Below are 55,580 nucleotides of genomic sequence, written 5' to 3'. Positions count from 1 at the left end.
AGTCGCCGGTTCTACGAGAGCCGGTCGCATAATGCAAAAAGCCCGGCGCTACAGCTTCGGGCTCAGTCCAGACTCACTATGGAGGCACTGTGAAGGCATTGCAAGGCGTTGAAGGTCAAGTGGCATGGGTTGAAGAGCCGAGCCCGGCATGTGATGTAGGACAAGTGCGCATTCGCGTGGCGGCTGCGGGCCTCAATCGCGCCGATTTATTACAGAAAGCCGGGCTTTATCCGCCGCCGCCGGGCGCCAGTCAGGTGCTCGGTCTGGAGTGTTCCGGGGTGATCAGCGAAGTCGGCGCCGGCTCGTCCTGGCAGGTCGGCGACCGGGTCTGCGCCTTGCTGGCCGGGGGCGGAATGGCCGAGGAAGTGGTCGTCGACGGACGGCACGTGCTGCCGGTGCCCGAGGGTGTTTCGTTGATCGAGGCCGCGGCATTACCCGAGGTTTATGCAACGGTCTGGCTCAACGTGTTTCAACTGGCGGCGCTGAAACCCGGCGAAAAAGTTCTCCTGCACGCCGGTGCGAGTGGAATTGGTTCAGCCGCCATTCAGCTGTGCAAGGCGTTCGGCAATCCATGTTGGGTCAGCGTCGGGTCTGCCGAGCGATTGGCCTACTGTGAGGCGCTGGGAGCCCAGGGCGGCGTGGTGCGCAGCGATGACCTGGAAAGTCTGCGCGACTTCGGGCCGTTTGACGTGATCCTTGATCCGGTCGGTGGCAACTATGCGGCGCTGAACCTCAAGCTGACGGCGCTGGACGGACGCTGGGTACTGATCGGTTTGATGGGCGGGCGGGAGGCGAAACTGGATCTGGCACAGGTACTGGCCAAGCGTGTGCAACTGCTCGGTTCGACGTTGCGCAGTCGCGACGATCAGTTCAAGGCCGATCTGTTCAGCGACTTGAGCCAACATGTGTGGCCGCTGTTTGCCGAAGGGCGGCTGAGTCCGCAACTGGCGAAAACCTTTCCGGTAAAAGATGCCGAAGCGGCGTTTGCCGAGCTGGCGAGCAATACGGTTTCGGGGAAAGTGGTGCTGGTGATTGACGACAGCCTGAGCTGATTGGAAGGGCAAGATCAAAAGATCGCAGCCTGCGGCAGCTCCTACAGTGGGAGGGTGTACACCCTGTAGGAGCTGCCGCAGGCTGCGAGCTTTGTTTTTATTTCCAGAGATGAATCGGCCAACCTGCTTTTTCGGCGTGCTCCAGCAGCACCGGATCAGGATTCACCACATGCGGGAAATCCACCTTCAGCAGCAACGGCAAATCATTGCGTGAGTCGGAGTAGAAACTCGCGCCTTCCAGGTTCTCCTCCTCGGCATCCAGCCATTCCAGCAGGCGGGTGATCTTGCCTTCGCGGTAGGTCAGCGTGCCGACGGTCTGGCCAGTGTAAACGCCGTGCGCGACTTCCAGTTCGATGCCGAGAATTTCGTCGATGCCCAGGCGCTCGGCGATCGGTTTGACCAGGTGCGTGCCGGACGCCGAGATCACCAGAATCCGGTCGCCGGCCTTGCGGTGAGCCGCGATGGTTTTGGTGGCGTCGCTGAAGATGATCGGTTCGATGAAGTCTTCGACCCACGGGCCGACCAAGTGCTCGACCTCTTCCTGGGTACGGCCGATCATCGGTTCGAGGCTGAACGTCATGAATTCTTCCATGCGCAATTTGCCATGGCTGTAGGCGTCCATCAGCTCGTTGTTCTTGCGCATGAACGACTCGGGATCGACCCAGCCCAAGCGCCCCATCTGTTCGCTCCAGAGGGTGGCGCAGTCGCCGTGGATCAGGGTTTCGTCCAGATCAAAAATTGCCAAAGCCATCGGTTCTCTCCGAGAACAGCTGCGAGCTACAAGCTTCGAGCCGCAAGATTGAATTCAAGTACGCCGCAGTCTACAGCTTGAAGCTCATAGCTCGAAGCTCGCAGCGGCCTTCAGGCTACTTCACACAGGGCCGTCGGATCGATGGAAAGCGCCAGACGTTGACCGTCGGGATGCAGATCCGCCGCCGAGCGGTTGAGCACGTCCACCACCAGTTCCACCCCGCGGGCTTCGACCCGGTAGCGGATCACATTGCCGAGCAGGCTGTGGCTGCGGATCTGCGCATCGAGTTCGCCATTGAGGCTCAGCTCGATGGCTTCCGGGCGAATCGCGATACGGTGGTTGATCGGCCGTTGCAGCAGTTTCGAGGCGCTGTCGGCGTCGAGCAGGTTGTAGTTGCCGATGAAGCCGGCGGCGAACACATCGACCGGTGCGGTGTAGAGGGTTTCGGCATCGCCGCTCTGCACGATCTTCCCTTGGTTCATCAGGAAAATCCGGTCGGACATGGTCAGCGCTTCTTCCTGATCGTGGGTGACGAAAATCGTCGTCAGGCCGAGCTCGCGCTGGATCTGCCGGATCTGCTCGCGCAGGTGTTTGCGAATTCGCGCATCCAGCGCCGACAGCGGTTCATCCAGCAGCAACAGGCGTGGACGAGTCACCAGCGAGCGGGCGAGGGCCACGCGTTGGCATTGGCCGCCGGAGAGCTGATGCGGATAACGGCTGGCGAAGTCGTTGAGTTCGACCAGTTTCAGCACCTCGGCGACACGCTTGTGGCTTTCGTCCGAGTTGACCTTTTGCATGCGCAGGCCGAAGGCGACGTTCTGTTCGACGGTCATGTTGGGGAACAGTGCGTAGCTCTGGAACACCATGCCGATCCCGCGTTTCTGCGGACTCAGCGGCACGATGTCGACACCATCAAGGAGGATCTTGCCGCCATCCACCGGCGTCAGCCCGGCTATGCAGCGCAGCAGCGTGGACTTGCCGCAACCGGACGGGCCGAGCAGGGTGACGAATTCGCCCTTGTTGATCTCGCAGTTGATGTCGCTGAACACGGTCGTGCCCGCGTAGTTTTTCTGCAGGTGTTGGACGCTGACATAGCTCATTCGCTTTTGTCCTTGTTCAAGATGTTGGCGATCCAGGTCAGGACCAGCACGAAAAAGAAGTACGAGATCACCAGCGCGCTGGTGAAGTGGCCGCTGCTGTTGCGCATGTTGTTGAGGTACACCTGCAGGGTTTCGTAGCGCGTGCCGACGAGGATGTTGGCGAACACGAACTCACCGAACAGGAACGAGAACGACAGCAGCAATGCGACCATCAGGCCTTTGCGCAGGTTTGGCAGCACCACCAGAAACGCCGCCTGAAAGGTGCTGGCGCCGAGCAGTTGCGCGGCGTCCATCAGGTCGCGCAGGTTGATCGCCTGCAGGTTGTTGGTGATCGCCCGGTACATGAACGGCAGCGCCACGGTGAAGTAGCAACCGATCAGGATCCACGGCGTGCCGACCATCGCCAGCGGCCCGGAACCGTAGAGTTGCAACAGACCCACCGATGACACCACCGGCGGCACCGCGAAGGGCAGCAGGATCAGGATGTTCATCAGCGCATCGAGTTTCGGGAAGTGGTAATGCACCACGAACAGCAGCGGCAGAATCAGCACCACTGACAGCACCAGCGCACCGACGCACACCAGCAGCGACTGGCCGAAGGCATGCAGGAAGCGCGGATCGCTCCACAACTGGAGATACCACTTGAAGGTGAAACCGCTGGGCAGGATGGTCGCCGACCAGCTGCTGGCAATTGAGTAGATCAGCGTGCCCACCAACGGCAGCAGCAGAATCGCGAACAACAGATAAACCACGACGCGGTGGTAGACGCCGGCCGGGCCGGATTCAGCGCGAGACATGGTAGCTCCTCTTCAGCAGCAGTTGATGCACGACAGTGACGATGGTCATCAACGCCACCAGCACCACGGCCAGGGCGCTGGCCAGATTCGGATCGAGGGAAATATCCCCGGAAACCATCGCCGCAATCCTGATCGGCAAAACGTTGAAGTTGCCGGTGGTCAACGCGTACACCGTGGCGTAGGCGCCGAGGGCGTTGGCCAGCAGGATCACGAATGTACCGAGCAGTGCCGGGGTCAGCACCGGCAGACCGATGTGCCGCCAGAACTGCCAGCCGTTGGCGCCGAGCAGCGCGGCGGATTCGCGCCAGTCTTCACGCAGCGCGTCGAAGGCCGGGTAGAGCAGCAGCACGCCGAGGGGAATCTGGAAGTAGGTGTAGAGAATGATCAGACCGGTTTTCGAGTACAGGTTGAAGTCTTCAATGATCCCGGCCTGCTTGAGCATGATGGTGATGCTGCCGTTGAAACCGAGCAGGATGATGAACGCAAAGGCCAGCGGCACACCGGCGAAGTTGCTGGTCATGTTGGCGAAGGCATTCACGAAGTTGCGCAGTTTCGAATCAACCCGACGCAACGAATACGCCCCGAGCACGGCGATGATGATGCCGAATACGCTCGACCAGAAACTGATCTCGAGGCTGTACTGGATCGCCTGCAGATAGAACTTCGAATTGAAGATCTTGCTGAAGTTGGCGAAGCCCCAGCCGAACTCTTCCGATTGCAGGCTGTTGATCATCACCCAGACCAGCGGGGCGATTTCGAACACGATGAAGAACAGCGCGAACGGCACCAGACACAGGGCCGCCAGCCATTTGCCGCGAGTCATGGCATTCACTTGAGCAGCTCCCGGCACACAGGTTTGTCGTGGGGTACGCCGAGCAGTTCGCAGACGGTTCCGCAGATCTCGGTCTGCTTCGGCGCGGCGTCAGCATTCAGGCTGAAGGCGTCGCCGAGGACGAACAGCGGCACCCGGCGCTCTTCCGGCAGCAGGCCGTTGTGCGAGCGGTCGTTGTTCATGCCGTGATCGGCAGTCACCAGCACTTGATAGTCTGCGTCGAGCCAGCCTTGCAGGTAGTCGGCGAGGATGATGTCCGCCGAGCGTGCGCTGTTGCGGTATTGCGCAGAGTCGAGGCCGTGCTTGTGACCGGCGTCGTCGATGTTCATCGGGTGGATCAACAGGAAATTCGGCGCATGCCGCAGGCGCAGGTGTTCCGCGTCGGCAAACAGGTGCGAATCCGGGTAGTGATCGCTCCAGTAGAAATGCCCGTGCTGGATCGGTAGCGCTGGATCGTCGGTATGCCGGTCGCGGGCCGCTACGAACGGCGAGCGGTTGTACAGCTCGCTGACCCAGTGATAGGCCGCTGCGGCGGTTTTCAGGCCGGCGTCGCGGGCGTAGTGATAGATGCTGCGCTGATTGGACAGCCGTGCAACGTTGTTGTGGACGATACCGCTGTCGATCGGCGGTACGCCGGTAAGGATGCATTCGTAAAGCGGTCGGGACAGGGCCGGCAACTCGCACTCCAACTCATAGAGCGCGGCGCGTCCTGCGCCAACGTAAGCCTGCAGATGCCCCATGGCGTGACGCGCGACCTCGTGGTTGAGACCGTCGAGCACGACAAGGATGACGTTGTGCTTCATAGGGGCAAAAACTCCGCGAAAACAGGAAATTTCAGATTCAACCTGGATCCCCTGTGGGAGCGAGCCTGCTCGCGAAAGCGGTGGTTCATTCAACAATGATGTTGACCGAGATACCGTCTTCGCGAGCAGGCTCGCTCCCACATTTGGATCTTCGACCAATCACACGATGGTGATTCGTCGTCTTACTTCATTTCTACGGTGACTTCTTCGTTCCACTTCTGCGGCAGGGCCTTGGAGGTTTTTTCCCAGGCGTCGGCGTCCTTGATCGGCGTGACCTTCTTGTACTGCTCGTTCGGCAGCAGCTTGGCTTTCACGTCTTCCGGCAGTTGCAGGTGTTCGGCGCGGATCGGACGGGCGTTGCCGCGGGCGAGGTTGGTCTGGCCGGCGTCGCTGAAGATGTATTCGCGGGTCAGCTTGGCGGCGTTCGGGTTTTTCGCGTATTTGTTGATGATGGTGGTGTAGCCGGAAATCACCGAGCCATCCGACGGGATCAGCACCACGTAGTCATCCGGGTTGGCCATCTTGGCCTTGTAGCTCAGGCCGTTGAAGTCCCAGACCACGCCGACTTCGATCTCGCCTTTTTCCATGGTGGCGATGGTCGGGTTGGCCATCGACAGGCGACCTTGCTTGGCGATGTCTGCAAACAGCAGCAGGGCCGGCTGGATGTTCTTCTCGTCGCCACCGTTGGCCAGGGCAGCGGCCAGTACGCCGTTGGCGGCTTGCGCGGCGGTACTTACGTCACCGATGGAAACCTTGTATTTGCCGCCCTTGAGGTCAGCCCATTTGGTCGGTACTTCGGAACCGTGAAGCAGCTTCTTGTTGACGATGAAGGCGATGGTGCCGGTGTAGGCCAGTGCCCAGTTGCCGTCCTTGTCCTTGGCCCAGTCCGGGACTTGATCCCAGGTGCTTGGCTTGTACGGTTGCACCACGCCTTGCTTGACCGCGATCGGGCCGAAGGCGGCACCGACGTCGCCGATGTCGGCGGTCGCATTGTCTTTTTCGGCGGCGAACTTGGCGATTTCCTGGGCCGAGCTCATGTCGGTGTCGATGTGTTTCAGGCCATAGGTCTTGGCCAGATCTTCCCAGGTGCCTTTCCAGTTGGCCCAGTCATCGGGCATGCCGACGCTGTTGACGGCGCCTTCCGCTTTCGCAGCGGCTTCGAGGGTTTTCAGGTCGGTACCCGCCGCCATGGCGGAGGTGCACATTGCAATGGTCGAGCCTAACAGTGTTGCCAGGAAAAGCTGTTTCATTCCGAAGCTCCTTGGTCGTGTTCAACGCTGCGATTGCGGTTTGTGTTGGTCTAGGTCAGCAATACCTGAGCCAATTTAAGGGGGCTGGATGACACTTTGATGTCGGCGGTCGCCCGGCAGGCCTTTTATTGGCCCGGTTTCGGCGCTTGCCCGGTAAGCGTAGACCAAGGTCAAAGCCCCGGCGGACAAGGGACTTGGCCGATGTATTGCAAGTCATGAGGGCGACCGTCGGGCGGGTTTGTCATCTCTCGGTCATCTGCACTGCCTAGGCTTGCAATACATGAAAACGGCTTGCAGGCCGTACGGTTTTTGCCCCGAAACAGTGCTGGTCTAGTCCAGATAGGTAACGTTGATGCGCGATGAGGCAACAAAAGCGGTGACAGCGATTGGTCAGGTGCTGCAGGAGCAACTTGATCACGGCCTGCTCGCGCCCGGGAGCAAGTTGCCGGCCGAGCGTAAGCTCAGTGAGTTGTTCGGCACCACGCGCATTACGGTGCGTGAGGCGCTGTTGCAGTTGGAGGCGCAGGGGCAGATCTATCGCGAGGAGCGCCGTGGCTGGTTCGTTTCACCGCCGCGTCTGGCGTACAACCTGATGCAGCGCAGTCACTTTCACGCGATGGTCAGTGCGCAGGGGCGGGTGCCGTCGACCGAGGTGATTTCGGCGCGGTTGCAGCCGGCGTCGGTGGCGGTGTGTGCGTTGTTGCAGTTACCTGCTTTGTCGAGCGTGATTCAGATTTGTCGGTCGCGGCGGATTGACGGGCGGCTGGTGTTGTATGTCGAGCATTATCTGAATCCGCAGTATTTTCCGGGGATTCTGGGATTTGATTTGAATCAGTCGATGACCGAGCTTTATGCGCGGCATTACGATTTGCGCTATGGGCGGGTGCGGTTCGAGATTGTGCCGACGTCGTTGTCGGTGGATGCGGCGGCGGCTTTGCGGGTTTCTGTCGGGAGTCCGGGGTTAAGGATTGCTCGGGTCAATTATGATCAGCATGAGCGGTTGATTGATTGTGATCTGGAGTTTTGGCGGCATGATGCGATTCACGTTGGGGTTGATGTTGTTTGAGCGTTTGGCCTTGGCGGCCTCTGGGCCGACCAGGTTCTTGGGGGTTTGGGTGAATATCCGTTTTTTTGGGTGTTGCGGCTGGCGGTTTCGCTCTTACAGCGACTCCCTTTGGCAAACGCCCCAAAGGAAGCAAAGGTCTTTGGCCCCGGCGTACGGCCCTCGCTTAGGCTCGGGTTCCTTCGCTCCGTGATTCATCCGGGCGCATCGCCTCCGGTTTGCTTCGCTGCACCTCCTCTCGATGCATTTGGCTTCGCCAAACGGTCGCTGCGCTCCCTACCCCCGGATGAACCCCTCCACTCAGCCTGCCGAAGGGGCCGGCACGGCAAGATCAAGAGCTGCAGCCGAGCTTGCGCTCATCCTGTGTAGGAGCTGCCGAAGGCTGCGATCTTTTGATCTTGATCTTTAGCCGATCAAAAGATCGCAGCCTCGTTGCACTCGTCAGCTCCTACAGGTTAGTGGGTGTTGGTGTAGAGGTAGTCTGTTGCCAGTGAGGCCAGTGTGCGTACGCCCACCACCAGCGCCGACTCATCCACAAAGAACCCCGGATTATGATTCGGCGCCGCCTTGCTCATGTCTTGATCCCGTGGCGTCACCCCTAAAAAAACAAACAGCCCCGGCACTTCCTTGGCAAAGAACGAGAAGTCTTCCGCGCCGCCCACCAGCGGAGCATTGACCACGTCATCCTGGGCTGCCCACTTCAACGTCGGCAGCATTTTCTCCGTCAGTGCCGGGTTGTTGATGGTCGGGTCGTATTTTTCGATGATGGTCACGTCGGCTTTCGCGCCGCCGCTTTCGGCGATTTTTTCGATGGTCTGGCGCACGTCGGCGTGGAGTTTCTGGCGGATGCCGTAGTCGTAGGAGCGGAGGGTGCCGCTCATGTCCACGGACTCGGGAATGATGTTGTAGCGGGTGCCGCCGTTGATGGTGCCGATGCTGACCACCGAAGGGTAGGACGAAATGTCGGTGCGCCGGCTGACCACGGTTTGCAGGCCGACGATGGTTTGCGCGCCGACGGTGATCGGGTCGATGCCGTCCCACGGGCGGCCGGCGTGGGTTTGTTTGCCGAGGATTTTGATGCGCAGGTCGTCGGAGCTGGCCAGGGTGGCGCCTGGGCGGTAGGCGATCTGACCGGCGGGGACGCCGGCCCAGACGTGGAGGCCGAAGACGGCGTCGGGTTTGGGTGATTTCATCACGCCTTCCTGCACCATCATTTTCGCGCCCCAGGTGTTTTTGCCGTCGGGGATGAAGTCGCTCGGGCCTTCTTCGGCGGGCTGGAAGTAGAAGACCACGGTGCCGGGCAGGGTGTCGCGCATGCCTGTGAGAATTTTCGCCGTGCTCAGCAGGATCGCAGTGTGGGCGTCGTGGCCGCAGGCGTGCATCACGTCGACTTCTTTGTCGAGGTAGGTGCCTTTGGCTTTCGAGGCGAAGGGCAGGTCGGCGACTTCCTTGACCGGCAGCGCGTCCATGTCGGCGCGCAGGGCCACCGTCGGGCCGGGCAGGGCGCCTTTGAGGATGGCGACCACGCCGGTGCGGGCGACGTTGGTTTGGACTTCCAGGCCCATGGCCTTCAGTTGCTTGGCGACCCGTTCCGCGGTGCGTTTTTCGCTGTTGCCCAGTTCCGGATGCGCGTGGATGTCACGGCGGGTTTCCAGCAGTTCCGGTTCAAGTGCCTTGGCTTGCGCGGCGATCTGTTCGCGGGTGCTGTCCTGAGTGGCGGCGCTGGCGGTGCCGGCCAGCAGAGTGAGCAGAACGGCCTGGGCGATACGTGTCAGCTGCATCGGGTGTCTCCATGGTTATTGTTTTTCTGGCTTCCCTGCCTGTGACCCGAGTGTCTGCGCGAAGTGCTATTCCTTCGGCTGGCCACCACCGGCAGTGATGACCTGCACACTCATGCGTGGCGTCGCCAGATCGAGGCCGGCTTCGTCCAGATGGCGCTTGAGCGACAGGTTGAACGCTCGGGAAACTTCCCATTGTTTGATCGGTGCGGTTTTGAACCGGGCGCGCAGGATCGCGCTGCCGGACTCGAAACTTTCCACGCCCTGAATCTCCAGCGGCGACCAGATATTGCGCCGTTGCAGCGGGTCGGTGCGCATTTTCTGGCCGACTTCGCGCATCAGTTTGATCGCGTCGTCGATCTCCATGTTGTACGGCACTGCCACGCGGAAAATCGCGTAGCCGAATTCCCGAGAGTAGTTCTTGATGCTTTTGATTTCGCTGAACGGGATGGTGTGGACGATACCGTCGATGTCGCGCAGGCGCACGGTACGGATGGTCAGGCCTTCGACAGTGCCGAGGTGGCCGCCGACGTCTACGTAGTCGTCGATCGCCAGCGAGTCTTCGATGATGATGAACAGGCCGGTGATCAGGTCCGCCACCAGCGACTGTGCACCGAAACCGATGGCCAGACCGATCACACCGGCACCGGCCAGCAGTGGTGTGACGTTCATGCCCATGTTCGCCAGGGCGACGATCAGCGCGATGATGAAAATCGCCACGAACAGCACGTTGCGGATCAGCGGCATCATCGTCTGCGCGCGGGCATTCGCCAGACCTTTGCGCGAGCGGGTGAGGGCGTGGTGCACGGCGGTGTCGGCGAGGATCCAGATCAGCCAGGAGAAAATCAGCGTGCCGATCAGGCTGAACAGTTTGACGCTGACGTCATGCCCTTCGCCCTCGGCAAACCCGATCAGCGACTTGCCCCATACGCGCAGGCCGAGTTCGATGAAGGTCAGCCACACCAACAGGTGGGCGAGGGTGTAGAAGAAGCTTTTCAGGCGCTCCGAATACAGCGCGTGACGCTTCGGCCCGCGCTGCGGTTTGAGTGAATGACGACGCACGAGACCGTTGATCACCATGCACATCACCAGCAATACCGTGCAGATCAGTGACTGGCGCAGGGCGGTGCTGGTGTCACCGGCGGAGACGAAGGTGGCGAACAGCGAGATCCCGACCAGCACCAGCGCCGGCACGTACCAGAAGGTGCCGAGGATATCGATGGTGTCGCTGAGGGCGCGGCGGGTCAGGCGGCGGGACAACGGCTGATTGCGGATCAGGTGCGCGATCGGCCGGCGGAAACGCAGGATGAACAGCCCGGTGAACAGCGCCGCGAGTACGTTGGTGACGGTCGCGGTGGTGTGCGCCAGGTGCACGCCGAGGCTTTCCACCAGACGCGGGTCGTTCAACGCTTCACCGAATGCGGCGAAGCTGCCGATCAGCCACAACGGACGGAAGGCCTGATGCCGCAGGATGTACAGCGCCCGATGCCGGTGCGGGCCGTCGAGCAGCGAGAAGGCGATCACGCAGATCGCCGAGAAACAGGTGCCGACCACCAGCGCATAAGCCAGCACCATCGCCAGGCTTTTGCCCAATGACGAGGGCAGCGCGTAGCTCATGTAGACGGTAATGACCAATGCAATCAGCCACGGCCCGAGCTTGCGCAGGGCGAAGCGCAGCATGTCGAGGGCCTTGGGGTGTTGCGGCAGTTCTTCGGTCAGGCCGAAGCGCATGCGCACCCGGTGACCGAGCCAGATCAGCGCGGCGGCGAGCAGGCTCCAGACCATCAGGATCACGGCGAAGCCGAAGATGATCGGCAGCCATTCGCTGGCGGGCAACATCAGGTTGTCGAGTTCGTCCCTGGCCAGATCGAACTCGTCGGACCAGCGGGTCAGCGGGCTGTCTTCACCGGAGAACTGCTTCTCGAAACTGGCCAGGGTGCCGCCGATCAGCCCCAGCACGCCTTCTTCCGGTGAGGCCTGGGCTTTCTTTGTGGCGTCGCGCAGCTTTTTCAGATCGCTCAGCAACTGTGCGCGTTGCTTGTCGTTTTCCAGTGACTTGATGACTTCATCCAGCGACTGGCCCAGCGGCTCTTGCGCCTCCGGCTGCGTCTTGGGGGTGTTAATCAGGCCCGGCAACCCGACCGCATGGGCAGGGGCCAGCGGCAGCAGCGTCATCAGGCAGACAAGGAACAGGCAGGGCAGAGCAAACAGACGAGCGAACACTAGGCGGTCAACCTCGCAAAGGGGCGAATTGAGCGAGTGTACGAGGCAGCCAGAATCAATGCGAGCCGGGCGCGGATTTATTCGTTGAGTTTGGCGAGGATCTTGTAGACCACCGTCGCCAGGATCATCAGCATGCCGACCCACATGGCAAACACACCGGCGTTCTTGTCGCGGAAGTTGAAACCGATCGCCAGCAGGATCATCCCGGACAGGATCGGAATGAGCATGGCATGGAAGGAGGACATCGAAATCATGGTGACTGCCTTGTCGAAGGGAATGATTTAAGTCTAGGTCGCTTTTGGCGGAGCGGTTCTGATGTGTATCAGAATTGAGTCAGTCCAATGATGAAATTGTGTTGTCTGGACTGGCGCTTTCGCGAGCAGGCTCGCTCCCACCCTGGAATGCATTCCAAACTGTGGGAGCGAGCCTGCTCGCGAAGCTTTTAAGGCAACTCGCGGCTGGCGTAGAACGCGCTCAGCACTTTGACCAGGTGTGCCAGGTCGTGGCTGCCGCACAGTTCGCGGATCGAGTGCATGGCGAAGGTCGGCAGGCCGATGTCGACGGTGCGCACGCCCAGGTGGCTGGCGGTGATCGGGCCGATGGTCGAGCCGCAACCCATGTCGCTGCGCACCACGAAGCTCTGCACCGGCACTTCTTCGGCCATGCACAGATGGCGGAAGAACCCCGCGGTTTCGCTGTTGGTGGCGTAGCGCTGGTTGCTGTTGACCTTGATCACCGGGCCGGCATTGAGTTTCGGACCGTGGTTGGCGTCGTGCTTCTCGGCGTAGTTCGGGTGCACGCCGTGGGCGTTGTCGGCCGAGACCAGCAGCGATTTCTGGATGGTGCGGACGAACTCGTCACCTTCCGGCAGCAGACGGCGCAGGGTCTGTTCGAGCATCGGGCCATCGGCACCGCACGCCGAGCAGGAGCCGACTTCTTCGTGGTCGTTGCACACCAGCACGCAGGTTTCTTCGGTGTCGGCGGTGAGCAGGGCTTGCAGGCCGGCGTAGCACGACAGCAGGTTGTCCAGGCGCGCACCGGCGATGAAGTCGCCATGCAGGCCGATGACCGCCGCGCTCTGGGTGTCGTAGAAACTCAGCTCGTAATCGAGCACCACGTCGGCGTTCAGGCCATGTTCGCGAGCCAGTTGATCAGTCAGTACCGCGCGGAAGTCGACGCGCTCGTCACCGGCGAACTGCGCGAGGATCGGCGGCAGCTCGGTCTGCGCGTTGATCGCCCAGCCCTGATTGGCTTCACGGTTGAGGTGAATTGCCAGGTTGGGAATGATTGCGATCGGAGCCTTGAAGTCGATCAACTGGCTTTCGACCTTGCCGTCACGACGGAAGGTGACGCGCCCGGCCAGCGACAGGTCGCGGTCGAACCACGGCGCCAGCAGGGCGCCGCCGTAGACTTCAACGCCCAGTTGCCAGAAGCCCTGACGTTGCAGTTCCGGTTGCGGTTTGACCCGCAGGCACGGGCTGTCGGTATGGGCGCCGACCAGACGGATACCGTCGTGCAGCGGCGAGTTGCGGCCCATTTTGATCGCGACGATCGAGGAGTCGTTACGGGTGACGTAGTAGCGGCCGTTGGCCTCGGTGGTCCATGGCTCGCGCTCGTCGAGGCGCACGTAACCGGCGGCCTCCAGACGCTGAACAAGGCTGGCGGTGGCGTGGAACGGGGTAGGGGAGGCCTTGAGGAAGTCGATCAGGCCTTGGTTCAACTCTTCGCGCATAAGAAGCTCCAGACAGCAATGGGCGGGAGTTTAACGCATCGGCCGGGGAATTGAATCTGAACCGGATTCCTGTAGGAGCTGCGGCACGCTGCGATCTTTTGATTCAGTTTGTTGAAATCAAAATCAAAAGATCGCAGCGTGCCGCAGCTCCTACACAAAGGTGGTGTTCAGCGGGCCGCGGCTACGCGTTTTTTCAGGTAGCTCATGATGACTTTTTCGTCCTCCGGTTTATCCGGACGCGGCAGCTGTTGCGGCCAGGGATTCTGGCTCAGCAGTTTTTTCTGACGGCTTTCGTCCCAACGGAGTATCTCCCGCGAGGCGCATTCCCACCATTCGTGGCGGCAGGCGCTGTAGTACGGATCTTCCGGCGCAGCGCTGCCGTACAGCAGGTCGCGACCGACCTTGCGCAGCGTGCCGCTCTGGTGACGCAGCTTCCATTTGATTTTCAATCGGCGCCAGGCCGACGGGAACGGTTTGACCCGTGGCACATCGCTGCACAGATCCACCAGGCGCTGGCTGAACTGCTCGCCGTGCTGGGAGAAGAAGTACGTCTGCATCGCGTGAAAGAAACGTTTTTCCGCGAAGTAGTGGTAGACGTGTTTGCGCGCTTCCACCACCTGACGCCCGCGCATGGCGTACGACAGGGCGATCTGTTCGATGGTGTGGATTTCGAAGCCGCCGAGTGTCCATTCATCAATCAGGCGAATCGACTCTTCGAACAGCGCCGAATCCCTGTCGGTCACGCCGCACAAACCGCTGTTGTAGAGTTTGAAACCGTTATCCGGCGTCACACCGTGGCGGCGCAGGTCGCGACCGAGTTTTTGATAGTCGGGACGCTGGTGCACATCGTTCCAGTCGTACTCGAAGCGATCCATCACTGAGCGGTTCGGCTCGATGAATTTGAACAGTTGGCTCGGATGGCGGGTAAACAGGGTGTCGGTGTCGACGAACAGGGTCTTTTCCGCCCACTGCATGCCCGCGGCGATGGCGCAGGCCTTGCGACGGTGGTGATAGCCGTGGGTGCCTTGCCAGCGGGTCAGAGTCGCTTCGTCCAGCAACACCGTGTCGACCGGCCAGCCCGCATAGTCATCGGGGCGATCGGTGAGAATGCGGATGGCCGGACGTTCACCGTTTTTGGCCTGGGACAGCACGGTCAGGATGCTGAACTTGGCTTCGCGCCGGTACACATCCTGATTGCCGTAAATCAGGTAAAGCAGTTGATGACGAACTTTCGTGAGGGGGGTTACCAGGGAATCAATACAACTCATCCGAAAACAAAATCCTTGCTCAAAAAAACAGCGCTGCCACTCAGGCAGCGCTTAAAACGGTGCCGGGCATTCGAAGCGCAAACGCTCGCCGGTTTGCGGGTGGGTAAAGCTCAGCATGCTCGCGTGCAGGCACAGACGCGGCCACGCCGCCAAGGCCTGCTCATGGGCGTACAGCCCGTCGCCCAGCAGCGGGTGACCGATGGACAGCATGTGCACACGCAACTGGTGCGAGCGCCCGGTGATCGGCGTCAGCTCGACGCGGCACCAGTCGCCGCAACGTTCCAGTACGCGCCAGAAGGTCAGTGCATGCTTGCCGAATTCGTGGTCGACCACGTGCCGCGGTTTGGTCGGCGGATCGTAGCGCAGGGGCAGGTCGATGCTGCCGCTGTCCAGTTCCGGCTGACCCCAGGCCAGGGCAGTGTAGGCTTTCTCTGTTTCACGATCGTGAAACTGCCGCGACAGTTCGCGGTGGGTGTCGGCGTCGCGGGCCAGCAGAATGATGCCGGAGGTTTCCCAGTCCAGGCGATGGACGATGCGCGCTTCCGGGTAGCCGTTTTCCTGCAGGCGGGTGATCAGGCAGTCCTTGTTGTCGTCGGCTCGACCGGGTACCGAGAGCAGCAACGTCGGTTTGTCGACCACCAGTACGGCGGCGTCCTGATGAATGATGCGGATGTTGGACAACGGCATTAAAACAGCCTCGTAACAAATGCCAACGGCGGCTCAGAACCCCCAATGCCCTTGTAGGAGATGCCGAAGGCCGCGATCTTTTGATGTTCAGAAACAAGATCAAAAGATCGCAGCCTTCGGCAGCTCCTGCAGAGGCTTCAGGGATCTGAGCCGCCGTAGCGACTGCCGGATCGACTCAGCGATCGGGCAGGGTGATGTTGAGTTCCAGAATCGAGCAACTGCCCTGGCTTTCCAGCGCAACGTGTACGTCGTCGTTGCCGATGTTGACGTACTTGCGGATCACGTCGACCAGTTCCTTCTGCAAGGCTGGCAGGTAATCCGGCGTGCTGCGCTGGCCGCGCTCATGCGCCACGATGATCTGTAGACGCTCTTTCGCTACCGAGGCGGTACTTGGCTTTTTGTTGGCACGAAAGAAGTCAAAAAGGTTCATTACCTACCTCCAAACAGGCGCTCGAAGAATCCCTTCTTCGTAACATCGAGGAAACGATGTTCTTTTTCTTTGCCCAGCAGACGATCAACGGCATCGCTGTAGGCCTGACCGGCGTCGCTCTGGTCGTCGAGAATCACCGGGACGCCCGAGTTGGAAGCCTTCAGGACCGCCTGCGACTCAGGGATCACGCCCAGCAGGGTCACGGCCAGAATTTCCTTCACGTCTTCGACGCCCAGCATCTCGCCATCGCTGACGCGCTGCGGGTTGTAACGAGTCAGCAGGAGGTGTTCCTTGATCGGCTCTTCGCCGAGTTCGGCACGACGCGACTTGCTGGCCAGCAGGCCCAGCATGCGGTCGGAGTCACGTACCGAGGACACTTCCGGGTTGGTCACGATGATCGCTTCGTCGGCGAAATACATGGCCAGGTGCGCACCTTTCTCGATGCCCGCCGGGGAGTCGCAGACCACGAAGTCGAAGTCTTCCTTCAACTGCATCAGGACTTTTTCCACGCCTTCCTGGGTCAGCGCGTCTTTGTCGCGGGTCTGGCTGGCGGCCAGCACGTAGAGGTTTTCCAGGCGCTTGTCTTTGATCAGGGCCTGCTGCAGGTTGGCTTCGCCGTTGACCACGTTGACGAAGTCGTACACCACGCGACGCTCGCAACCCATGATCAGGTCGAGGTTACGCAGGCCCACGTCGAAGTCGACGATCACTGTTTTGTGGCCGCGCAGAGCGAGGCCGGTACCGATAGCGGCGCTGGTGGTGGTCTTACCCACACCACCCTTGCCGGATGTAACCACGAGAATCTTGGCCAAGGTGTTTCACCCCTAAGGAAGAAGGACTTTTTAGCCCCTGAAAAACATCTCTTGAAAACTACTGCAGTCGGACAGCCTTGGCTGGAATTCGGCGCAAGTCGCAATTGCCGGGGGCAAACGCTCCTTGATCCTTTTTCCTACTTCGTTTGAGCCGTTTTCGCTACGTTTTAGAGATGCTTGGAAAATGCGGCAGTATCCGTTAAAGCCGAATGATGTTCAACACGTCGGCCGACAGGCTGACCTGGACGCCGGAGCCCCACAGTGGATCGCGGCGCAAATCTTCGGAAACCTTGTAATGCCCGGCGATGGAGATCAGTTCAGCGCTCAATTGCTGACAGAAAATCCGGGCCTTGGTGTCGCCTTTGACGCCGGCCAGTGCGCGACCGCGCATCGGGCCGTATACATGGATGTTGCCATCGGCCAGAAGTTCCGCCCCCGGACTGACCGAGGAAACCACGACCAGATCGCCACCCTGGGCATATATCTGTTGGCCACCACGTACTGGCGTAGTGATGACGCGGGTGGGTTTGACCGTCGGCTCCGGTGGCTTTTCCGGCTTCTTTTTGACTTCCGGCTCCGGGGCTTCCAGCGGTCGCTCACGGGCGCCGGACGGCGGCAGCACCGGGATGTCGATGGCGATGGCGGCGGCGATGTCTTCGATACGGCTGGCGCGGATCGCCAGGGTGCGCAGGCCATGCTGGCGGCACACGCGCATCAGGCCGGGCAGATCGAGCGCGCCTTCGCCGGGCGGCAGTTTGTCCAGCGCCAGGACCAACGGTGCATTGCTGAAGAAATTCGGCGCCTGGGCGACTTTGGCGGCCAGTTGCCGATCAAGGCTGTCGAGGTCGTTGCGGGACAGTTCCAGCACCGTGATGGCCAGCATGCTGCCCTTCAACTGGAACACGGGATCTCGGTCTGGCGATTCGTTTTGGCTCATATCGGCATACAACGGCTTGTCACTAAAAGTGCCGAGACTTATAACGAGAACGCCCGCGAGCCGCAAGCCGGGTCGAACGATGTAGAATGCGCGGCCACTGAATTTACGGAAGCTTTAATGGATCGCCCGCGTTTTCGAAGAGCCTTTCTTTCTCCCCGCTTCTGGCCGCTCTGGTGCGGTCTGGGGCTGTTGTGGCTGGTCGTGCAGTTGCCGTATGCGGTTTTACTGACGATCGGTCGTGTTTTGGGCGCATTGATGTATCGCGTGGCCGGCGACCGGCGGCGCATCGCCAAGCGCAATCTCGAGCTGTGCTTCCCGGAAAAATCCGCCGCCGAGCGCAAGCGCCTGCTCAAGGAAAATTTCGCCTCCACCGGCATCGCGTTTTTTGAAATGGCGATGAGTTGGTGGTGGTCGCGTGAGCGTCTGGCCAAACTGGCCCACTTCGAAGGCCTGGAGCATCTGCAAAACGCCCAGCGCGAAGGCAAGGGCGTGATCCTCATGGCTGCGCACTTCACCACCCTGGAGATCGGCGCGGCGCTGCTCGGTCAGCAGCACACCATCGATGGCATGTACCGCGAACACAAAAACCCGTTATTCGACTTCGTCCAGCGTCGGGGCCGTGAGCGGCACAATCTCGATTCGCTGGCGGTGGAGCGTGATGACGTGCGCGGCATGCTCAAACTGCTGCGTTCGGGCCGGGCGATCTGGTACGCACCGGATCAGGACTACGGCGCCAAGCAAAGCATCTTCGTGCCGCTGTTCGGCATTCAGGCGGCGACCGTGACCGCGACCACCAAGTTTGCCCGGTTGGGTAAAGCGCTGGTGGTGCCGTTCACTCAGGAACGTCTGGCGGATGGCAGCGGCTACCGGCTGGTGATCCATCCGCCGCTGGAAGACTTCCCGGGCGAGACCGAAGAGGCCGACTGCCTCCGCATCAACCAGTGGGTGGAAAGTGCGTTGCGCGCCTGCCCTGAGCAATACTTGTGGGCGCACCGCCGCTTCAAGAGCCGTCCACCGGGCGAGCCGAAGCTTTATCCCAAACGGCGCGGCTGATTCACTTACCCTTTCAAGCACCATGGAGCGTTGCGATGAGCCCAGCTGAACCGGTCACAGGTTTGATTCTTTCCGGCGGCGGGGCTCGGGCGGCGTATCAGGTGGGGGTGCTGGCGGCGATTGCCGAATTGCTGCCGCTGGGCGCGGACAATCCGTTTCCGGTGATCGTCGGCACTTCGGCCGGGGCGATCAACGCGGTCAGCCTCGCCAGTGGTGCCAGCGATTTTCGCGCGGCCATCGAACGCCTCACACTGTTCTGGCAGGGCTTTCGCAGCCATCGAGTGCTGCGCAGCGACTGGCCGGGGGTGATCCGTCAGGCCAGCCGCTTCGTCAGCCACAGCCTGCTCGGCATCGGTCGGCAACTGCCGGTGGCGCTGCTCAACAGTTCGCCGCTGCGCGAGCTGCTCAATGAAAAACTGCACATGCCCGGCATCGCCGAATCCATCGCCCGCAAGCAATTGCATGCGGTGGCGGTGACCGCGTTCGGCTACGAATCGGGGCAGGCGGTGACCTTCTATCAGGGCGGCGGCAAGATCGATGCGTGGTTGCGCCATCGGCGGATCGGCGTGCCGGCGCAATTGTCGGTGGATCACCTGCTGGCCAGTTCGGCGATCCCGTTGCTGTTTGCCCCGGTAAAAATCGGCGAGGAGTTTTTCGGTGACGGCGCAGTGCGCCAATCGGCACCGATCAGCCCGGCGCTGCACCTGGGTGCAAGTCGGGTGCTGGTGGTGGGCGTCAGCGGCAACCCGCGTGGTGTTGATCCCCGGCAGCCTCTGGAGCGCGCCTACACCGGTCAGCAACCAACGCTGGCGCAGATCGGCGGACACATGCTCAACAGCACGTTCATTGACAGTCTGGAGAGCGACATCGAGTTGCTGCAGCGCCTCAACCAGTTCAGTCGCCTGATGCCCGAGGGCACTCCGACCCGCGAGCTGGGCGTGGCGCCGGTGGAGGTGCTGGTGATTTCGCCGAGTCAGCCGATCGACGAGATCGCGGCGCGACATCGCCAGGAATTACCCGCGGCGTTGCGTCTGTTCTTGCGCGGGCCGGGGGCGACCAAGACCAGTGGGGCGGGGGTGCTGAGTTATCTGCTGTTCGAGGCAGGGTATTGCAGCGAGCTGATCGACCTGGGACGGCGCGATGCGTTGGCCAAGCGTGAGGAGCTGTGCCGGTTTCTGGGGATCACCGAGTCGGTGGTTCCAGTCTGAGATTTGCGGTGAAGCCTTCGCGAGCAGGCTCGCTCCCACATTGGAACTCGGTCGAATGTGGGAGCGAGCCTGCTCGCGAAGCTTTTAAGATCAGAAGTGGAACTTCACCAGGAAGCTTGTGGTGCTCTGATTGGTCTTGAACGCACCGGTGTCGTCGATCCCGTACTTGTCTTTCCAGTAGTCGTATTCAACACCGACATACAACTGCTTCTCGCCGAAACTCAGCGCCTTGCCCAGGTCGTATTTGATCTGCGGGTTGAAGTGCAGGTTGGCGTGGTACTCGCCCTTTTTGTTGACGTCGTTGTCGGTGACCCAGTCCATGAAGCCGTCGATCAGGATGTCCGACTTGCCGACCGGGATGGTGTAGGACCAGACCGGGGTGATCTGCCAGACGTTGTCACCGGCGCGAGCGCCTTGGGTGTGGCGCTGGTAGAAGTTCAACTGGAAGTAGTCGAAGCCCGGGATCGCCAGGTCGAAGCCCGGACCGATCAGGTACGACTCGGTGTCACCTTCGCCGAACTCGTAAGTCATCGCCAACAGGACGTCTTTGATCGGGCCGAATTCAATCTTCTGGTCGAGCACTTTGCCCAGCGAGATGCGCGGGCTGAACTCACCGTAGTAGGTGTTCGGGCCGTTGCTGAAGTCCTTGCCACCGTTGTAGAAGATCTTGTCGAGGAAGAAGAAGTTATCCCCGTACTTCCACGCATCGGCGTGCTCGAAGGTGACGGTCTGCTGGATGCGCGGGTTGACCTGGAAATCCTTGCCATACAGGTAGGTCAGGCTGTTGTTCTGCCATTGCAGCAGGCCGTCGGCCATGGCCTGGCCGCCGGCCAGCATCGATCCCGCAAGCATCAGGCTGGTGCACATACGTTTCATTCGGTTGCTCCCAAAGTAGGTGTTCCACGTTTATTTTTTTAAGATCGGCGCTCTGGTGTGGCGCCTTTTTTCGTCGCTGAAAAAGTCATCCGATCGGTCAGCTTCGCTGGTGATAGCAAGAGCTGGGCCAACGCTTTCGAAAAGCAAAAAAACGCCCGTTCGGCTGCTGAAAAACAGTCGATTGCGCGTGTTTTCGGGATGCCTCGGTACTGACCGGGGCCGGGATAAGTTGGCTCGTCGGTCAGGAATTAAATCCGGGCTTTTTTTTAGACCGAATTCAAGAGGCCGCGGAGAATACTGACTCCTCGGCCAGCTCTCAAGTGCCCCGCAACAGAGCACCGACGACAGGTATGGGGCACGGTTGCGGGCCATCTCAGAAGTGCACCTTTACCAGCAGGCTGGCGGTGTTCTGGTTGGTGTCGAGGTTGCGGCTGCTTTCGACGCCGTATTTGTTCTTCCAGTAGCTGTATTCGGTGCCGACATACAGCTGCTTGTGGCTCCAGCCGAGGGCTTTGCCGAGGTCGTATTTGATCTGCGGATTGATGTGCAGGTTGGCGTGGTAGGTGCCGCGCGAGTTCTGGTCGTTGTCGACGACCCAGTCCAGATAGCCGTCGATCAGCAGGTCGGAGTTGCCCAGCGGCACGCTGTACGACCAGCCCGGGGTAATCTGCCAGACGCCGTCGCCGGGGCGCGGGCCTTCGGTCTGGCGGCGGAAGATGTTCAGGGTCACGTAGTTGAAACCGGGCACTTTCAGGTCGAAGCCGGGGCCGATCAGGTAAGCCTCGCTGTCGCCTTCGCCGTACTCGTAGGTCATCGCCAGCAGCACGTCCTTGATCGGGCCGAACTCGAGCTTGCGGTCAAAGATCTTGCCGAACGAGAAGCGCGGGGTGAATTCGCCGTAGAAGGTGTGCGGGCCTTTGTTGCGGTCTTCCTGGCCGTTGTAGAAGATCTTGTCGACGAACAGGAAGTTGTCGCCGTACTTCCACTTGTCGGCATGTTCGAACGTCACCGTCTGCTGGATCGACGGGTTGATCGCGAAGTTCTTGCCGTACAGGTAGCTCAGGCTGTTGGTCTGCCACAGCAGTAAATCGCCGGCCATGGCCTGACTCGCGGCCAGCAGGCCGCCACTCAACAGAACGTTGGTTTGCGTGCGAATCATCGGTTGCTCCCTCTTGTTTTTATTGTTGAGGCGCAGAGCTTTTCCTGTAGGAGTGAGCCTGCTCGCGATAGCGTTCTTTCAATCAACTCATGTGTTGAATGTCATACCGCGATCGCGAGCAGGCTCACTCCTACAGGGGGATAAAGGGTTGCTTTAGTGCTGATGCGCGTGGCAGTCGTTGATCGCTGCGCGTTCGGCGCCGCCGAGGATGTTGAACAGCAGGTTCAGGGTCAGCGCGCTGAGCGTGGCCATGGCGATGCCGCTATGGGTGATCGGACTCATCCACAGCGGCAGATGCGCGAAGAACTCCGGACGCACCACCGGGATCAGGCCCATGCCGATGCTCACCGCTACCAGCAGTTGGTTGCGACGGTCACCGATATCGGCCTCCTGGAGAATCTTGATCCCGGTCGCAGCGACCATGCCGAACATCGCAATCGCCGCTCCACCCAGCACTGCCGGTGGAATCGATGCGACGAGGAACGCCGCTTTCGGCAGCAGGCTCAGCACGATCAGCAAACCGCCGGCAACGATGGTCACCGAACGGCAGCGCACGCCGGTCATCTGCACCAGGCCGATGTTCTGCGCGAACGAGGAGTGGGTGAAGGTGTTGAAGAAACCCGCCACAAACGAGGCGCCGGCATCGCACAGCAGGCCGCGACGCAGCATCCGTGGGCAGACTTCCTGACCGGTGATCTTGCCCAGCGCGAGGAACATCCCGGTGGACTCGACGAAGATGATCACTACCACCAGGCACATCGACAGGATTGGCGCCAGTTCGAATTTCGGCATGCCGAAGTGCAGCGGGGTGACGAACTGAACCCATGGCGCGCTGGCCATGCCGCTCAGGTCGACCATGCCGATCGCACCGCAGAGCACGTAGCCCAGGCACATGCCGATCAACACGGAAATATTGACCCAGAAGCCGCGCATGAAGCGGTGGATCAGCAGAATGGTCGCCAGTACCAGAGCGGCGATGGCCAGATAAATCGGCGAACCGAATTGCGCCGCAGCGGCACCGCCACCGGCCCAGTTAACGGCCACGGGGAACAGCGACAGACCGATCGAGGTGATGACCGTGCCAGTCACCAAAGGCGGGAAGAAACGTACGACCTTGGACATGAAGGGTGCGATGAGCATGCCGAAGAATCCGGCGGCGATGGTCGCGCCGAAGATCCCTTGCAGACCGATGCCGGGCATGCCGGCCATGGCGACCATGCTGCCAACCGCCGCGAAACTGGCGCCCATCATCACCGGCATGCGGATGCCCATCGGGCCGATGCCGAGCGACTGAACGATGGTGGCGATACCGGCGACCAGCAGGTCGGCGTTGATCAGGAAGGCAATTTCTTCACGACTCAGGCCAGCGGCCTGTCCGATGATCAACGGCACCGCGATGGCACCGCCGTACATCAGCAGAACATGTTGCAAACCGACCAGGATCAGTTGCAAAAGGGGCAAACGCTGAATGGCGGGTGCGTCGGGGATGCGCGCTTTGGACAGCTCGGACATGCAACACCTCGGATCTTTTTTATTCTTGTGATTGAACAGCTGCCGGGTGGCTCACAGCTGTCCTTTTGCATCATTCATATTTGTGGCTGCAGAGCTTGTTTGTGGCGAGGGAGCTTGCTCCCGCTGGACTGCGCAGCAGTCCCTGTTCTTCAGGCAAAGAGAGGGGCCGCTTCGCGACCCAGCGGGAGCAAGCTCCCTCGCCACAAAAGCCTGCTTTTACACAGGCTTTTGTCTGGCTTAGTTGGTCTGTGCTCCCTGCGCGATCCAGGCACCGATCAGGTCACGTTCCTGCTGGGTCATCTGAGTGATGTTGCCCAGTGGCATGATCTGTGTGGTGATGGCTTGCGCCTGGATCCGCGCCGCGTTCTGACGGATCTGCTCGGGGGTGTCGAACATCACACCGGCGGGCGCCGCGCTGAACAACGGGCTGGTCGGTTTGGCCGAATGGCAGACCGCGCAGCGTTCCTGGATCACGTTGTGCACCTTGTCGAACGCAGGACCTGCGTTGGATGCTTGCGCCGGTGCCGCAGCAGGGGCTGCTGCTGGCGCTGCAGGTGCCGCCGCTTCAGCCGGTTTCGCGCCACCGCCCAATGCCGTTTCCGGCAGCGGCTGGTACTCGATTTTCGCGGGTGCCTTGGCCACGTCCGGCGCGGTCGACATCGGCGCAGGGCCGGTGACGTAAGCCAGACTGATCATGCCCACCGCTGCCACGGGCAGGGTCCAGGCAAACTTGTGGCTGTCGTGACGGGTGTTGAAGTAGTGACGCACCAACACCGCCAACACCGCGATCCCGGCCAGGATCAACCAGTTGTACTGGCTGCCATAAGTGCTCGGGAAGTGGTTGCTGATCATGATGAACAGCACCGGCAGGGTGAAGTAGTTGTTGTGACGCGAACGCAGCAGGCCTTTGGCGGGCAGCGCCGGGTCCGGTGTGCGGTTCTCGGCGATGGCCGCGACCAGTGCACGCTGTGCCGGCATGATGATGCGGAACACGTTGCCGACCATGATGGTGCCGATGATCGCGCCGACGTGCAGGTACGCACCACGACCGCTGAACACCTTGCTGAAGCCATACGCCGCGCCGATGATCAGCACGAACAGGATGAAGCCGAGCAGGGCCGGTTTCTTGCCAAGGGCCGAGTCGCAGAGGAAGTCGTAGATGAACCAGCCGGCGATCAGCGAACCGATGCCGATGGCCACGCCTTCAGGGCCGGTCAGGCCGCTGCCGGGTGCCACGAGGTAGAGCACGGGATTGGAGTAGAACACCACGCACAGCAGCGCGATCCCCGACATCCAGGTGAAGTAGGCTTCCCATTTGAACCAGTGCAGGTTCTCCGGCATCGACGGCGGGGCCAGTTTGTATTTTTCCAGGTGATAGATACCGCCGCCGTGAATCGCCCACAGATCACCGGCCAGACCGGTTTTCGGGTTGACGCGGTTGAGGTTGTTCTCCAGCCAGACGAAGTAGAACGACGCGCCGATCCAGGCCACGCCAGTGATCATGTGAACCCAGCGCACGCTCAGGTTCAGCCATTCCAACAGATGTGCTTCCACAGTCTTTACCTCTCGCCTGTCACTCTTGTTGTCGAGTGATCAGACCTTCTCTTATTGGTGGGGGGCGAGGATCAAACGCTCATCCTCTTTGAAAAAATGCTCATCGCAGTTATTGCCTGTGCCACTGCGATCAACCACCAGGAAGTCATCCCGCTTTTCGATCGTCAGCACCGGGTGGTGCCAGACGCCGCGATGGTAATTGATGCCCTGCCTGCCGTTGGTGACGAAGGCGCGGACCAAGCCTGATACAGGTTCATCGCCAAGTGGCGCGACCACGATCAGAAAGGGGTTGCCGAGCAACGGAATGAAAGCCTGGCTGCCCAGCGGATGGCGTTCCAGCATGCTCACGGTCAGCGGCATGTCCTGCGCGTCGGCGCGGAAGATGCTGATGATCGCGTTGTCCTCAGGCGTAGCGGTTTCGACCGTCGCCAGTTTGTGGAAGCGCATGGTCGAACCGTTGTTGATCATGAAGTGGTCGCTGCCGTCGGTTTCGATCACGTCACCGAAGGGGGCGAAGGCTTCTTTGGTCAGCGGTTCAATCGTTAGTGTGCGCATGCTGTTCTTTTCCGAATTCTGTGTTGTTCAACTTGTCAGTGCGTCTTGCGCGATCCCTGTCGGAGCTGGCGAAGCCTGCGATCTTTTGACGTTGTTTTTTAAGATCAAGATCAAGAGATCGCAGCCTGCGGCAGCTCCTACAGGCTCAGCATTACTTCGCGACCTTGCCGAGAACGCGCAGGCGACTCACACCACCATCCGGGAACACGTTCAGACGGATGTGGGTGATCGGGCCCAGTGCCTTGATCTGCTCGACGAAGGTGTGTTCGGCGTGCATTTCCAGTTTCTGGCTCGGCAGCAGTTCACGCCAGAACAGCGACTGGGTTTCGATCTGGCTGTCGGTGCCGCCCTTGACGAACGCGCCCTGAATCGAGCAGGTGTCCGGGTAGTTGCCCTTGAAGTGCAGGGTGTCGACGATGATTTTTTCGATCTCGCCCGGGTGGCCCAGCGCGACGATCACCCAGTCATTGCCCGGGGTGCGACGACGTGCGGTTTCCCAGCCGTCGCCCATGTTGATGCCACGGCCCGGGTTGAGGATGTTGCTCATGCGGCCGAAGTGTTCGTCGGAGCAGGCGAGGGCGCGGCCACCGTTGAGGGCTGCAGCCAGATCGACTTGCTCGTTGTCGCCAACCGCCGACCAGTCGCGGAACGGGATGCCGTAAACGCGCAGACGGGCCACGCCGCCATCCGGGTAGATGTTGAAGCGCAGGTGGCTGAACGCTTTGTCGTTGCTGATTTCGTGGTAGTGGTGGCTGTTGCCTTGCAGCTCGACGGCCGACAGCACTTCAGTCCACTGGGTGTTTTCGTCCGGCTCGCCCGAGGCCAGGAAGCACGCTTCCAGCGAGGCCGATGGCGGGTAGTTGCCGGTGAAGAATGAAGTGTCGATGTCCACGCCTTTGATCGAACCCGGTACGCCCAGGCGGATCACCGCGCTGTCGTAGCCTTCAAAGCGCTTGCGGCGCGATTCCCAGCCGTCCATCCACTTGCCGTTGTCGTCGAACACACCCTCCTTCCACACGGCCGGGGTCGGCTGAAACAGACGATTGGCGTCTGCGAACCAGTCATCGGTGACCGAGATGATTTTGGTGCCCAGGCGGGCATCGGCCAGGTTGACGAACTTCTCGAAAGGTACGGCGTAAGCTTTCATTCTTCTTGTCTGCCTTTAATTAGTTGGCTTGGGATGCTTGCAGGGCCCTGGGCACTTCCGCGTTTGATGGTGCTCGGGCCAAGTTCGCTAGAGAGTCAGTAATCGGAACAGGGCGATCTTGTTGATCTCCGCCAGCGCGCATTTGAATTCGGTGTCGACCGAGTTGTGAATGCGCGTTTCGAACGCCGCGAGGATCTGATGCCGGTTGCTGCCTTTTACCGCCATGATGAAGGGAAACTTGAACTTGGCCTTGTAGGCGTCGTTCAGCTCGGTGAAGCGCTGGAACTCTTCGGCCGTGCATTGGTGAATACCGGCGCCAGCCTGTTCATGGGTGCTGGCTTCGGTCAACTGGCCCTGGACGGCGGCTTTGCCGGCCAGGTCCGGGTGAGCGTTGATCAGTGCCAGTTGACTGGCGTGATCGGCGCTCAACAGGATATCGCTCATGCGCTGGTGCAGGGTTTCGATCTCGTCGATCGACGCGTCCGCGCCCAGGTCGTAGGCCTTCTCGGCCACCCATGGCGAATGTTCGTAGATGTCGGCGAAGGCTTTGACGAAAGCGTCACGGCTCAGGGTCGACGGTTGCAGGGTTTGAAAGCGGCTCATCTGGCGGCCCCTTGGTACGGGTGGGTTTCGTGCCAGTGGCGCGCGATGTCGACGCGACGGCTGAACCACACCTGTTCATGACTTTTGGCGTATTCGATGAAGCGCTTGAGCGACGCCAGACGCGCCGGACGGCCGATCAGGCGGCAGTGCAGACCGATCGAAAGCATCTTCGGTGCTTCGGCACCTTCGGCGTAGAGCACGTCGAACGCGTCTTTGAGGTATTCGAAGAAATCGTCGCCCTTGTTGAAACCCTGCACCTGGGTGAAGCGCATGTCGTTGGTGTCGAGGGTGTAAGGGATCACCAGGTGCGGCTTGCCGGTCGGGTTGTTCGGTTCCCAGTAGGGCAGGTCGTCGTCGTAGGTGTCGCAGTCGTAGAGAAAACCGCCTTCTTCCATCACCAGGCGCCGGGTGTTCGGGCCGGTGCGGCCGGTGTACCAGCCCAGTGGGCGCTCGCCGGTAAGTTCGGTGAGGATGCGGATCGCTTCGAGCATGTGCTCGCGTTCCTGCGCTTCGTCCATGTACTGGTAGTCGATCCAGCGGTAGCCATGGCTGCAGATCTCGTGACCGGCTTCGACCATCGCGCGGATCACATCCGGGTGGCGCTGGGCGGCCATGGCCACGGCGAAGATGGTCAGCGGAATGTCGAATTCCTTGAACAGTTTCAGGATCCGCCAGACGCCGGCACGGCTGCCATACTCGTAAAGCGATTCCATGCTCATGTTGCGTGCGCCTTGCAGCGGTTGAGCAGCGACCATCTCGGAGAGGAAGGCTTCAGATTCTTTGTCGCCGTGCAGGATGTTGCGCTCGCCGCCTTCTTCGTAATTGAGCACGAAGGACAGCGCGATGCGCGCGTTGCCCGGCCAGTGTGGGTGAGGAGGGTTACTGCCGTAACCGATCAGGTCGCGTGGGTAGTCAGCGCTCACTGCAGTCTTCCTTCTTATTCGTTGACAGGTTTGTGTAACGGCCTGCACAGGCTGGCGTCACAGCGATGGGCTAATTGTATACAACTTTATTCGCAATTTGTAAGCCTGAATTTTCGCATTTTTCACCGACTGTCATCTTTTGCGGCTAATGGCGTAAACCTGCAAGAAACCTGCCTGATCAGTCAGCTAATGGATGTGAGGTTCAATAGTCAGGCGCTTGAGGGGCAGATCAGGGGTAAACACCCGAATGGCGGGGGTGAGGTGAAAAATGTCGTTTTTATTGTGTACAATTTTTTAGAAAAGTGTCTTAATCAGTCGCTCGCCGCAACTTTTCGTGCTCCGAATCGGTGCGGTCTCCTTTTTACCTGACTTCGGGAGGCGCGAAGTCTGACTGCTCCTTGCGGCCAGGCGCGCAGAATCAATGGGACGTTTGACAACACACGTTTTGGACGCTGCACACGGTTGCCCGGGCAGCTCGATCAAGGTCGAGCTGTACCGCGTTGAAGGTTCGCATCTGGAATTGGTCGCCAGTGCCGTTACCAACAGCGATGGCCGGGTCGACGCGCCGCTGCTGCAAGGCGATGACTACCGCACCGGGGTCTATCAGGTGCAGTTCCACGCCGGCGATTACTACCGTGCCCGTGGCGTGCAACTGCCGGAACCGGCGTTCCTCGACGTGGTGGTGCTGCGTTTCGGCATCTCTGCCGAGCAGGATCACTATCACGTACCACTGCTGATCTCGCCTTACAGCTATTCCACCTACCGGGGCAGCTGACCCCAAGCAGCTGCCCCCACCGGGAAGCGACTGCGCATATAGCTTCTTTGGTCTTTCGCCCGCTCACACTGCGGGCTTTTTTTCGCCTGCCTTAAAGTCAAAAGATCGCAGCCTTCGGCAGCTCCTACAGTTTGAAATGCAATCCCCTGTAGGAGCTGCCGCAGGCTGCGATCCTTTGCTCTTTAACGGCTCAACAGTGAAGCTGCGCCAGCACCACTGAACAATCCGGCACTCACCCGGTTGAACCAGCTCTGCCCCTTGCCGCTACGCAGATAACGCGCCGCACCATGCGCACCCAGCCCGTAAGCCAGTTTGCAGCACAGGTCGAGCACCACCCAGGTCGCGATCATGATCAATAACTGCGGCAGGAACGGCCGCTGTGCGCTGAGGAACTGCGGCAGAAACGCGGCGAAAAACAGAATGTCCTTCGGATTGCTCGCGCCCAATACAAACGCGCGGCCGAACAGTGTGCGGAAACGTGGCACCGGCGCGGCCTGCGGCACTTCGGCGCCTACCGACGGTTGACGCGATTGCTGCCAGCTCTGCCAGGCGAGGTAGAACAGGTAGAGTGCACCGACGATCTTCAAGGCGCTGAACAGTTGTTCCGAGGCCAGCAGCAGGGCGCCCAGCCCCAGCGCCGACGCACTTAGCAGGCAGATCGAAGCGATCACGCCGCCGAGAAACGCCGGGTAAGAGCGGCGCAAGCCGTAGTTCAGACTGTTGCTGATCATCAGCAATGACAGCGGCCCCGGAATCAGGATCACCACCAATGCAGCGCCGCTGAACAGCAGCCAGGTTTCCAGACTCATCACTTTTCTCCTTTTTTTGTTGTACTCAAGAATGTACAAAAGCCCCACCCGCGAGGGTGAGGCCGTTTTGACGCTTGAACCGCGTGACGCTTACAAGAAGATGAACTTGGCAATGAAGATCGCGCAGAGCACCCACAGGCTGACGGAAATTTCCTTGTACTTGCCGGTGCCGGCCTTCAACGCCACGTAGGTGATGAAGCCCAGCGCAATGCCGTCGGCGACCGAGAAGGTCAGCGGCATCATGATCGCGGTGACGATCGCCGGGATGGCGTCAGTGGCTTCATCCCATTCGATGTGCGCCATGCCGCCCATCATCAGCATCGCGACATAAATCAGCGCACCGGCGGTGGCGTAAGCCGGAATCATTCCAGCCAGCGGTGCGAAAAACATCGCGGCTATAAATAGCACACCCACGGTGACTGCGGTAAGACCAGTCCGACCACCAGCCGCTACGCCAGCGGCACTTTCCACATAACTGGTGACGGGAGGAACGCCGACCACCGCGCCGAAGACGCTGGAGGCGCTGTCGGCTTTCATCGCCCGGGAAAGGTTTTCGATACGCCCGTCAGCGTTGACCAGATTGGCGCGCTGGGCCACACCCATCAGGGTGCCGGCGGTGTCGAACATGTGCACGAAAAGGAACGCCAGCACCACGCTGATCATGCTGACGTTGAACACACCCGCGACGTTCATTGCCATGAAGGTCGGTGCCAGGCTTGGCGGGGTCGACATGATCCCTTCGTAGTGCACGATGCCCAGGCCCCAACCGGCCAGGGTCACGGTGATGATGCTGATCAGGATCGCGCCGAACACCTTGTGGTAGCTGAGGATCGCGATCATCAGGAAGCAGATCGCCGCCAGCAACGGGCCGGGTTCACGCAGGGAGCCGAGTTTGATCAGAGTGGCCGGGCTGTCGACAACGATGCCCGCAGTTTTCAGACCGATCAGCCCGAGGAACAGACCGACGCCGGCGCCCATCGCAAAGCGCAGGCTGACCGGGATGCTGTTGAGCAGCCATTCGCGAATCCGTGAGAAGGTCAGAATCATGAACAGCACACCGGAAACGAACACCGCACCGAGCGCGGTTTCCCAGTTGTAGCCCATGGTGCCGACCACGGTGTAAGTGAAGAAAGCGTTGAGCCCCATGCCCGGTGCCAGGCCCACCGGCCAGTTGGCGTACAGGCCCATCAGCAGGCAGCCGAGCGCGGCGGCGATGCAGGTGGCGACGAAGGCTGCACCGTGATCGATCCCGGCATCGGCCATGATGTTCGGGTTGACGAAAATGATGTAAGCCATGGTGATGAAGGTTGTCAGACCGGCAATCAGCTCGGTCTTCACCGTGGTGCCGTGCAAGCTGAGTTTGAAGAGGCGCTCCAGCACGCCTGTGCGTAAGGGCGGCGAGAGTTCCAGCGTCGATGCTTCGGATTTGCGGCTTTCCACAGCGAGTACTCCTCAAGAGTTTTATTGTTATTTCCAGGGCCGGACCCATGAGGGGTGGCAGCAGCCCTTTGAGGCATACGCGAATTTGTTGACCGTTAGGTCAGGAACTCGCACGCAGTGGATTATGCTTTTGTGTACAAATAAAGCAAATATTGTTTTTGGTTTTGTTTACGAAAGGTCAGGCGATAGGGATATAACGCCTGTGCGGGCCCCTTCGCGAGCAAGCTCGCTCCCACCTTTGAAATGCGTTCCACTGTGGGAGCCTGCTCGCGAAGAGGCCGCCCTATTCAATCGAGAGCTGTCTGGCTTTTTCCCAACGCCATATTCACCGCCAGCCACCCATTCACCGCCGCCTCCCCAGCCTCGGCAAATACCCGTTCGAGCAACTTCACCTGCTCACGCCGTAGCGCCTGCTCAAACTTCGTACCTTCCACGGTCAGCTCCAGCAGCCGCTTACGCTTGTCCGTCTCTGACGCAACGCTTTCCACCAGATGCATTTCCTGCAGCTGGCGCAACGGCATGTTCAGCGCCTGTTTGCTCACGCCGAGCAATCCCAGCAATTCCTTCACACTCAAATTTGGATAACGCGCGATGAAAAACACAATCCGCTGATGCACCCGGGACAGACCGCGCCGCTCGAGCATTTCATCGGCCTTGGCGGTGAACGCCTGATAGCCGAAGAAAAACGCTTCCATCGCCTGTTGCTGGCTGGCGGGGTTTTTAAGGTCAAGCATGTTGACGTACTCGCTCAAGGTGTCGTAGTTTCAGTCAACCAGTTTGACTCATTTTTCCCAAGCCTCGCTACCGGTGACTCCCATGGCTTTTTCCGAACGTGTCTCGCGCCTTAAAAGTTCTCTGATCCGTGAAATCCTCGCCGCCGCCCAGCGCCCGGAGGTGATGTCGTTTGCCGGTGGCCTGCCGGCCGAAGCCATGCTGCCGAAAGTCGAATGGGCCGACATGCCGCTGTCTCTCGGCCAATACGGCATGAGCGAGGGCGAGCCGGCGCTGCGTGAAGCGCTGGCGGCGCAGGCGCGGGCGTTGGGTCTGGAGTGCACGGCGAGTCAGGTGCTGGTGGTCAGCGGTTCCCAGCAGACCCTGGATCTGGCGGCCAAGTTGTACATCGACCAAGGCACCGAAATTCTTCTGGAAGCGCCGACCTACCTGGCCGCGCTGCAGATCTTCCAACTGTTCGGCGCCGATTGCCTGACTGTGCCGCAAGAGGCCGACGGCCCGAATCTGGCCCAGCTGCGCAGTCGTCTTGAGCAGCACCGACCTGCGTTCATTTACCTGATCCCGACATTCCAGAATCCATCTGCCGTGCGCTACAGCGAAGCCAAGCGCGCGGCCGTCGCCGCATTGCTGGATGAATTCGGCGTGACCCTGATCGAAGACGAGCCGTACCGCGAACTGACTTTCGATGGCGGCAGCGCCAAACCGATTGCCGGGCGTCTGCAGAAAGCCAGTTGGATCTACACCGGCACCGTGTCGAAAACCTTGCTGCCGGGTTTGCGCGTCGGTTACCTGATCGCCAGCCCGGATCTGTTTCCGCATTTGCTCAAGCTCAAGCAATCGGCGGATCTGCACACCAACCGCATCGGCCAGTGGCAGGCGCTGCAATGGATCGGCAGTGAAAAATATCAGCAGCACCTGAGCGAACTGCGCAGTTTCTACCGGCAGCGCCGCGATGCTTTCCAGTCAGCGCTGGAAACGCACTTTTGCGACCTGGCCGATTGGAACGTGCCGCAGGGCGGGCTGTTTTTCTGGCTGACGCTGAAGCAACCGCTGGATACGCGGACGTTGCTCAGCGAGGCGCTGGCCAATGACGTGGCGTTCATGCCGGGCGAGCCGTTCTTTCCCGAACCGGATAAAAACCTTGGGCACCTGCGTTTGAATTTCAGTCACATCGACCCGGCGCGGCTGGATGAAGGATTGAAGCGACTGGCGGCGGTGGTGCGTCAGGCGCAGATAAATCAAGCGGCGTGAAAACAAAAAAACCGGCTCGAGGGCCGGTTTATTTTTGTCTGGGATTTAGGCTGCCCTCAAGTGCCTCATCGCGAGCAGGCTCACTCCTACAGGAGAACGCATTCCAATTGTAGGAGTGAGCCTGCTCGCGATAGGACCTTCAAATGCACCCAAAAAATCTCAGATAGCCGCGAAACGCTTATCCAGATAATCAATGATCACCTTGGACTCATACATCCACGTCGTCCGCCCATTCTCTTCAATGCGCAGGCACGGCACCTTGATCTTGCCGCCCTGGTCCAGCAGGGTCTGGCGATCCTGTTCGTTGTTCTTCGCGTCCTTCAGCGCGACCGGCACATTCAGGCGACGCAGGGTGCGGCGGGTTTTCACGCAGAACGGGCAAGCGTGGAACTGATACAGGGTCAGGCCTTTGGCGGCGGCGTTGACTTGCGCCTGTACCTCGGCCGGACGCTGTTTCTTGCCCGGGCGGGTGATGAAGTCGATGAAGATGATCAGTTGGCCAAGGCCGACACGAAGCGCTTTTACGAACACGTTGAAAGCCTCACGGTGCAAAGAGAGAAGGGCGCGCAGCTTACCCGATTTTTCACGGACGAAAAAAAACCGGCGATCAACGCCGGTTTTTTTCTGCAGCCGATTACTTGATCAGGCTGAGGAACTCGCTGCGAGTCGCCGCGTTTTCGCGGAACTCACCGAGCATCACCGAAGTGATCATCGACGAATTCTGTTTCTCGACACCGCGCATCATCATGCACATGTGCTTGGCCTCGATCACCACGGCCACGCCCAGCGCGCCGGTGACTTGCTGCACCGCATCGGCGATCTGGCGGCTGAGGTTTTCCTGGATCTGCAGGCGGCGGGCGTACATGTCGACGATCCGCGCGACCTTCGACAGGCCCAGCACCTTGCCGCTCGGGATGTACGCGACGTGCGCCTTGCCGATGAACGGCAGCAGGTGGTGTTCGCACAACGAGTACAGCTCGATGTCCTTGACCAGCACCATTTCGCTGTTGTCGGAGCTGAACAGGGCACCGTTGGTGACCTCTTCGAGCGTCTGTTCATAACCGCGGCAGAGGTACTGCATGGCTTTGGCGGCACGCTTTGGCGTGTCGAGCAGGCCCTCGCGGGAGACGTCCTCGCCCAATTGGCCGAGAATCGCGGTGTAGTTCTGTTCCAGTGTCACAGGGGCTGATTCCATAAGGGTTTCAGAGGGGTACTGTTTCAGTCTGTACCAATTTTGTACCAATCAAGCTGTTTTCGAGCTTACCGAGTTCACCCCAGTCAGTGCTGGAATTGATCCATCGGGCGTAAGTCGATAGCAACATCTGAACGCTATGACCGAGCTGAGTGGCAATAAACGCAGGGTTCATACCCGCCATGAGGCACATGGTAGCGTATGTGTGTCGGCAGTTGTATTGCCGGCGGGCGCGAATCCCCAATTCGCTCAATGCAGCCTGGAAGTGTTTGTCGGTCACGCTCGATTGTTGAATGAACTCGAAGTTCTTGGTTGGCGGGAACACGTAGGGCGATTCGGCGCGTTTACGACGGCTCTGCAGGGCGCGTTGTTGCGCCTCCAGCTCGGCCTGCTCGAGGGCTTGCAGCGCGCGGCTATTGAGCATGACCTGTCGCACGTTCCGGGTTTTGGTGCGCTCCTCGATCTTGTAGTCCGCGACGATCCGACACACGTTGACCAGTCGCTTTTCCTTGTCGACCTCTTCCCAACGCAGCGCCGCAATCTCGCTGGGGCGCATGCCGGTGTAGAAGGCGAACTCGAAGTACGCCGCGTAGATCCGCATCGAATGGGTCAGCGACTTATATAGGTGATCAATGATCTGGTTGGCCTCGCCAACCGTGAACGGATCGATGGGCTTTTTTGCCTTTACCGGCAGCTCGATGGATTCCACGGGGTTACGGTTGATCAGGCCATCTTTTACCGCGGTACCAAACACTGTGGTCAGGCGCTGGATCGCCGCGCGCTTCACACCCGGCGTCGGCCATTCGGTATTGGCCACCACCTTGCGCAGCATCACCGATGTGATGCTGTCGATGGGCAGCATTGCCAGATACGGCATCCAGTACAGATTGAGCGAGCCGAGGTAGTTCTTGCGTGTCCCGGCCACGATCTCGCGACTGTTGAGCCACTCCTGGGCGTACTCCCCGAAGCGGGGAGTCGCCGAGTAGTTGGCATAGGTGGAGTTGGGGAACAGTTCGGCATAGCGCTGATCATCCAGAACGCCGTGCTTGATCAGGCTGGTTACGTTAGCGCGTAGGTCGGCGGCAGCCTTAATCCCCTTCGGCGTTTGGGGATAGGGGAGGGTTTCGCAACGGCGCTGCCCGTTCCAGGTGAAGCGAATGCGGACGGACTGTCCAGCAAATTCAACTCCGGTGGGCAATCCCATTGGCTCTCGAGCCATGCTTCGTATCTCCTTAGGCTGTAGTAAATGCGGCTATCGATGCTGTTCCAAACCCCTTTCGGTATGACGCCTCTCGCGCGCTTGCCTTGTAATGCCCGGCGGGTGGTACCGACCAGTTCGGCCATCTTGTCTTCTGGAATCTTGTCGAGGTGATAGGTTGGCAACGATGGCTCTGCCGCCTCATCACATTGCGTATACCCCTCGACAAGCTGCGCGGGCGAGCGTTTCTGAGCGTTCAGCGTCGCATTATGGATGGCTGCCTCGCGCAGCTTTTCGTGGGGTATCAGACCCTCGGCAGTGCTGCTGTAAGAGGCAATAATGCGTGCTGCTGCGCAGCAGCTGTTGTTTACAGGCGTGGCGATCCCGTTGTTTATGCGGAGCAAAGCGGGCAGAGTCTCGGTGGTGTTCTGTACGTTTCTCATGCCGCTTTCCTCCGGTGCTCGATAGCGAGTTGATCCATCAGGCGCTGCTGGTACGTGAGTCGCGCCTCGTTAGGTGACCAAGGGCGAATGGTTTCGGCAGCAGGTTCGATGCCTACTAGACAATCCCAGCTAGCCGAATCGGTTGGCATGAGGTCGCGGCGCTCGGTGGCCAGTGCTATCAGGTCGGCCTGTCGCACAGTTGCAGGCAGTTCGGTGTCGAGCTTGAACCGGGTGCATATGCGCTCCCAGATCCATTCCTCGACGTCCTGATAAGCAGCCATCCACTGCTTTAGTGGGCGCACCATGTCGCCGACGTAGGCTTCTGTTCCGTCGTGCAACAGGGCAGCCAGTTTGTCTTCCTCTGGCACCAGATCGGCTACCAGGCAGCAGTGTTGCGCCACGCTATAGAACTCGCGGGTGTGGCCGTTGAATCGGCACAGATTGGCGAGCGAATGAGCAATGTCTCGCGGGTCGATCAGTTCGACGTATGGGTCGTAAAGGTCGAACTGCTTGCCGGTGAAGGTGAGGATCCAGCTCATGCTGCACCACCAATTGCTGCGTGTGCGGTTTCGTCTTGAGATAGCTGCTGGAAAAAAAGAGCAGCTTTTTCTGCATCTTCCTTGCAGAGAGAAATGCGAGGAGACACCTTTTCTACCTTTGCACGGCCTGCTATTTCGGCGGGTTTCAGTAATTCGGCCATGGCGAGCGCCTCGTCGCGCAGGGCGCGGGTTTCGCGTTCCAATTTTTTCCCGGTGCGGAAGGCAGCGAAAGTCTCAGCGGCAATGCGGAGCTTTTCGGCGATCTCGAGCAGCGACTGGCGTTCGGGATCGCCGAGTGTCAACGCTTTCTGCAGGCGTTTGCTGAATTGCGCCAAGTGAGCGTGGTCGGCCTTGATGAAGTCGAGGGAGGCCCTTAACTCGCGAATGGTCTTGGCGCTTTCGGCGCGCAGGATGTCGTCACTTTGTTTCATGCCAGCGGAAATACCGTCGGTACGGCCAATGAAGTATCCAGCCCAGACCAACAGGCCGGCCAGAGTGATTAGGGCGATGAGTGCGCAGATTTGAATTGCTGTCATTTGGTTTGCTCCTAGGTTCGCTTGGCTGGTGGTGGCAGCCAAATAGGGGTGTCGCTTGATCTCGAGTGGGTATTACGCTTCCGGCTTGTCGTCTAGCGGTCGTTGCATCTCTTCATCAGCCTTGTAGGCGCGGATATCAATCAGAGCCGCGACGTGCTTGATGTGGGCATACCTCAATGCTTTTCCGCTTTCGTCGATAGTGGTCACGGGAATTTGTATCCGACGGCTATTGATCGCTTCTGTGAACGTCTTTTCGTTGAGGTTCTTGAAGTAGTGGACACGCAGCTTTTCAAGTGGAATGAGTACGTCGCCGAAAAGACGGTAAAGCATGTCAACGGTGCAGTTATCAGGCGCTGGAAGCAGTCGCAGCGGTGTTTGGTTCGCGTTGTTCATGGGGCTATTGAGCCTCCTTGCGTTTGGATCGTGATGGGTGGTTCCAGGCGTTCAGGCAATGGCGTTTGGTCAATTCCCGCAGATGTTCGGGCACCTCCTGGAGCGCGGCATTGCGCTCCTCACGTGTCCGCATTGCGATGATCTGGCGGGCGTACTCCCTAGGCCACGTCACGGCGGTCTGCCGGGATAGCAGGCAAGTCGATGTCCAACTGCTCGGCCAGCCAGCGAAGGCCGGACTGGGTTACCCGGGTCGACTGGCTGTACTGCATGCCGTACTTCTCGTCGTACCAGGGGCTGACATTGATCCGCAGGTAGGCTTTGTCGCGCTCCGGGGCCGCCGGCAGGTTTCCCTTGAGCAAACCCTTTTCGCGCATGCGGGCGATGAGCTTCGGCCGGGTCAGGCCGAGATGAGCGGCTGTTTGGGCGAGGGTACGTTCCATGTCTCCCTCCTTAAGCCGCATGTGCAGCAGGAGTGGCCGCTGCAGCAATTTGGCTGATGGATTCACTGACCTTGCCGTATATCTCGACGTCGGTACCGCAAGCGGTAAAACACCGGGTGCGCGGGCTCTTTTTGCCGATGCTGAGGATGGCGGTGATGCAGGAGAGAGTGTGCGGGCGATGAACAGCCACGTGCAGTGGCAGATCGAAGCCCATGTCGAGGCTAAGCACGCCGCCGGTACGAATTAGCTCGAATACCCGCTGCTTGTCCTGGACGTCGAAGCGTCCGTATTGGCGATCGGCATGCGCGCTATGCACCGGGTCGCTGGTGCTGCTCGGATCAAGCGGGCCGTTGGCAATCTCTTCGATGAAGTCGGCCAGCTTGAGGTGCATCTTCTTGTCGTTCGGCAGGGTCAGCGTGTGGCGTTCACTGCCCAGCTCGATGACAAAAGTGCTTTCCAATGTGCCGCGTTCGGCCTTTAGACGGAATGCCAGGCACTCGCGCTTCGGTGCTGTACGCAGGACGTGGTTGAAGGTCTCGGTCAGATTGACCTGGGCATTGAGCAACTGCAGGGTACGGTTGTCGATCTTGTACTTGATCATGCCGCGTGCCCTCCGCCGTTCGGATTGACAGGAGAGGGCTGGCAGGACTTGGCGACAAGCTTGGGTTTGCAGTTATGAATGACGACCAGGCGGCCCGTGGCGAGCTGCAGCTGCTCGATCATTTTTTTGTTGCTGACGCACGCCGGGTGAACGTGGAGGGTAGCGCTAGGTAGCATGGGTGAAGCCTCGCTCTATGGTGGAGAGTGAGGCAATATTAACCCTAAAGGTTATTTGGTCAAGAAAAAGTAACCTTCAGGGTTAATTTTCAAAGGTCGGAAATTTTCCACCTAGCTCGGCCGCATATGTTCCATTCTTCAGTCATTCGAATTATGCGTTCCGGCCAATCAGGATTGACTGCATAGAGATAACGTTCGCTACCCTCTTGTCTGAGTTGCTTGAGTGTTGCTGCTTCATCTCTAACTCGCTTAGCTGCAACAAAATGGCCTGGTAAAGCTTCGAGGGATGGATCGATCACGATCTTGTCACCCTCCATAAACTTTGGCTCCATGCTCACACCTTCAACTCTAAGAATGAATGCGCTTGGGCCCACTGGTCCCGGAGCATCAATCCATTCCTCCGCATCTCTTGGATCAAAACTCCCTTGACCCTCGCACCATGAACCCGCAGCAATGGAGCCTATAACGGGAAGCTTACGTCCTGTATGGCTTAGCACAGTAGCGTTATTGAACTCACCAACACCGTATGGCATGTCGAGGTAACCCTCGTGCAAGTTCAGAGCTTTTTCGAGCTCGCGTGCAATCTGGTCACCAATTCCTTTCGTAGGATTCTTCCCTCCGAAAGCACTGACCTGCGCAGGCGCTTTGCCTAGGCGCTCAGCTACGTCCGTCAAGCGAAGATTCCGCTCAGCGATGATTCGTCGAAAGTTGTGAAGCCGGGTATCTGAAATTTTCATGTGATGATTTTGGCTTCATTAACCTTTGAGGTGAATGTCTCCACAGGTATTGCAAAAAATAACCTCAAAGGTTAATTTAGCGCTCGGAGGATTACTCAATGAACCTGCGTGATTACATCAGCAACATGGATAAGGAAAAACTAAAGGCCTATGCGAAGCGCTGCCGTATAGCTGATAGCTACCTTCGATTACACGTGAAATATGCGAGCAAAGATCCAAGCGTTTCTCTAATCAAGTCATTGGCCCGCGAAAGTGATGGCTGCGTGACGATCTCAGAAGTACTTGAACACTTTGGGATCATGGACGATGTCTCGCCGAGCGAAGCAGCATAGTTAGAAAAAAGGCGACCCAAAGGTCGCCCAGTTCCTCCCGACACGCACCACCACAGCGCTGTCGGGCCGCGTTAAGAGTAGGGGGCAAACCAAATGCAAACCACCCACTCTTCTCGCGTTTTCCAAGGCTCGGAAGCTTTGGTGTTGCTGCCTTTTCCACCACAGAGCTGGCAGCTGTTCCGCTAGGGGTGAACAACGGATTGTTCGCCCCAGCACGGTGCCGGTGTTGGTCTATGAAACCTCGCCGGCGTTTGGGCACTTACACGCCACACGACAAATGTACCACCACTCCCTGTCGTGCGGCACTGGCAACATTCAAGGATTAATGCCATGAGCCGAATCGCTCTGAGTTCCGTAGATCGGGCCCAGCGGGAAGTCCTGCCGCTCGATTTAGCGCTGTACCACGCCGCTCGCGAATACCCAGGCGGCGCTGCGGCCATCGCCGCCACGACCGGTCGCAACCCGACCACGCTGCAGCACAAGCTGTCGCCGACCCACCCGAGCCACTCCATCAACATTCAGGAGTTCGGCGAGATCCTCGAACTTACCAAAGATCGCCGCATTCTCGATGCGGTGCATGCATTGGTCGGCGACACGGTCTGGCAGGAGTTGGCCGACACCTACACCAACGACATGCCTGAAACCCTCACGACTGGTATCGCCGAGTACTTTCGGCAGGTTGCGGATCTCGCCGATACCTGGGCCAAGAGCATCGGCGACGGCGTCGTCACCGATCAGGAACTCGCCGCGATTCGTCTGCAGGTGTTCCGGGGTATTCAAGGGCTGCTCGGGTTGTTCAACCGCGCCACCTATGTCAATCAGACGACGCGAGGTGCTGACCGTGGCTGACATCGCAGACTTTGCTAATGATCTCGTCCAAGAGCGTGTCGACCAAGCGCTCGCAGCACGTCGCATCGCCGCCAAACCTGCATTGACGGCGCACTCTTATCTGTTCTGTGAAGAGTGCGAAGATCCGATTCCAGAGGCACGTCGTGTCGCGCAACCAGGCTGCACCCATTGTGTGGACTGTCTTTCGCTCTCGGAATTGAAGGGAGCTCGTCATGCTCGATGAAGTTTTGGCGCAGTTCGCGGATTACGGCCTTGTACCAGCGCAACCGCTGGTGTTCGGCAAGCTCACCCGGTGCAAGACGGCGCAGGATAAGGGTACCGAGAAAAACGGCTGGTACGTCGCCCATGAACACCGCACCGAGAAAGGTGAGACGCTGATTTTCGGTTCATTCGGCGATTGGCGTTCGGGTGAGACGCAGAAGATCAAGGTCAAGGCCGGCCGGATGTCACCCGAAGAACGCGAAGTGATGCGCGCTCGGCAGGAAGAGGGCAAGCGTCGTGCTGCTGAGGTTGCGGCAAATGCGGCGCGCCGGGCGGCGAAGCGAGCGGATGCCTTATTCCAGCGGATGCCAGAGAAAGGCCGCAGCGAGTACCTGGACCGCAAGCAAATTGTTGGTATCCGGGTCCGATACGCGCCGCGTTCCGGGGCAGTCTTGGTCCCCATGAGCAATGCGCGGGACGACATCGTCGGGCTTCAGGTGATTTACCCGAACAAACAGGAAGACACTGGCCGGGACAAGACGTATTGGCCTTACGGGATGTCGAAAGAGGGGGCTTTCCACCTCCTAGGACCGGACGCCGATCCGGGCGATCCCGTGCTGGTGTGTGAAGGCTACGCGACTGGCGCCAGCCTGCACATGGCGACCTCGCTTACCGTCGCCGTAGCATTCGATGCGGGTAACTTGCTTGCGGTCTGTAAGGCCATGCGTGAGCGGTTCGCGGGCTGTCCGCTGATCATTTGCCGCGATGATGACTGGAAAACTACCAAGCCGAACGGTGATGCCTGGAACCCTGGTGAAGAAAAGGCCAATAACGCGGCACTGATCGTCGGTGGCCAGGTGGTTGCACCAATCTTTTCCGGTGAGCGCGGTGATAAATGGACCGACTTCAACGATTTGCACGTCGCAGAGGGGCTGGAGGCGGTGCGCCGTCAAGTGTTGGCGGTGGTTAAGCCGCCGGCCGCAGGCGGGTGGAAAGATCTCCTGGCCCGTAGTGACAGCGGCGCACTGATTGCACACATGCAAAACGTTGAATTGATCCTCGCCAATGATCCTCGCTGGGCCGGAGTCATCAGTTTCAGCGCGTTCAGTTCGAAGATCGTCAAGCTACGTGCAGCGCCTTATGGCGGGGGTACGGGCGACTGGGCTGACATTGATGATGTGCGGGTAATGAAATGGCTCGCGCAACATTACAACCTGCGGGTCAAAGCGTCACATGTGATCGAGGCGGTGAGTGTCGTGGCGCATGACCACGAGTTTCACCCAGTGCGGCAATACCTAAAAAAGCTGGAATGGGATCGTGTGCCGCGTCTGGAAAGCTGGTTGACGGACGTCATGGGCGTTAGGGCTTCTGCTTACTCGTCCAAGGTTGGCAAGCGCTGGATGATTTCGGCTGTAGCGCGGGTTATGAAACCGGGCTGCAAGGCTGACTCGGTGATGATCCTCGAAGGTGCGCAGGGTGCTGGTAAATCGACGGCGATGAGCATTCTCGGCGGTGAATGGTTCATGGACACACCGTTCGCCCTGGGCGACAAAGACGGTTTTCAGGCGATCCGGGGAAAGTGGATCGTCGAACTTGGCGAGCTGGACAGCTTCAACAAAGCGGAAAGTACAAAGGCCAAACAGTTTTTCTCGGCGTCCACCGATACCTACCGCGAGAGTTACGGCCGTCGCACCATGGACGTGCCGCGTCAGTGCGTATTTGTCGGCACCACCAACCAAGAGGAATACCTGAAGGATGCCACTGGTAACCGGAGGTATTGGCCGGTGGCCTGTACCAAGGTAGACCTTGAGCTGTTGCGCTCCATTCGCGATCAACTGTGGGCCGAGGCCGTGTTTTGTTATGACGCGGGCGACCTCTGGTGGGTGACTCGGGATGAGGCGACATTGTTCGCCGAGGAGCAGGACGAGCGTTTCGTGGTGGACGAATGGGAGACGCCGATCCTGACTTGGCTTGAAGAGTCGCAGATCGGCGAGACCACCACCGGCAGCGAGATTCTGACGCAAGCACTCAAGCTCGATCCGGGGCATTGGGGCAAACCGGAGCAGATGCGGGTCGGTGCGATTCTGCACCGGCTAGGTTGGAGTCGTTACCGGCTCGGTGCGATGACCAAGAGTCGGATTCGTTTGTGGGGTTACAAGAAACCTGAGGGCTGGGGCAAGACGTCTGCTTTGGAACAATCTGCTTTCGAGGAGCCATGCTTCGATGATTAAGGAGATTGATTCGTTGCTGAAGAAGTGGGCTCAGGAGCTGCACTCCGATCATTCGAAAGGGGGGCTGGCAGGTGGCAACATGGTCGCGATGATGATGGAAAGCAATGGCCAGTTGATCCGTGGGCGGCGTGCATTCCGTGCGCCGTTGGAGAGCTCGTTAGATATCGAGCTGATCGTGAACAAGCACCTCGCGCCCGAGCTTGTGACGGTGGTGCGAGAGCACTACTGCACCCTCGATGTCGGCATGCGCTTGCGATATGCGCACTGCGGCTGCGGTCGTGACACTTATTATCAGCGCCTGCATGACGCACACCTGCAGATTCTTGGAGTCATGATGGGGGTGGCTGCTTGACCCCAGGCACGGCTCCGGCAGTTGCTGTCCCACCGGCCCGCCTTGTCCCACTATGTTTTGACGTAGTGGGACAGGTGCGGGCCTTGTCTTTACTGGGTTGTCCCACCGTCCCACCTTTCAGCGTCACCCGCCCGCATATGCGTAGCAGGCACATTGCACGCGCGTTTCACGCGCAAGCGTGTTCTTAAATTTCTCCCTTTACACGAGAAAGGAGATAAATAAGTAGGACGGTAGGGCGAAGCCCCGAATCTAGGCGCTCTCAGGCGTCCCACTTCGATTTTGAGAGGTGGGACGTATGGGACGCCGAATCAAAAGCGATAGCCGAGTGAATACGTTGTACCCCTGTCGCACCTGCGTCGTACCCATATTGCACCCGTATTGTTCCATGGCATTAAAACTCGCTTGCTGCCACCGGAATCGCCCTGTAAAAAGTACCCATCTTCGATAGGTGCGACCGCAGATAGCGGCAGTCACCACACCACCAAGCCCGGCCATTGCGCCGGGTTTTTGCGTTTAGGGGTTGGCGATGACAAACGAGCAACAAGCGCTGGCAGAGATGCCGATCTGGTTAGTGATCGTCCTGGCCCTGGTCGGCGGCGTATCGGGAGAGATGTGGCGAGCCGACAAAGATGGGGCGCGGGGCTGGGCGTTGTTGCGCCGCCTCGCGCTTCGGTCTGGTGCCTGCATTGTCTGCGGAGTGTCGGCGATGATGCTGATGATCGCGGCGGGCATGACGATCTGGACGGCAGGCGCCTTGGGTTGCCTGACGGCGATGGCCGGTGCCGATGTGGCCATCGGGTTGTACGAACGCTGGGCCGCCAAGCGGCTGGGCGTTTCGGAGTCGACATCGGTCGACCGCAGCTAGGTCGGCGGCCGGGTGGGGGGCGCCATTTTTCCGGGTCCTCCCTGAGGGCCGCCCCCTACACGGGTTAGCGAACTCGCGGGATCTCTGCAGCTGAGAATTTGGCAGGGATGTCCGTCTTTTCAAAGGGTTAGATATGGGCAGGTCAGTTAGCAAGGCCGACTTGAGCGAGATCGTCGGCCGTGATGAACGCACCCTGACCCGATGGCAGAACGACGGCATGCCTGTGACCGAGTTCGGCCTCGGTCGGGGCAACGAAAACCAATACGACACCGAAGCCGTCATTCAGTGGCTGATGCACCAGGCTGCACTCAACGGCAAAAAAGAATCTTCACGCGACCGGCTCGACCGGATCCGTGCCGACCGCGAAGAACTCGCGATGGCCAAGGATCTGGGCGAGGTTGTGATTGCGGCTGATCTGGTCGAGCGTTTCGAAGCCATGATCACCGCAGCCAAAGTGGAGCTGCTCAATTCCTTTCCGGACGCGTTAGCCGCCGAATTGTCGGCGCGCTACGACGTGGAAGTTGACGAGCAGCTCATTCGCGACCCTATTGAAGCCATCCTGAGGAGGCTTTCTGACTATGACAAGGATGATGCCCCGTCAGATGGATATTCTGACGAACCGGACGATACGGAGGGCCTTGAGGAAGACGGCGACTAAAGCGCTGCGCGGCGCCTGCCGCAAGTGGGCACCGCCGCCCCGCATGAGCATTATCGAGTGGGCGGACAAGTACCGCTGGCTCGCACCTGAAGAAGCGGCACGCCCCGGCAAGTATCGCTTTGACGTGACACCTCACCTTATCTGGCCCGGTGGGCCATTGGAGGCACTGGATGATCCGACTGTTAGCGAGATCGTCGGACGCAAATCGGCGCAGGTGGCCTGGACGTCTGGCGTTCTGGGAAATGCCCTGGGCAAATGGATCGACATTGACCCGTCCCCGATCCTGGTGTTGTTTCCCAAAGCCGAAGCGGCCAAACAGTACGTCGGCGAAAAGCTCGAACCGATGATTGAAGCCACGCCACGGCTGCGCAAGAAAGTCGACCTGCGCAGCCGCAAGCTTCAACAAAGGCAGGACTTCAAGCGTTTCCCTGGTGGCTTCCTGAAAATGGTTGGCTCCAACAGCCCGGCTAGCGTGAAGTCCACGCCAGTGCCACGGGTGGCCATTGAGGAACCGGACGACTGCAACCTCAACCTGCGTGGGCAGGGCGATAGCATCAAGCTGGCGAAGGAGCGACTCAAAACCTTTCGTCGTTCGAAAATCATCATCGGCGGCACACCGACCATCAAAGGTCTATCGGCCATCGATGCGGAGTTGGAGCTATCAGACAAGCGTGTTGGCTTGGTGCCCTGTCACGAGTGCGGGCAAGAGCACGCGCTGAGCTTCGACAACCTGCACTGCGATGAGGATCCTGAGTACCAGCATGAGGTGTACGGCAAGAAGCGTCCGGAAAAGACGTTCTACTCCTGCCCGCACTGCGGCGGGATCTGGGACGATAACCAGAAAAACGCCAACCTCAAGCATGGGCGCTGGTCAGCTACAGCAGAGTTTCGCGGTATCGCGGGCTACATCCTCAACGAACTCTACGCAACGTTCTGGGGATCTCGCTTTGAGGTGCTGATGGAAAAGAAACTCCAGGCTGAGCACGCTGCAGCGCAGGGCAACATCGGCCCGATGATCGCCTTCGTCAATAGCTCCAAAGGCGAAAGCTACGAATACCAGAGCGATGCTCCGAAGACTGACGAACTGGAGAAGCGCGCCGAACCCTACGCGGAACTCACCGCGCCCCAAGGTGTGCTCTTGGTCACCGTTGGCGTCGACGTGCAAGGCGACCGCTTGGCGCTAGTGATCACTGGATGGGGTCGGGGTGAAGAGTCATGGCGTCTGTATTGGGGCGAGCTGCACGGCAACCCCATCGATCCGCATGACACTGTCTGGCAAGAGTTGGACAGGGTCATCTCCAGACCGATTCCCATCGCAAGCGGCGCCCAACTGGCGGTGTCGGCGGTCAGCATCGACAGCTCTGACGGTAATACCAGCGATGCGGTTTATGCGTATGTGCGTGATCGTCAACGCTACAACGTTATGGCGATCAAAGGTGCTTCCGTTGACAGCCGTGACAAGGAGATTTTTACCAAGCCGCCGCAGTCGGTGGACACCTCGCAAGACAACACCAAGGCTGCCAAATACGGGCTGAGGGTCCACATCGTTGGCACGCACAAAGCCAAGACTCTGATCGACGGCCGACTTCGGCTGAAAGGCGCAGGGCCTGGCCGAATGCACTGGTATAGCGAGATCCGCTCGGACTACTACGAGCAGCTCACCAACGAAGTGCTGGCGCCGCACCCACGCAACCCCAGCAAGATGGTTTGGCAGAAAAAGGCCGGACGGCGCAACGAAGCGCTCGACTGCGAGGTGTACGCCTTGCATGCGGCGCGCAGTCTGAAAACCCACCTGCTGCGCGATCACGAATGGGACCAGCTGGAGCAGCAACTGCTACAGCCAACTCTGTTCACCACCGAACAACCGGTCGCACCGGTACCGCGCCGAGCCGTCGCTCGTGGGCGGGGCACCCGCAGTCGCGCGGGCTACTAGGAAAACAAACATGACAGACGCACAACAGCGCCTCGCGGAAGTCCGGGCGGCGATCTCTGACGTCCTGAAGAAAGGCCAACGCTTGCGTCGTGCGGATCGCGAACTGTATCGCGCCGAGCTGAACAGCCTTCGCTTGCTAGAGCAGCAATATGCGAAGGAGGTTGCGCTGGAACAGGCCCAACACCAGGGACGCGGTCGTAACCGCATCTCCTACATGAAGATCTGACTATGGGATTTTTTCGAAAAGACCCGGCCGAGTTGCTGATGCGTGAGGCGATCAAACTCGCCAAGTCGGCAAACGAAGCCCGACCTATCGTCGCTCAAGGCGGCGGTGGCGGTGTTGAGACGCGGTGGCGCGGTGCCTCCCGTGTGCTGCGTAGCATGGCCAGCTGGATACCCGGTCTTGGTAGCCCGCGTCGGGATCTCGATCACAATGAGCGGCGAATGCTGGTGGCTCGCTCGCGGGATGCCATGCGCAATCACCTGATCGCCCGTGCAGCCATCACTCGCTTGCGTACCAATGTCGTTGGCACCGGACTGGTTTGCCGCGCACAGATCGACCATGACGCGCTTGGACTCGACGAACTGCAGGCCGATGCAATCAACGCTCAGCTTGATCGTTTGTGGTCGTTGTATGCCGATGACCCTCGGGAATGTGACGCCGAGGCGTCGCTCAATCACTACCAGCTACAGGCATTGGTGTTGATCTCGTCGATGGTAGGCGGCGATGTATTGGTGGCCAGTCCCGACGATGAGCGTCCAGGCTGTGTATTCAGTACGCGGTTGCAATTGATCGAATCGGATCGGGTGTGCAATCCGGCTGGGCAACTGGATGGAGCGTACCTAGTGGATGGTGTCGAGTTTGACCGGCTCGGCGCGCCGTTGGCCTATCACGTCTGCAGCGGCTACCAGAACGAATACACCTCCGGCCAAGCGCTTAAGTGGGAACGGTTGCCGGCCTTCGGAGAGGCCACTGGCCGGCGCCGTGTGATGCACGTCATGGCGGACAAGGAGCGGCCAGGGCAAAAGCGTGGCGCGCCCTATTTGGCTCCGGTGCTGGAGCCGCTGCAGAAGTTGGAGCGCTACAGCAGTGCCGAACTGATGGCGGCGGTGATCTCGGCGATGTTCACCGTGTTCATCAAAAAGACCAATGACTTTCAGGTGGGCAATCTGCCGCTGACGGCACTGGCCAACGAAGGTGACGGCGTTGGAGGCGACACTACCGGCGATGGTGAGTTGGCCTTGGGCGAGGGCGCCATTGTCGATTTGGGCCAAGGTGAAGAGCCAGTGATCGCAAACCCAGCGCGACCCAACGCGCAATTCGATCCGTTCTTTACCGCCGTAGTTAAGGAAATTGGCGCCGCGCTCGAACAGCCAATGGAAGAGCTTTTGCTGCATTACAGCAGCAGCTATAGCGCTGCCCGCGCCGCCATGTTGCAGGCGTGGCGGTTCTACAGCCTGCGTCGTTGGTGGCTGATCTGTGACTTCTGTCAGCCCAGTCGAGAGCTGCTGATTGATGAAGCGGTGGCGAGGGGGCTGATCAAATTGCCGGGCTACGCCGATCCCGCAAAACGCAAAGCGTACTGCCAAGCGATCTGGATCGGTCCGGCCCGTGGCGCTATTGATGAACTCAAGGAAGCCAACGCCGCCGGCAAGCGCATCGAAATCGGCGTCAGCAATGAAACGCTGGAAACAGCCGCAATGACCGGTGAACCGTGGCAGCAGGTGTACCGACAGCGTGTCCGCGAGGTCGAGCAACGCCGCAAGGATGGCCTGCATGTCCTGCCCAAAGGTCGCGAGCAGGAAACTCCACTGCCCAATAACCCCAACGAGGAATAACCATGCCCCGCGCATTTGAGCTGGCTGCATCGCAGCCTTGGCTGATGCTGCCTGGCGCCCTGGACAACCTGCTGACCATTGCAGATCGGATGGGCGATCCGGCAGCGCTGGAAACCCGCACCGGCATGCGGCTGGATAACAGCCGCACCGTCAGTGTGCGCAATGGCGTGGCCATCATTCCGGTGGTTGGCCCAGTGTTTCGTTACGCCAATCTATTCACTGAGATCAGCGGCGCGACGAGCACTCAGGTGTTAGCCACCGACCTGCAAACGGCGCTGGATGATCCCAAGGTCAGTGCAATCATCCTGAACATCGACAGCCCTGGCGGCGTAGCGGCTGGCATCAACGAGCTGGCCGACCAGATCCATTCGGCCCGTGATCGTAAACGCATTGTCGCCTACATCGGCGGCACTGGTGCCAGCGCGGCTTATTGGATTGCTTCAGCGGCCAGCGAGATCGTTATCGACGAAACCGCACTCGCTGGCAGCATCGGTGTAGTCGTTGAGGCTGTCGTCGGCGGTGAAGAAGCCAACGGTCGCAAGCGCTACCAGATCGTCAGTCGCAACGCGCCCAACAAGCGAGTGGATCTGGCCACCGAAGAAGGTCGGGCCAAAGTCGGCGAGACGGTCGACGCCATGGGCGACGTGTTCGTGGCCAAAGTGGCCCGCAACCTGGGCGTGGATCCTGAGCGCGTTCCTGAGATGGGCGACTTCGGCGGTTTGCGCGTGGGCGCCACCGCCGTTGAGTCCGGCTTGGCCCACCGCCTTGGCTCACTCGAAACATTGATTACAGAACTGGCCAAACCGGCCGCAACCCAACCGAGGAAATACAACATGACCACCGTCAGCAGCACGGCGGAGTTGCGTGAGGCGCTGGCCGCCGGCACGGATCCGCAAACCATCGAGATCGCTCAAGCCGGTCAACCGGATCTTGAGAGTGTTCGCACCCAAAGCCGTGAGGAGGGTGCTACCGCCGAGCGACAGCGCATCACCGCTATCAACGCCATGGCCAGCAAGGGTTTCGAGACCGAGATCGCCGCCGCCATCGATGCCGGCACCTCGGTCGAGGCCACCGCTCTGCAGCTGTTTAAGGCGGCGCAGGATCGCGGTATTTCACTGAGTGCGATCAAGGCTGATGCCACCGGCGCGTCGACATCTACTCCGACGGGCGATGCGGCTCAGGGTGAACGTAAAGCAGTTGTGAACGCCATTGTTGAAGGCGCCTCGCGCCGCTGATTGGAGATCCTCATGAGTAATCCTGAACGCCAAACCTACGTCCCCGACCAACTGTCGGCGGGCGCCTTTCCGGTGATCATCGATACCGTCGTGATTGCTTCCGGACAAAAACTCAACCGTGGCGCCGTCCTCGGTCAGGTCAAAACCAGTGGTGAGTTTGTCCTGGCCAAAGCGGCAGCAACTGATGGCTCCGAGACGCCAGTGGCAATCCTCGATCAGCCCACCGATTCGACCAAAGGCGCCCAGATCGCGCCTATACGCCTGACCGGCGAAGTGCTGGCCAACCAACTCACTCTCGGCGAGGGCTTCACCCTGGTGCAGGCGAAAGCCGCGCTACGTGCCCTGAGCCTGTTCGTTCGTTAATTCGGAGTTCTAAATGGATATTTTTGATACCCGCACCATGCTCGAAGCGGTTGAGCAGATGCCAACTGCGCGCCGTTTTTTGTTGAACACGTTTTTCAACGGTGGCAGCCCAGTAACGTTTCCAACCAAAACGGTCGACATCGACATTATCAAGGGCAAGCGAAAAATGGCCCCCTTTGTTCACCCGCGTCTGCCTGGCAGTGTGTCGTTGCGTGAGGGCTACACCACCAGCAACTACACCCCGCCTTACATCCAACCCAAGCGCGAAACCACTGCCGAGTTGGTACTCAAACGTTCGGCTGGTGACAACCCGTTTTCTTCGCGTACTCCATTGGAGCGGGCAGGGCAGTTGCTCGGCAAAGATCTGCGTGACTTGGACGATGAAATCGTACGCCGTGAGGAGTGGATGTGTGCTCAAGCCCTCACCACCGGCAAAGTCCGCGTGATCGGCGAAGGCGTGGATGACACCATCGACTTCCTGATGTCCAGTGATCACAAGATCAGCCTGGGCAGCGGGCAATGGAACAGTTCTGACGGTGACCCTATTGCCAATCTGCGTGGCTGGAAACGCAAAATCGCCAAGGACTCTGGACGTACAGCCAACACCGTCGCCATGAGCGGTGAGGCACTGGATGCCTTCCAGTCGAACGCAACGGTTATGAAACAGCTCAATACTCGCCGTGTGGATATGGGGCTAATCAAACCCGAGGAGCTGCCCGACGGTGTGACGTACCTCGGCTATCTGAATGATCCCGGCGTCGACCTTTATGGCTATGACGAGTGGTACCTGGATGACGACGAAGAAGAACAGCCGATGATTCCGGCTGGCGGCCTGATTCTCGGTTCGACTTCGACGCGCAACGCCATGTTGTATGGCGCGATCCAGGATCTAGAAGCCGTGGAAAGCGGCTTGGTCGAAGCGGCGCGCTTCCCGAAAAGCTGGGTGACCCAAGAGCCAAGCGCTCGTTGGCTGAAGCTCCAGAGTGCGGCACTGGCTGGCCTGCTCGAACCGGATGCCTTCATCTACGCCAAGGTGGTGTGACATGGCCAAGAAAGCCGAGTTTCTGGTGATTGATGGTTGCGTGCAGGATGGCCGCGTCGTTGTCGTAAAGGGCGAGCCATACAGTCCGCCACATAAAGAAATCGAGGAAGCGTTACTCGCTGAGGGGCGCATCGCCCCGCTCAAGGATCCGCGAGCACAAGAACTGCTGCGCCAACTGTCGAACGTTGCCAATGAGGACGAAAACAGCGGAGGTGAGTGATGGGCTTTCGCGAATTAAGCGACGACATGGATGCCTTGGTTCTGGATGGCTTGGGCGATATGGCAACGGTCGGCGGTCGAGAGATCGCCGGTTTCTTTTCCGCGCCTTGGTTGCAGCCGCGCATGGGGCGAATCAACACCGCGTTGCGCGAGCCGCAATTTGAGATTCGCGTCGTCGATGCTGCAGGTTTAGAGCCAGGACAGCTGGTGGTCGTTGATCTTGCAAAGCAAGACGGGGGAGGCCAGTACGACTTGGTCAAACTTGAGCCAGATGGCTCCGGCTGGGTGGCATTGCTATTGAGGCCTAAAGCATGAGCGTTGGCAGTCACTTCAAATCCTCGGCCGGCGGCGGGATGATCTCGCTGCAGACCTCGGCGGCAGACCTGAAAGCATTTCAGGACTTTGCCGCCGTGTTGCCAAAAGCAGCGGCCAACGCTCAGCGTAGAGCCATCAACAAAACCCTGCGTTGGCTTGCCACACAAATCGCCCGCGCCGTTGGGCGGCAGGAACGGATTGCGGTTGCTGCTGTGCGGCAGCGCCTGCGAGCGTACCCGGTCAGCGGTGGAGCGAACAGCGGCAAGCTGTGGTTCGGCCTCAATGCCATGGAGGCGAGTCGCATCGGCCGGCCTCGGCAGAGTCGCTCCGGTGTCTCAGTGGCAGGCCGGCGCTTTCAAGGTGCGTTCTTCAAAAAGGTCTACGGCAACAGCGCTGACGTCTGGATCCGTACCGGCAGCAAGCACTTCAGGGCGAGCGATTATCCCGACAGCGATGTCAGCAGGGCGGTCGGCGCGAGTTCGGGCTGGATCGCCGAACATGACAACCGCTTCCCGCTGGCTAAAGCCAAGGTGTCTCTGGAGCAGGTCCGACCACACTTCGAAAGCTGGGTGCGCAAAGCTGACGAACACCTGGTGCATGTCCTGCAGCAGGAACTCAATTTCGAAGTGCAGAAGCACTTGAAGGGGAAGTGATGTGACGGATCAAGTCGACGAGCCGTTCAGTCTTGAACAGCTGTATCACGCCATCGAGCGGCGCATTCAGGAACACTTCCCGGGCCTGCAGGCGGTGTGCATGTGGCCGGATGATTTGGATCGCTTACCGCTGCCAGCGATACTGATCGAATTGGCTGAGATGGAGCCGGGGCTCGATCCGGGAACCGGTGAAACCGGCTTGGCCTGCAAGTTCGAGGCACGGGTGATCACCGATCCGATTCAGTCGGATCATCATCAACAAGCGGTGTTCCTAGCGGGCCACCTCGCCGCGTTGCTGCGCATGCAGTGCTGGGGTGTTGAGGTCGAACCGGCTGAGTTCGTTCAGGCCATGCAGGACTGGACCAAACCCGAACTGGACGGCTATACCGTCTGGGTCGTGGAGTGGACACAGCAGATCTACCTCGGTGACGCCGAATGGCCATGGCCGGATCAGCCACCGGGCACGCTGCTGTTAGGCGTTGATCCTGATGCGGGGCCAGCCAACCGGGACAAGTACTTTGCGCCGGAGAGTCTGGCATGAGTGGTGGCTATGTGAGCGCCCAGCATGACCGCATGCTCGCTGGGCTTGTGAAGGACTGCTATGTCGTGGCGGTGGATCTCGCAGCGTCACCACCGGTGTGCCGGGTGTCGGACGGTGAGTGGGTAAGTGGCTGGGTACGCTGGCACAGCATCGCCGCAGGCAAGGCGCGGCACTGGCGGGCGCCGAGCCTCAACGAGCAGGGCACCCTGATCAGTGCCAGTGGCGAGGTGGCGCAGGGCACATTTATTCCCGGCCTTTATGGGAGTGGCGGCGCGCCGCCGGACAATCGCGATCACGTTGAAGTCTGGCGTTTCGACGATGGCGGATCTCTGGTCTACGACTGGCAGACGAGTAGCTACACCGTCAGCGTGCCAAGCGGTACGGTCACGATCAAGGTCGGATCAACCCTGGCCGAAGTCACCGACAATGCCATCGTGGTGAAGTCCGGAACGATCGATCTGGAGGGCGTTGTGAATATCAAAGGGCAGGTCAACATCGACGGCCCGCTGCACGCTACCCAAAGCATCACCAGCGATGCCGATATCCTGGCTGCCCGCCAAAGCGACAACCATCACAAGCACTAACTCAACATTTACTCAGCCCGCCGCGTGCGGGCTTTTTCATGCCTGGAGTTCCCATGGCCAAACACCAAGATGAAACGACTGCGTCTGAGTCCACTCCCATCAGCCCAGTGCTGATGCCCATGACCGTGACCTTTCGCGACAAGCACTACACCTCGCGCACGGTTGTCCTGCCGGACGGCCGCACGCTCGCCGTGGCGAAGAACAAAGTCACGGTCGATAGCGCCGACGATGTGGCGTTAAGAACGCTTAAAGCCCATGCCGAGTTCGAGCAACTCAAGGAGTAAACCCGATGATCGGAATGGATCGCCACACCGGGCAACCCATCTCCGGCATTGAGCATTTACGCCAGTCCATCGGGGACATCCTCGGCACGCCATTGGTGAGCCGCCGTGAACGTCCGGAGTACGGCAGCAAGCTGCGGCGCATGGTTGACCTGCCTGTCAACGAGGGCTGGAAAAGCGCCGTCCAGGCTGAAGCCGCCCGGGCGCTGGGTCGGTGGGAGCCACGGTTGAAGCTGGAACGGGTGCGTGTGCTGTCCGTGCTGGGCGGCAAAATCAACATACAAGTCAGCGGCGAATACCTCGGTGTGCGCGGCACGTTGGAGGTGTGGGTATGAGTACCCTGGTGGATCTGTCGGAGCTGCCGGCACCGGACGTGCTGGAACCGCTGGATTTTGAAGAAGTGTATGGCGAGGCACTCGACGTGTTTCGCGGCCACATGGGTGGGAACTGGACGGCCTCTCTGGAAAGTGATCCGGTGACCAAGCTGTTGGAGGTCGCCAGCTACATCAAGCTCGGCAACCGGGCACGGGTCAACGACGCGGCCAAATCGCAACTCCTGGCCTATGCGACGGGCGCCGATCTGGAGCACCTTGCGGCTAACGTCAATCTCAAGCGCCTGGTGATTCAACCTGCCGATCCGCTGGCGGTACCACCGGTCGAGGCGGTGATGGAATCACACGACGCTCTGCGCGAGCGCGTGCAATTGGCCTATGAGGGACTGACCACGGCAGGGCCGCGTAACAGTTACATCCTGCATGCGCGCAATGCATCAGCGCTGGTGGCAGATGCAACGGCGGAAAGCCCGTCACCGGCCTGTGTGGATGTCACGGTGTTGGGCCTTGAAGGTGACGGCACGGCCAGTCCTGAACTGTTGAAGCTGGTTGCCACGGCGGTGAATGACGACGACGTGCGCCCGGTGGGGGACCGCGTCACGGTGCGCGGTGCGCAGATCCTGCGCTACCGCGTCGACGCCGTGCTGCACATGAAAGGTGCTGGCCCGGAGAACGACGCCGCGCTTGCCGAGGCGATCAAGCGGCTTGAGGCCTGGATCAATCCACGCCGCCGGCTGGGCCTCGAAGTGGCGCGCTCTGGCGTCGATGCGCAGCTGCACGTTGCCGGCGTGGCCCGCGTGGAGCTGACGGACTGGCTGGATCTCAAACCGACCAAGGCGCAGGCGGCGTACTGCACCGGTTATTCCGTCGTGCTGGGAGGTTGATATGCGCAGTCTCTTGCCGCTCAACAGCACTCCCCTGGAACGGGGTATCGAGGCAACGTTCGCCGAAACCACGCTGATTCCGTTGCGCACCTTGTACAACCCCGACACCTGCCCGGTACACCTGCTACCGCATCTGGCCTGGGCCTGGTCGGTCGACCGCTGGGATCCTTCGTGGTCGGAGTCGGTCAAGCGTGCCGCCATCAAGGCTTCGTTCTTCATTCACAAGCACAAGGGCACCATCGGCGCTATACGCCGAGTGGTCGAGCCGCTGGGCTACCTGATCGAGATCGTTGAATGGTTCAACACCGTTCCGCAGGGCATACCCGGCACCTTCGCGCTGAAGGTGGGGGTGCTGGACACCGGCATCACCGAGGAAATGTATCTCGAACTTGAACGCTTGATCGACGACGCCAAGCCCGTCAGCCGACAACTTACCGGGTTGGCCATCAGCCTGGAAACCCAAGGCAATTTAGACATCGCCGTGTCCCTCTACGACGGCGACGA

Annotated in this window: 64 protein-coding genes (1 of these 64 cut by a window edge); 28 read left to right on the top strand and 36 right to left on the bottom strand. The window is 59.8% G+C overall.

The features are described 5' to 3' along the window. Positions 1-89: 89 nt before the first annotated feature. On the top strand, positions 90-1,052 hold the full coding sequence (locus tag BW33_RS11170) for a zinc-binding dehydrogenase (protein ID WP_047599003.1): 963 nt from the start codon (positions 90-92) through the stop codon (positions 1,050-1,052). 97 nt (positions 1,053-1,149) lie between these two features. Here BW33_RS11170 and BW33_RS11165 read toward each other — a convergent pair whose 3' ends face one another. The 6 genes from BW33_RS11165 to BW33_RS11140 all read right to left on the bottom strand — a co-directional run bounded on the left by BW33_RS11165 (position 1,150) and on the right by BW33_RS11140 (position 6,585). Further along, the gene (locus BW33_RS11165) at positions 1,150-1,803 is read right to left on the bottom strand and encodes an HAD family hydrolase (protein WP_047599000.1); all 654 of its coding nucleotides are present in this window, start codon (positions 1,801-1,803) and stop codon (positions 1,150-1,152) included. Between the two features lie 110 nt (positions 1,804-1,913). Then, positions 1,914-2,903 (bottom strand): ABC transporter ATP-binding protein, encoded by a 990-nt coding sequence (locus BW33_RS11160; RefSeq protein WP_047598999.1) that lies wholly within the window; start codon positions 2,901-2,903, stop codon positions 1,914-1,916. Beyond that, entirely contained in the window at positions 2,900-3,700 is an 801-nt protein-coding gene (locus tag BW33_RS11155; RefSeq protein ID WP_007965346.1) for an ABC transporter permease, read from the bottom strand. Before BW33_RS11155 ends, BW33_RS11160 begins: the two co-directional genes overlap by 4 nt. After that, on the bottom strand, positions 3,687-4,523 hold the full coding sequence (locus BW33_RS11150; RefSeq protein ID WP_166495653.1) for an ABC transporter permease: 837 nt from the start codon (positions 4,521-4,523) through the stop codon (positions 3,687-3,689). Before BW33_RS11150 ends, BW33_RS11155 begins: the two co-directional genes overlap by 14 nt. A 5-nt stretch (positions 4,524-4,528) precedes the next feature. Then, positions 4,529-5,335 (bottom strand): alkaline phosphatase family protein, encoded by an 807-nt coding sequence (locus tag BW33_RS11145; protein ID WP_047598992.1) that lies wholly within the window; start codon positions 5,333-5,335, stop codon positions 4,529-4,531. A gap of 182 nt (positions 5,336-5,517) precedes the next feature. After that, positions 5,518-6,585 carry an ABC transporter substrate-binding protein gene (locus BW33_RS11140; RefSeq protein ID WP_047598989.1) on the bottom strand — a complete coding sequence of 356 codons (1,068 nt, stop codon included), beginning with the start codon at positions 6,583-6,585 and terminating at the stop codon, positions 5,518-5,520. Between the two features lie 352 nt (positions 6,586-6,937). Here BW33_RS11140 and BW33_RS11135 point away from each other — a divergent pair, with 352 nt between their 5' ends. Next, positions 6,938-7,651 (top strand): UTRA domain-containing protein, encoded by a 714-nt coding sequence (locus tag BW33_RS11135; protein ID WP_007965348.1) that lies wholly within the window; start codon positions 6,938-6,940, stop codon positions 7,649-7,651. 452 nt (positions 7,652-8,103) lie between these two features. Here BW33_RS11135 and BW33_RS11130 read toward each other — a convergent pair whose 3' ends face one another. The 9 genes from BW33_RS11130 to minC form a co-directional block, all read right to left on the bottom strand. Continuing rightward, on the bottom strand, positions 8,104-9,429 hold the full coding sequence (locus tag BW33_RS11130) for an amidohydrolase (RefSeq protein WP_047598987.1): 1,326 nt from the start codon (positions 9,427-9,429) through the stop codon (positions 8,104-8,106). Between the two features lie 66 nt (positions 9,430-9,495). After that, positions 9,496-11,649, bottom strand: a complete 2,154-nt coding sequence (locus BW33_RS11125; protein WP_047598984.1) for a mechanosensitive ion channel family protein — start codon at positions 11,647-11,649, stop codon at positions 9,496-9,498. Between the two features lie 77 nt (positions 11,650-11,726). Next, the gene (locus BW33_RS29970; protein WP_007965354.1) at positions 11,727-11,903 is read right to left on the bottom strand and encodes a hypothetical protein; all 177 of its coding nucleotides are present in this window, start codon (positions 11,901-11,903) and stop codon (positions 11,727-11,729) included. A 188-nt stretch (positions 11,904-12,091) separates the two neighbouring features. Then, a complete protein-coding gene (locus tag BW33_RS11120) occupies positions 12,092-13,381 on the bottom strand; it encodes a M18 family aminopeptidase (RefSeq protein ID WP_047598982.1) in 1,290 nt (429 codons plus the stop codon). 167 nt (positions 13,382-13,548) lie between these two features. Next, the gene (locus tag BW33_RS11115) at positions 13,549-14,649 is read right to left on the bottom strand and encodes a hypothetical protein (protein ID WP_047598979.1); all 1,101 of its coding nucleotides are present in this window, start codon (positions 14,647-14,649) and stop codon (positions 13,549-13,551) included. 51 nt (positions 14,650-14,700) lie between these two features. Next, positions 14,701-15,336 carry an RluA family pseudouridine synthase gene (locus BW33_RS11110; protein ID WP_007960625.1) on the bottom strand — a complete coding sequence of 212 codons (636 nt, stop codon included), beginning with the start codon at positions 15,334-15,336 and terminating at the stop codon, positions 14,701-14,703. A gap of 175 nt (positions 15,337-15,511) precedes the next feature. Then, a complete protein-coding gene (gene minE, locus BW33_RS11105) occupies positions 15,512-15,766 on the bottom strand; it encodes a cell division topological specificity factor MinE (protein ID WP_003223146.1) in 255 nt (84 codons plus the stop codon). After that, positions 15,766-16,578, bottom strand: coding sequence for a septum site-determining protein MinD (gene minD / locus BW33_RS11100; protein WP_007960626.1), 813 nt, complete (start codon positions 16,576-16,578; stop codon positions 15,766-15,768). Before minD ends, minE begins: the two co-directional genes overlap by 1 nt. 199 nt (positions 16,579-16,777) lie before the next feature. Next, entirely contained in the window at positions 16,778-17,515 is a 738-nt protein-coding gene (minC, locus tag BW33_RS11095) for a septum site-determining protein MinC (RefSeq protein ID WP_047598978.1), read from the bottom strand. 117 nt (positions 17,516-17,632) lie between these two features. Here minC and BW33_RS11090 point away from each other — a divergent pair, with 117 nt between their 5' ends. Both BW33_RS11090 and BW33_RS11085 read left to right on the top strand, forming a co-directional pair. Then, positions 17,633-18,568 (top strand): lipid A biosynthesis lauroyl acyltransferase, encoded by a 936-nt coding sequence (locus BW33_RS11090; RefSeq protein WP_047598976.1) that lies wholly within the window; start codon positions 17,633-17,635, stop codon positions 18,566-18,568. 35 nt (positions 18,569-18,603) lie between these two features. Then, complete coding sequence (locus BW33_RS11085; protein ID WP_047598974.1) at positions 18,604-19,776, top strand: patatin-like phospholipase family protein; 1,173 nt, start codon at positions 18,604-18,606, stop codon at positions 19,774-19,776. Between the two features lie 90 nt (positions 19,777-19,866). On the opposite strand, the gene BW33_RS11080 is transcribed toward BW33_RS11085, so the two are convergent. The 8 genes from BW33_RS11080 to puuE form a co-directional block, all read right to left on the bottom strand. Next, positions 19,867-20,652, bottom strand: coding sequence for an outer membrane protein OmpK (locus tag BW33_RS11080; protein WP_047598973.1), 786 nt, complete (start codon positions 20,650-20,652; stop codon positions 19,867-19,869). Positions 20,653-21,025: 373 nt separating this feature from the next. Then, complete coding sequence (locus tag BW33_RS11075) at positions 21,026-21,811, bottom strand: outer membrane protein OmpK (protein WP_047598970.1); 786 nt, start codon at positions 21,809-21,811, stop codon at positions 21,026-21,028. A gap of 153 nt (positions 21,812-21,964) precedes the next feature. Beyond that, the gene (locus BW33_RS11070) at positions 21,965-23,323 is read right to left on the bottom strand and encodes a nucleobase:cation symporter-2 family protein (RefSeq protein WP_047598968.1); all 1,359 of its coding nucleotides are present in this window, start codon (positions 23,321-23,323) and stop codon (positions 21,965-21,967) included. A gap of 237 nt (positions 23,324-23,560) precedes the next feature. Then, on the bottom strand, positions 23,561-24,877 hold the full coding sequence (locus BW33_RS11065) for a urate hydroxylase PuuD (RefSeq protein WP_047598966.1): 1,317 nt from the start codon (positions 24,875-24,877) through the stop codon (positions 23,561-23,563). Positions 24,878-24,928: 51 nt separating this feature from the next. Next, the gene (locus tag BW33_RS11060) at positions 24,929-25,432 is read right to left on the bottom strand and encodes an ureidoglycolate lyase (protein WP_007960046.1); all 504 of its coding nucleotides are present in this window, start codon (positions 25,430-25,432) and stop codon (positions 24,929-24,931) included. A gap of 151 nt (positions 25,433-25,583) precedes the next feature. Next, positions 25,584-26,579 (bottom strand): allantoicase, encoded by a 996-nt coding sequence (alc, locus tag BW33_RS11055; protein ID WP_047598963.1) that lies wholly within the window; start codon positions 26,577-26,579, stop codon positions 25,584-25,586. A gap of 87 nt (positions 26,580-26,666) precedes the next feature. Further along, the gene (gene uraD, locus BW33_RS11050) at positions 26,667-27,182 is read right to left on the bottom strand and encodes a 2-oxo-4-hydroxy-4-carboxy-5-ureidoimidazoline decarboxylase (protein WP_047598960.1); all 516 of its coding nucleotides are present in this window, start codon (positions 27,180-27,182) and stop codon (positions 26,667-26,669) included. Beyond that, positions 27,179-28,105: an allantoinase PuuE gene (gene puuE, locus BW33_RS11045; protein WP_047598957.1), complete on the bottom strand. Its 927-nt coding sequence runs from the start codon at positions 28,103-28,105 to the stop codon at positions 27,179-27,181. Before puuE ends, uraD begins: the two co-directional genes overlap by 4 nt. 421 nt (positions 28,106-28,526) lie before the next feature. Here puuE and uraH point away from each other — a divergent pair, with 421 nt between their 5' ends. Then, complete coding sequence (gene uraH / locus BW33_RS11040; protein ID WP_007913983.1) at positions 28,527-28,880, top strand: hydroxyisourate hydrolase; 354 nt, start codon at positions 28,527-28,529, stop codon at positions 28,878-28,880. A 182-nt stretch (positions 28,881-29,062) separates the two neighbouring features. On the opposite strand, the gene BW33_RS11035 is transcribed toward uraH, so the two are convergent. The 3 genes from BW33_RS11035 to BW33_RS11025 form a co-directional block, all read right to left on the bottom strand. Beyond that, positions 29,063-29,689: a LysE family translocator gene (locus BW33_RS11035; RefSeq protein WP_047598954.1), complete on the bottom strand. Its 627-nt coding sequence runs from the start codon at positions 29,687-29,689 to the stop codon at positions 29,063-29,065. A gap of 90 nt (positions 29,690-29,779) precedes the next feature. Further along, positions 29,780-31,129, bottom strand: coding sequence for an NCS2 family permease (locus BW33_RS11030; RefSeq protein WP_047598953.1), 1,350 nt, complete (start codon positions 31,127-31,129; stop codon positions 29,780-29,782). Positions 31,130-31,416: 287 nt separating this feature from the next. Continuing rightward, a complete protein-coding gene (locus BW33_RS11025; RefSeq protein WP_047599023.1) occupies positions 31,417-31,863 on the bottom strand; it encodes a MarR family winged helix-turn-helix transcriptional regulator in 447 nt (148 codons plus the stop codon). A gap of 82 nt (positions 31,864-31,945) precedes the next feature. Between BW33_RS11025 and BW33_RS11020 the strand changes: the two genes are divergently transcribed. Next, a complete protein-coding gene (locus tag BW33_RS11020) occupies positions 31,946-33,112 on the top strand; it encodes an aminotransferase-like domain-containing protein (protein WP_047598952.1) in 1,167 nt (388 codons plus the stop codon). A 159-nt stretch (positions 33,113-33,271) separates the two neighbouring features. Here BW33_RS11020 and BW33_RS11015 read toward each other — a convergent pair whose 3' ends face one another. The 10 genes from BW33_RS11015 to BW33_RS10975 all read right to left on the bottom strand — a co-directional run bounded on the left by BW33_RS11015 (position 33,272) and on the right by BW33_RS10975 (position 39,367). Further along, positions 33,272-33,643 (bottom strand): glutathione S-transferase N-terminal domain-containing protein, encoded by a 372-nt coding sequence (locus BW33_RS11015; RefSeq protein WP_047599022.1) that lies wholly within the window; start codon positions 33,641-33,643, stop codon positions 33,272-33,274. 103 nt (positions 33,644-33,746) lie between these two features. Further along, positions 33,747-34,292: a GTP cyclohydrolase I FolE gene (gene folE / locus BW33_RS11010; protein WP_010456659.1), complete on the bottom strand. Its 546-nt coding sequence runs from the start codon at positions 34,290-34,292 to the stop codon at positions 33,747-33,749. A gap of 22 nt (positions 34,293-34,314) precedes the next feature. Beyond that, complete coding sequence (locus BW33_RS11005; RefSeq protein ID WP_236645213.1) at positions 34,315-35,463, bottom strand: site-specific integrase; 1,149 nt, start codon at positions 35,461-35,463, stop codon at positions 34,315-34,317. Beyond that, on the bottom strand, positions 35,364-35,945 hold the full coding sequence (locus tag BW33_RS30160) for a hypothetical protein (protein ID WP_236645212.1): 582 nt from the start codon (positions 35,943-35,945) through the stop codon (positions 35,364-35,366). The genes BW33_RS11005 and BW33_RS30160 overlap by 100 nt, the downstream gene beginning before the upstream one ends. Further along, a complete protein-coding gene (locus BW33_RS11000; RefSeq protein WP_047598948.1) occupies positions 35,942-36,484 on the bottom strand; it encodes a phosphohydrolase in 543 nt (180 codons plus the stop codon). The genes BW33_RS30160 and BW33_RS11000 overlap by 4 nt, the downstream gene beginning before the upstream one ends. After that, a complete protein-coding gene (locus BW33_RS10995) occupies positions 36,481-37,020 on the bottom strand; it encodes a hypothetical protein (RefSeq protein WP_330217166.1) in 540 nt (179 codons plus the stop codon). The genes BW33_RS11000 and BW33_RS10995 overlap by 4 nt, the downstream gene beginning before the upstream one ends. Before the next feature lie 72 nt (positions 37,021-37,092). Beyond that, positions 37,093-37,413, bottom strand: a complete 321-nt coding sequence (locus BW33_RS10990) for a pyocin activator PrtN family protein (protein WP_047598947.1) — start codon at positions 37,411-37,413, stop codon at positions 37,093-37,095. A gap of 158 nt (positions 37,414-37,571) precedes the next feature. After that, complete coding sequence (locus BW33_RS10985) at positions 37,572-37,853, bottom strand: phage antirepressor KilAC domain-containing protein (protein ID WP_047598944.1); 282 nt, start codon at positions 37,851-37,853, stop codon at positions 37,572-37,574. Between the two features lie 10 nt (positions 37,854-37,863). Next, positions 37,864-38,454 (bottom strand): hypothetical protein, encoded by a 591-nt coding sequence (locus tag BW33_RS10980; protein WP_047598943.1) that lies wholly within the window; start codon positions 38,452-38,454, stop codon positions 37,864-37,866. Positions 38,455-38,719: 265 nt separating this feature from the next. Further along, positions 38,720-39,367, bottom strand: a complete 648-nt coding sequence (locus BW33_RS10975; protein ID WP_047598940.1) for a LexA family protein — start codon at positions 39,365-39,367, stop codon at positions 38,720-38,722. Between the two features lie 98 nt (positions 39,368-39,465). On the opposite strand from BW33_RS10975, the gene BW33_RS10970 reads away from it, so the two are divergent. The 22 genes from BW33_RS10970 to BW33_RS10865 all read left to right on the top strand — a co-directional run. Beyond that, positions 39,466-39,699 carry a hypothetical protein gene (locus tag BW33_RS10970; RefSeq protein ID WP_047598938.1) on the top strand — a complete coding sequence of 78 codons (234 nt, stop codon included), beginning with the start codon at positions 39,466-39,468 and terminating at the stop codon, positions 39,697-39,699. 330 nt (positions 39,700-40,029) lie between these two features. Continuing rightward, complete coding sequence (locus BW33_RS10965; RefSeq protein ID WP_047598937.1) at positions 40,030-40,548, top strand: phage regulatory CII family protein; 519 nt, start codon at positions 40,030-40,032, stop codon at positions 40,546-40,548. Continuing rightward, the gene (locus tag BW33_RS28425) at positions 40,541-40,771 is read left to right on the top strand and encodes a TraR/DksA family transcriptional regulator (protein WP_047598936.1); all 231 of its coding nucleotides are present in this window, start codon (positions 40,541-40,543) and stop codon (positions 40,769-40,771) included. The genes BW33_RS10965 and BW33_RS28425 overlap by 8 nt, the downstream gene beginning before the upstream one ends. Continuing rightward, positions 40,761-42,980 (top strand): VapE domain-containing protein, encoded by a 2,220-nt coding sequence (locus BW33_RS10955; RefSeq protein WP_047598934.1) that lies wholly within the window; start codon positions 40,761-40,763, stop codon positions 42,978-42,980. Before BW33_RS28425 ends, BW33_RS10955 begins: the two co-directional genes overlap by 11 nt. Then, a complete protein-coding gene (locus tag BW33_RS10950) occupies positions 42,973-43,332 on the top strand; it encodes a PA0613 family protein (RefSeq protein ID WP_047598933.1) in 360 nt (119 codons plus the stop codon). Before BW33_RS10955 ends, BW33_RS10950 begins: the two co-directional genes overlap by 8 nt. 526 nt (positions 43,333-43,858) lie before the next feature. Beyond that, a complete protein-coding gene (locus tag BW33_RS10945) occupies positions 43,859-44,197 on the top strand; it encodes a phage holin family protein (RefSeq protein WP_047598931.1) in 339 nt (112 codons plus the stop codon). 133 nt (positions 44,198-44,330) lie between these two features. Then, complete coding sequence (locus BW33_RS10940; RefSeq protein WP_047598929.1) at positions 44,331-44,855, top strand: terminase small subunit; 525 nt, start codon at positions 44,331-44,333, stop codon at positions 44,853-44,855. Then, the gene (locus tag BW33_RS10935; RefSeq protein ID WP_330217165.1) at positions 44,800-46,788 is read left to right on the top strand and encodes a phage terminase large subunit family protein; all 1,989 of its coding nucleotides are present in this window, start codon (positions 44,800-44,802) and stop codon (positions 46,786-46,788) included. Before BW33_RS10940 ends, BW33_RS10935 begins: the two co-directional genes overlap by 56 nt. Positions 46,789-46,798: 10 nt before the next feature. Beyond that, positions 46,799-47,014: a hypothetical protein gene (locus tag BW33_RS10930; protein ID WP_047598925.1), complete on the top strand. Its 216-nt coding sequence runs from the start codon at positions 46,799-46,801 to the stop codon at positions 47,012-47,014. Between the two features lie 2 nt (positions 47,015-47,016). Further along, positions 47,017-48,627, top strand: coding sequence for a phage portal protein (locus tag BW33_RS10925; RefSeq protein WP_047598922.1), 1,611 nt, complete (start codon positions 47,017-47,019; stop codon positions 48,625-48,627). A gap of 2 nt (positions 48,628-48,629) precedes the next feature. Beyond that, entirely contained in the window at positions 48,630-49,862 is a 1,233-nt protein-coding gene (locus BW33_RS10920) for a S49 family peptidase (protein ID WP_047598920.1), read from the top strand. A 12-nt stretch (positions 49,863-49,874) separates the two neighbouring features. Next, positions 49,875-50,225, top strand: coding sequence for a head decoration protein (locus BW33_RS10915; protein ID WP_047598918.1), 351 nt, complete (start codon positions 49,875-49,877; stop codon positions 50,223-50,225). A gap of 13 nt (positions 50,226-50,238) precedes the next feature. Further along, complete coding sequence (locus tag BW33_RS10910; RefSeq protein ID WP_047598916.1) at positions 50,239-51,267, top strand: major capsid protein; 1,029 nt, start codon at positions 50,239-50,241, stop codon at positions 51,265-51,267. A 1-nt stretch (position 51,268) separates the two neighbouring features. Beyond that, the gene (locus BW33_RS10905) at positions 51,269-51,487 is read left to right on the top strand and encodes a hypothetical protein (protein WP_047598914.1); all 219 of its coding nucleotides are present in this window, start codon (positions 51,269-51,271) and stop codon (positions 51,485-51,487) included. Beyond that, positions 51,487-51,801 carry a head-tail joining protein gene (locus tag BW33_RS10900; protein ID WP_047598912.1) on the top strand — a complete coding sequence of 105 codons (315 nt, stop codon included), beginning with the start codon at positions 51,487-51,489 and terminating at the stop codon, positions 51,799-51,801. Before BW33_RS10905 ends, BW33_RS10900 begins: the two co-directional genes overlap by 1 nt. Beyond that, positions 51,798-52,454, top strand: a complete 657-nt coding sequence (locus tag BW33_RS10895; protein WP_047598911.1) for a hypothetical protein — start codon at positions 51,798-51,800, stop codon at positions 52,452-52,454. Before BW33_RS10900 ends, BW33_RS10895 begins: the two co-directional genes overlap by 4 nt. 1 nt (position 52,455) lies before the next feature. Beyond that, positions 52,456-52,995: a hypothetical protein gene (locus BW33_RS10890; protein ID WP_047598910.1), complete on the top strand. Its 540-nt coding sequence runs from the start codon at positions 52,456-52,458 to the stop codon at positions 52,993-52,995. Further along, the gene (locus BW33_RS10885) at positions 52,992-53,579 is read left to right on the top strand and encodes a phage baseplate assembly protein V (RefSeq protein WP_047598908.1); all 588 of its coding nucleotides are present in this window, start codon (positions 52,992-52,994) and stop codon (positions 53,577-53,579) included. Before BW33_RS10890 ends, BW33_RS10885 begins: the two co-directional genes overlap by 4 nt. A 119-nt stretch (positions 53,580-53,698) precedes the next feature. Next, positions 53,699-53,863 carry a hypothetical protein gene (locus BW33_RS10880; RefSeq protein WP_236645210.1) on the top strand — a complete coding sequence of 55 codons (165 nt, stop codon included), beginning with the start codon at positions 53,699-53,701 and terminating at the stop codon, positions 53,861-53,863. Positions 53,864-53,868: 5 nt separating this feature from the next. After that, a complete protein-coding gene (locus tag BW33_RS10875) occupies positions 53,869-54,195 on the top strand; it encodes a GPW/gp25 family protein (RefSeq protein ID WP_047598902.1) in 327 nt (108 codons plus the stop codon). Beyond that, entirely contained in the window at positions 54,192-55,076 is an 885-nt protein-coding gene (locus BW33_RS10870; RefSeq protein WP_047598900.1) for a baseplate assembly protein, read from the top strand. Before BW33_RS10875 ends, BW33_RS10870 begins: the two co-directional genes overlap by 4 nt. A gap of 1 nt (position 55,077) precedes the next feature. Further along, positions 55,078-55,580 carry the 5' portion of a phage tail protein I gene (locus BW33_RS10865; RefSeq protein WP_047598899.1) on the top strand. 106 nt of this gene lie beyond the right edge of the window, so only the first 503 of its 609 coding nucleotides appear in the window; its start codon is at positions 55,078-55,080; the stop codon falls past the right edge of the window.

It is taken from the genome of Pseudomonas sp. RIT288, from assembly GCF_000631985.1.
Taxonomy (GTDB): Bacteria; Pseudomonadota; Gammaproteobacteria; order Pseudomonadales; family Pseudomonadaceae; genus Aquipseudomonas.
The sequence above is the reverse complement of the archived record's forward strand: the minus strand, read 5'-3'. Positions and strand labels throughout refer to the sequence as shown.

Coding starts and splice junctions, on each gene's coding strand:
- BW33_RS11165 (WP_047599000.1), bottom strand. CDS start 1,803: ATGGCTTTGGCAATTTTTGATCTGGACGAAACCCTGATCCACGGCGAC.
- BW33_RS11160 (WP_047598999.1), bottom strand. CDS start 2,903: ATGAGCTATGTCAGCGTCCAACACCTGCAGAAAAACTACGCGGGCACG.
- BW33_RS11155 (WP_007965346.1), bottom strand. CDS start 3,700: ATGTCTCGCGCTGAATCCGGCCCGGCCGGCGTCTACCACCGCGTCGTG.
- BW33_RS11150 (WP_166495653.1), bottom strand. CDS start 4,523: ATGACTCGCGGCAAATGGCTGGCGGCCCTGTGTCTGGTGCCGTTCGCG.
- BW33_RS11145 (WP_047598992.1), bottom strand. CDS start 5,335: ATGAAGCACAACGTCATCCTTGTCGTGCTCGACGGTCTCAACCACGAG.
- BW33_RS11140 (WP_047598989.1), bottom strand. CDS start 6,585: ATGAAACAGCTTTTCCTGGCAACACTGTTAGGCTCGACCATTGCAATG.
- BW33_RS11135 (WP_007965348.1), top strand. CDS start 6,938: ATGCGCGATGAGGCAACAAAAGCGGTGACAGCGATTGGTCAGGTGCTG.
- BW33_RS11130 (WP_047598987.1), bottom strand. CDS start 9,429: ATGCAGCTGACACGTATCGCCCAGGCCGTTCTGCTCACTCTGCTGGCC.
- BW33_RS29970 (WP_007965354.1), bottom strand. CDS start 11,903: ATGATTTCGATGTCCTCCTTCCATGCCATGCTCATTCCGATCCTGTCC.
- BW33_RS11120 (WP_047598982.1), bottom strand. CDS start 13,381: ATGCGCGAAGAGTTGAACCAAGGCCTGATCGACTTCCTCAAGGCCTCC.
- BW33_RS11115 (WP_047598979.1), bottom strand. CDS start 14,649: ATGAGTTGTATTGATTCCCTGGTAACCCCCCTCACGAAAGTTCGTCAT.
- BW33_RS11110 (WP_007960625.1), bottom strand. CDS start 15,336: ATGCCGTTGTCCAACATCCGCATCATTCATCAGGACGCCGCCGTACTG.
- minE (WP_003223146.1), bottom strand. CDS start 15,766: ATGAACCTTTTTGACTTCTTTCGTGCCAACAAAAAGCCAAGTACCGCC.
- minC (WP_047598978.1), bottom strand. CDS start 17,515: ATGAGCCAAAACGAATCGCCAGACCGAGATCCCGTGTTCCAGTTGAAG.
- BW33_RS11090 (WP_047598976.1), top strand. CDS start 17,633: ATGGATCGCCCGCGTTTTCGAAGAGCCTTTCTTTCTCCCCGCTTCTGG.
- BW33_RS11085 (WP_047598974.1), top strand. CDS start 18,604: ATGAGCCCAGCTGAACCGGTCACAGGTTTGATTCTTTCCGGCGGCGGG.
- BW33_RS11080 (WP_047598973.1), bottom strand. CDS start 20,652: ATGAAACGTATGTGCACCAGCCTGATGCTTGCGGGATCGATGCTGGCC.
- BW33_RS11075 (WP_047598970.1), bottom strand. CDS start 21,811: ATGATTCGCACGCAAACCAACGTTCTGTTGAGTGGCGGCCTGCTGGCC.
- BW33_RS11070 (WP_047598968.1), bottom strand. CDS start 23,323: ATGTCCGAGCTGTCCAAAGCGCGCATCCCCGACGCACCCGCCATTCAG.
- BW33_RS11060 (WP_007960046.1), bottom strand. CDS start 25,432: ATGCGCACACTAACGATTGAACCGCTGACCAAAGAAGCCTTCGCCCCC.
- alc (WP_047598963.1), bottom strand. CDS start 26,579: ATGAAAGCTTACGCCGTACCTTTCGAGAAGTTCGTCAACCTGGCCGAT.
- uraD (WP_047598960.1), bottom strand. CDS start 27,182: ATGAGCCGCTTTCAAACCCTGCAACCGTCGACCCTGAGCCGTGACGCT.
- uraH (WP_007913983.1), top strand. CDS start 28,527: ATGGGACGTTTGACAACACACGTTTTGGACGCTGCACACGGTTGCCCG.
- BW33_RS11035 (WP_047598954.1), bottom strand. CDS start 29,689: ATGAGTCTGGAAACCTGGCTGCTGTTCAGCGGCGCTGCATTGGTGGTG.
- BW33_RS11025 (WP_047599023.1), bottom strand. CDS start 31,863: ATGCTTGACCTTAAAAACCCCGCCAGCCAGCAACAGGCGATGGAAGCG.
- BW33_RS11020 (WP_047598952.1), top strand. CDS start 31,946: ATGGCTTTTTCCGAACGTGTCTCGCGCCTTAAAAGTTCTCTGATCCGT.
- BW33_RS30160 (WP_236645212.1), bottom strand. CDS start 35,945: ATGAGAAACGTACAGAACACCACCGAGACTCTGCCCGCTTTGCTCCGC.
- BW33_RS11000 (WP_047598948.1), bottom strand. CDS start 36,484: ATGAGCTGGATCCTCACCTTCACCGGCAAGCAGTTCGACCTTTACGAC.
- BW33_RS10995 (WP_330217166.1), bottom strand. CDS start 37,020: ATGACAGCAATTCAAATCTGCGCACTCATCGCCCTAATCACTCTGGCC.
- BW33_RS10990 (WP_047598947.1), bottom strand. CDS start 37,413: ATGAACAACGCGAACCAAACACCGCTGCGACTGCTTCCAGCGCCTGAT.
- BW33_RS10985 (WP_047598944.1), bottom strand. CDS start 37,853: ATGGAACGTACCCTCGCCCAAACAGCCGCTCATCTCGGCCTGACCCGG.
- BW33_RS10980 (WP_047598943.1), bottom strand. CDS start 38,454: ATGATCAAGTACAAGATCGACAACCGTACCCTGCAGTTGCTCAATGCC.
- BW33_RS10975 (WP_047598940.1), bottom strand. CDS start 39,367: ATGAAAATTTCAGATACCCGGCTTCACAACTTTCGACGAATCATCGCT.
- BW33_RS10970 (WP_047598938.1), top strand. CDS start 39,466: ATGAACCTGCGTGATTACATCAGCAACATGGATAAGGAAAAACTAAAG.
- BW33_RS10965 (WP_047598937.1), top strand. CDS start 40,030: ATGAGCCGAATCGCTCTGAGTTCCGTAGATCGGGCCCAGCGGGAAGTC.
- BW33_RS10955 (WP_047598934.1), top strand. CDS start 40,761: ATGCTCGATGAAGTTTTGGCGCAGTTCGCGGATTACGGCCTTGTACCA.
- BW33_RS10950 (WP_047598933.1), top strand. CDS start 42,973: ATGATTAAGGAGATTGATTCGTTGCTGAAGAAGTGGGCTCAGGAGCTG.
- BW33_RS10945 (WP_047598931.1), top strand. CDS start 43,859: ATGACAAACGAGCAACAAGCGCTGGCAGAGATGCCGATCTGGTTAGTG.
- BW33_RS10940 (WP_047598929.1), top strand. CDS start 44,331: ATGGGCAGGTCAGTTAGCAAGGCCGACTTGAGCGAGATCGTCGGCCGT.
- BW33_RS10935 (WP_330217165.1), top strand. CDS start 44,800: ATGGATATTCTGACGAACCGGACGATACGGAGGGCCTTGAGGAAGACG.
- BW33_RS10930 (WP_047598925.1), top strand. CDS start 46,799: ATGACAGACGCACAACAGCGCCTCGCGGAAGTCCGGGCGGCGATCTCT.
- BW33_RS10925 (WP_047598922.1), top strand. CDS start 47,017: ATGGGATTTTTTCGAAAAGACCCGGCCGAGTTGCTGATGCGTGAGGCG.
- BW33_RS10920 (WP_047598920.1), top strand. CDS start 48,630: ATGCCCCGCGCATTTGAGCTGGCTGCATCGCAGCCTTGGCTGATGCTG.
- BW33_RS10915 (WP_047598918.1), top strand. CDS start 49,875: ATGAGTAATCCTGAACGCCAAACCTACGTCCCCGACCAACTGTCGGCG.
- BW33_RS10910 (WP_047598916.1), top strand. CDS start 50,239: ATGGATATTTTTGATACCCGCACCATGCTCGAAGCGGTTGAGCAGATG.
- BW33_RS10905 (WP_047598914.1), top strand. CDS start 51,269: ATGGCCAAGAAAGCCGAGTTTCTGGTGATTGATGGTTGCGTGCAGGAT.
- BW33_RS10900 (WP_047598912.1), top strand. CDS start 51,487: ATGGGCTTTCGCGAATTAAGCGACGACATGGATGCCTTGGTTCTGGAT.
- BW33_RS10895 (WP_047598911.1), top strand. CDS start 51,798: ATGAGCGTTGGCAGTCACTTCAAATCCTCGGCCGGCGGCGGGATGATC.
- BW33_RS10885 (WP_047598908.1), top strand. CDS start 52,992: ATGAGTGGTGGCTATGTGAGCGCCCAGCATGACCGCATGCTCGCTGGG.
- BW33_RS10880 (WP_236645210.1), top strand. CDS start 53,699: ATGACCGTGACCTTTCGCGACAAGCACTACACCTCGCGCACGGTTGTC.
- BW33_RS10875 (WP_047598902.1), top strand. CDS start 53,869: ATGATCGGAATGGATCGCCACACCGGGCAACCCATCTCCGGCATTGAG.
- BW33_RS10870 (WP_047598900.1), top strand. CDS start 54,192: ATGAGTACCCTGGTGGATCTGTCGGAGCTGCCGGCACCGGACGTGCTG.